The organism is Nostoc sp. XA010 (genome assembly GCF_020829625.1).
Lineage (GTDB): Bacteria > Cyanobacteriota > Cyanobacteriia > Cyanobacteriales > Nostocaceae > Nostoc.
The window spans coordinates 367,576-425,246 of the sequence record NZ_JAIVFX010000004.1 but is presented as its reverse complement, the minus strand read 5'-3'; the positions used below and the strand labels follow the sequence as shown (position 1 = coordinate 425,246).

44 protein-coding genes (2 of these 44 only partly in view) are annotated in these 57,671 nt (G+C 41.8%); 28 read left to right on the top strand and 16 right to left on the bottom strand.

The window, feature by feature from the left end:
- From LC608_RS09185 to LC608_RS09145, 9 genes are all read right to left on the bottom strand, one after another.
- Nucleotides 1–438 carry the beginning of a restriction endonuclease gene (locus LC608_RS09185; protein WP_229553233.1) on the bottom strand. Its footprint begins 576 nt before the window's first position, so 438 of the gene's 1,014 nt are visible here — the first part of the coding sequence; it begins with the start codon at nucleotides 436–438; its stop codon lies beyond the left edge, outside the window.
- A gap of 4 nt (nucleotides 439–442) precedes the next feature.
- Nucleotides 443–4,138 carry a BREX system P-loop protein BrxC gene (brxC, locus tag LC608_RS09180; RefSeq protein WP_229553232.1) on the bottom strand — a complete coding sequence of 1,232 codons (3,696 nt, stop codon included), beginning with the start codon at nucleotides 4,136–4,138 and terminating at the stop codon, nucleotides 443–445.
- Complete coding sequence (locus tag LC608_RS09175; RefSeq protein ID WP_229553231.1) at nucleotides 4,131–4,712, bottom strand: BREX protein BrxB domain-containing protein; 582 nt, start codon at nucleotides 4,710–4,712, stop codon at nucleotides 4,131–4,133. The genes brxC and LC608_RS09175 overlap by 8 nt, the downstream gene beginning before the upstream one ends.
- The gene (locus tag LC608_RS09170) at nucleotides 4,696–5,478 is read right to left on the bottom strand and encodes a BrxA family protein (protein ID WP_229553230.1); all 783 of its coding nucleotides are present in this window, start codon (nucleotides 5,476–5,478) and stop codon (nucleotides 4,696–4,698) included. Before LC608_RS09170 ends, LC608_RS09175 begins: the two co-directional genes overlap by 17 nt.
- Nucleotides 5,479–5,759: 281 nt before the next feature.
- Nucleotides 5,760–6,281 carry a TniQ family protein gene (locus LC608_RS09165; protein WP_229553229.1) on the bottom strand — a complete coding sequence of 174 codons (522 nt, stop codon included), beginning with the start codon at nucleotides 6,279–6,281 and terminating at the stop codon, nucleotides 5,760–5,762.
- Nucleotide 6,282: 1 nt separating this feature from the next.
- A complete protein-coding gene (locus LC608_RS09160) occupies nucleotides 6,283–7,122 on the bottom strand; it encodes a TniB family NTP-binding protein (RefSeq protein WP_229553228.1) in 840 nt (279 codons plus the stop codon).
- Nucleotides 7,123–7,131: 9 nt separating this feature from the next.
- Nucleotides 7,132–7,644, bottom strand: coding sequence for a Mu transposase C-terminal domain-containing protein (locus tag LC608_RS09155; protein ID WP_229553227.1), 513 nt, complete (start codon nucleotides 7,642–7,644; stop codon nucleotides 7,132–7,134).
- On the bottom strand, nucleotides 7,645–8,442 hold the full coding sequence (locus LC608_RS09150) for a hypothetical protein (protein ID WP_229553226.1): 798 nt from the start codon (nucleotides 8,440–8,442) through the stop codon (nucleotides 7,645–7,647).
- A 126-nt stretch (nucleotides 8,443–8,568) separates the two neighbouring features.
- Nucleotides 8,569–9,015, bottom strand: a complete 447-nt coding sequence (locus LC608_RS09145; RefSeq protein WP_229553225.1) for a helix-turn-helix domain-containing protein — start codon at nucleotides 9,013–9,015, stop codon at nucleotides 8,569–8,571.
- A 515-nt stretch (nucleotides 9,016–9,530) separates the two neighbouring features.
- Here LC608_RS09145 and LC608_RS09140 point away from each other — a divergent pair.
- From LC608_RS09140 to gatA, 3 genes are all read left to right on the top strand, one after another.
- Nucleotides 9,531–11,165 carry a mechanosensitive ion channel family protein gene (locus LC608_RS09140; RefSeq protein WP_229553224.1) on the top strand — a complete coding sequence of 545 codons (1,635 nt, stop codon included), beginning with the start codon at nucleotides 9,531–9,533 and terminating at the stop codon, nucleotides 11,163–11,165.
- A 261-nt stretch (nucleotides 11,166–11,426) separates the two neighbouring features.
- Entirely contained in the window at nucleotides 11,427–12,632 is a 1,206-nt protein-coding gene (locus LC608_RS09135; protein ID WP_229553223.1) for an acyl-CoA dehydrogenase family protein, read from the top strand.
- A gap of 130 nt (nucleotides 12,633–12,762) precedes the next feature.
- Nucleotides 12,763–14,223 (top strand): Asp-tRNA(Asn)/Glu-tRNA(Gln) amidotransferase subunit GatA, encoded by a 1,461-nt coding sequence (gatA, locus tag LC608_RS09130; protein ID WP_229553222.1) that lies wholly within the window; start codon nucleotides 12,763–12,765, stop codon nucleotides 14,221–14,223.
- A gap of 123 nt (nucleotides 14,224–14,346) precedes the next feature.
- On the opposite strand, the gene LC608_RS09125 is transcribed toward gatA, so the two are convergent.
- Nucleotides 14,347–14,805 (bottom strand): helix-turn-helix transcriptional regulator, encoded by a 459-nt coding sequence (locus tag LC608_RS09125; protein ID WP_229553221.1) that lies wholly within the window; start codon nucleotides 14,803–14,805, stop codon nucleotides 14,347–14,349.
- A gap of 201 nt (nucleotides 14,806–15,006) precedes the next feature.
- On the opposite strand from LC608_RS09125, the gene LC608_RS09120 reads away from it, so the two are divergent.
- Both LC608_RS09120 and LC608_RS09115 read left to right on the top strand, forming a co-directional pair.
- Complete coding sequence (locus LC608_RS09120) at nucleotides 15,007–15,924, top strand: alpha/beta hydrolase (protein WP_229553220.1); 918 nt, start codon at nucleotides 15,007–15,009, stop codon at nucleotides 15,922–15,924.
- A gap of 146 nt (nucleotides 15,925–16,070) precedes the next feature.
- The gene (locus tag LC608_RS09115; RefSeq protein ID WP_229553219.1) at nucleotides 16,071–16,697 is read left to right on the top strand and encodes a PadR family transcriptional regulator; all 627 of its coding nucleotides are present in this window, start codon (nucleotides 16,071–16,073) and stop codon (nucleotides 16,695–16,697) included.
- Nucleotides 16,698–16,753: 56 nt separating this feature from the next.
- On the opposite strand, the gene LC608_RS09110 is transcribed toward LC608_RS09115, so the two are convergent.
- The gene (locus LC608_RS09110; RefSeq protein WP_229553218.1) at nucleotides 16,754–17,440 is read right to left on the bottom strand and encodes an HAD family phosphatase; all 687 of its coding nucleotides are present in this window, start codon (nucleotides 17,438–17,440) and stop codon (nucleotides 16,754–16,756) included.
- 195 nt (nucleotides 17,441–17,635) lie between these two features.
- On the opposite strand from LC608_RS09110, the gene LC608_RS09105 reads away from it, so the two are divergent.
- Both LC608_RS09105 and LC608_RS09100 read left to right on the top strand, forming a co-directional pair.
- On the top strand, nucleotides 17,636–18,409 hold the full coding sequence (locus tag LC608_RS09105) for a glucosamine-6-phosphate deaminase (protein ID WP_229553217.1): 774 nt from the start codon (nucleotides 17,636–17,638) through the stop codon (nucleotides 18,407–18,409).
- 449 nt (nucleotides 18,410–18,858) lie between these two features.
- Nucleotides 18,859–19,011 (top strand): hypothetical protein, encoded by a 153-nt coding sequence (locus tag LC608_RS09100; protein WP_229553216.1) that lies wholly within the window; start codon nucleotides 18,859–18,861, stop codon nucleotides 19,009–19,011.
- A 184-nt stretch (nucleotides 19,012–19,195) separates the two neighbouring features.
- Here LC608_RS09100 and LC608_RS37500 read toward each other — a convergent pair whose 3' ends face one another.
- Entirely contained in the window at nucleotides 19,196–19,945 is a 750-nt protein-coding gene (locus LC608_RS37500; protein ID WP_374108384.1) for a WGxxGxxG family protein, read from the bottom strand.
- Between the two features lie 1,685 nt (nucleotides 19,946–21,630).
- Between LC608_RS37500 and LC608_RS37495 the strand changes: the two genes are divergently transcribed.
- The 4 genes from LC608_RS37495 (at nucleotide 21,631) to LC608_RS09070 (ending at nucleotide 28,196) form a co-directional block, all read left to right on the top strand.
- Nucleotides 21,631–23,607, top strand: coding sequence for a PAS domain S-box protein (locus tag LC608_RS37495; protein WP_229553214.1), 1,977 nt, complete (start codon nucleotides 21,631–21,633; stop codon nucleotides 23,605–23,607).
- A 12-nt stretch (nucleotides 23,608–23,619) separates the two neighbouring features.
- Entirely contained in the window at nucleotides 23,620–25,134 is a 1,515-nt protein-coding gene (locus LC608_RS09080; RefSeq protein WP_229553213.1) for an ATP-binding protein, read from the top strand.
- Nucleotides 25,135–25,281: 147 nt separating this feature from the next.
- The gene (argJ, locus tag LC608_RS09075; RefSeq protein ID WP_229553212.1) at nucleotides 25,282–26,445 is read left to right on the top strand and encodes a bifunctional glutamate N-acetyltransferase/amino-acid acetyltransferase ArgJ; all 1,164 of its coding nucleotides are present in this window, start codon (nucleotides 25,282–25,284) and stop codon (nucleotides 26,443–26,445) included.
- Nucleotides 26,446–26,993: 548 nt separating this feature from the next.
- The gene (locus LC608_RS09070; RefSeq protein ID WP_229553211.1) at nucleotides 26,994–28,196 is read left to right on the top strand and encodes an AAA family ATPase; all 1,203 of its coding nucleotides are present in this window, start codon (nucleotides 26,994–26,996) and stop codon (nucleotides 28,194–28,196) included.
- A gap of 4 nt (nucleotides 28,197–28,200) precedes the next feature.
- Here LC608_RS09070 and LC608_RS09065 read toward each other — a convergent pair whose 3' ends face one another.
- Together LC608_RS09065 and LC608_RS09060 are read right to left on the bottom strand one after the other, a co-directional pair.
- A complete protein-coding gene (locus tag LC608_RS09065) occupies nucleotides 28,201–29,160 on the bottom strand; it encodes a response regulator (protein ID WP_229553210.1) in 960 nt (319 codons plus the stop codon).
- A gap of 125 nt (nucleotides 29,161–29,285) precedes the next feature.
- Nucleotides 29,286–31,250 (bottom strand): scytonemin biosynthesis sensor histidine kinase, encoded by a 1,965-nt coding sequence (locus LC608_RS09060; protein ID WP_229553209.1) that lies wholly within the window; start codon nucleotides 31,248–31,250, stop codon nucleotides 29,286–29,288.
- Nucleotides 31,251–32,976: 1,726 nt separating this feature from the next.
- On the opposite strand from LC608_RS09060, the gene scyA reads away from it, so the two are divergent.
- The 16 genes from scyA to trpD all read left to right on the top strand — a co-directional run bounded on the left by scyA (nucleotide 32,977) and on the right by trpD (nucleotide 54,531).
- Entirely contained in the window at nucleotides 32,977–34,863 is a 1,887-nt protein-coding gene (gene scyA, locus LC608_RS09055; RefSeq protein WP_229553208.1) for a scytonemin biosynthesis protein ScyA, read from the top strand.
- A 306-nt stretch (nucleotides 34,864–35,169) separates the two neighbouring features.
- Nucleotides 35,170–36,231: a tryptophan dehydrogenase ScyB gene (gene scyB / locus LC608_RS09050; RefSeq protein ID WP_229553207.1), complete on the top strand. Its 1,062-nt coding sequence runs from the start codon at nucleotides 35,170–35,172 to the stop codon at nucleotides 36,229–36,231.
- Nucleotides 36,232–36,257: 26 nt separating this feature from the next.
- Nucleotides 36,258–37,226, top strand: coding sequence for a scytonemin biosynthesis cyclase/decarboxylase ScyC (gene scyC, locus LC608_RS09045; RefSeq protein ID WP_229553206.1), 969 nt, complete (start codon nucleotides 36,258–36,260; stop codon nucleotides 37,224–37,226).
- 89 nt (nucleotides 37,227–37,315) lie between these two features.
- Nucleotides 37,316–38,596 carry a ScyD/ScyE family protein gene (locus LC608_RS09040; RefSeq protein ID WP_229553205.1) on the top strand — a complete coding sequence of 427 codons (1,281 nt, stop codon included), beginning with the start codon at nucleotides 37,316–37,318 and terminating at the stop codon, nucleotides 38,594–38,596.
- 97 nt (nucleotides 38,597–38,693) lie between these two features.
- Nucleotides 38,694–40,097: a ScyD/ScyE family protein gene (locus LC608_RS09035; protein ID WP_229553204.1), complete on the top strand. Its 1,404-nt coding sequence runs from the start codon at nucleotides 38,694–38,696 to the stop codon at nucleotides 40,095–40,097.
- A 173-nt stretch (nucleotides 40,098–40,270) separates the two neighbouring features.
- On the top strand, nucleotides 40,271–41,452 hold the full coding sequence (scyF, locus tag LC608_RS09030; protein WP_229553203.1) for a scytonemin biosynthesis PEP-CTERM protein ScyF: 1,182 nt from the start codon (nucleotides 40,271–40,273) through the stop codon (nucleotides 41,450–41,452).
- A 231-nt stretch (nucleotides 41,453–41,683) separates the two neighbouring features.
- Entirely contained in the window at nucleotides 41,684–42,973 is a 1,290-nt protein-coding gene (locus LC608_RS09025; RefSeq protein WP_229553202.1) for a glycosyltransferase family 4 protein, read from the top strand.
- A gap of 18 nt (nucleotides 42,974–42,991) precedes the next feature.
- Complete coding sequence (gene tyrA, locus LC608_RS09020; protein WP_229553201.1) at nucleotides 42,992–44,080, top strand: bifunctional chorismate mutase/prephenate dehydrogenase; 1,089 nt, start codon at nucleotides 42,992–42,994, stop codon at nucleotides 44,078–44,080.
- A gap of 12 nt (nucleotides 44,081–44,092) precedes the next feature.
- Nucleotides 44,093–44,725: a DsbA family oxidoreductase gene (locus LC608_RS09015; protein WP_229553200.1), complete on the top strand. Its 633-nt coding sequence runs from the start codon at nucleotides 44,093–44,095 to the stop codon at nucleotides 44,723–44,725.
- 13 nt (nucleotides 44,726–44,738) lie between these two features.
- The gene (locus LC608_RS09010; RefSeq protein WP_229553199.1) at nucleotides 44,739–45,935 is read left to right on the top strand and encodes a 3-dehydroquinate synthase; all 1,197 of its coding nucleotides are present in this window, start codon (nucleotides 44,739–44,741) and stop codon (nucleotides 45,933–45,935) included.
- A 360-nt stretch (nucleotides 45,936–46,295) separates the two neighbouring features.
- Nucleotides 46,296–48,497 (top strand): anthranilate synthase, encoded by a 2,202-nt coding sequence (locus tag LC608_RS09005; RefSeq protein ID WP_229553198.1) that lies wholly within the window; start codon nucleotides 46,296–46,298, stop codon nucleotides 48,495–48,497.
- 83 nt (nucleotides 48,498–48,580) lie between these two features.
- Nucleotides 48,581–49,414: an indole-3-glycerol phosphate synthase TrpC gene (gene trpC, locus LC608_RS09000; protein WP_229553197.1), complete on the top strand. Its 834-nt coding sequence runs from the start codon at nucleotides 48,581–48,583 to the stop codon at nucleotides 49,412–49,414.
- Nucleotides 49,415–49,900: 486 nt separating this feature from the next.
- Nucleotides 49,901–50,734: a tryptophan synthase subunit alpha gene (gene trpA, locus LC608_RS08995; protein WP_229553196.1), complete on the top strand. Its 834-nt coding sequence runs from the start codon at nucleotides 49,901–49,903 to the stop codon at nucleotides 50,732–50,734.
- 119 nt (nucleotides 50,735–50,853) lie between these two features.
- Nucleotides 50,854–52,101 carry a tyrosinase family protein gene (locus tag LC608_RS08990; protein ID WP_229553195.1) on the top strand — a complete coding sequence of 416 codons (1,248 nt, stop codon included), beginning with the start codon at nucleotides 50,854–50,856 and terminating at the stop codon, nucleotides 52,099–52,101.
- 49 nt (nucleotides 52,102–52,150) lie between these two features.
- Nucleotides 52,151–53,392: a tryptophan synthase subunit beta gene (gene trpB, locus LC608_RS08985; RefSeq protein WP_229553194.1), complete on the top strand. Its 1,242-nt coding sequence runs from the start codon at nucleotides 52,151–52,153 to the stop codon at nucleotides 53,390–53,392.
- A 47-nt stretch (nucleotides 53,393–53,439) separates the two neighbouring features.
- Nucleotides 53,440–54,531 (top strand): anthranilate phosphoribosyltransferase, encoded by a 1,092-nt coding sequence (gene trpD / locus LC608_RS08980; RefSeq protein ID WP_229553193.1) that lies wholly within the window; start codon nucleotides 53,440–53,442, stop codon nucleotides 54,529–54,531.
- 54 nt (nucleotides 54,532–54,585) lie between these two features.
- On the opposite strand, the gene LC608_RS08975 is transcribed toward trpD, so the two are convergent.
- On the bottom strand, nucleotides 54,586–54,756 hold the full coding sequence (locus LC608_RS08975; protein WP_229553192.1) for a hypothetical protein: 171 nt from the start codon (nucleotides 54,754–54,756) through the stop codon (nucleotides 54,586–54,588).
- A 52-nt stretch (nucleotides 54,757–54,808) separates the two neighbouring features.
- On the opposite strand from LC608_RS08975, the gene aroF reads away from it, so the two are divergent.
- Nucleotides 54,809–55,909: a 3-deoxy-7-phosphoheptulonate synthase gene (aroF, locus tag LC608_RS08970; protein ID WP_229553191.1), complete on the top strand. Its 1,101-nt coding sequence runs from the start codon at nucleotides 54,809–54,811 to the stop codon at nucleotides 55,907–55,909.
- Between the two features lie 295 nt (nucleotides 55,910–56,204).
- Here aroF and LC608_RS08965 read toward each other — a convergent pair whose 3' ends face one another.
- Nucleotides 56,205–57,671 carry the 3' portion of an alkaline phosphatase gene (locus LC608_RS08965; RefSeq protein WP_229553190.1) on the bottom strand. The gene runs 129 nt beyond the window's last position, so the window shows 1,467 of its 1,596 coding nt (coding positions 130–1,596); the start codon falls outside the window, past its right edge; the stop codon is at nucleotides 56,205–56,207.

Genomic DNA, 57,671 nt, shown 5'->3' with positions numbered 1-57,671 from the left:
ATTTAAAGGAATTAAATAGACATCATGTGCGAATGCATATTTTTGTGCTGGAGAGGTATAGTCAGAAATCGAAAAAACAGCATACTGATAGTGATATCGTGCTTTGAATGGGATCTCTTTTCTTGAAACCCAATATTCGCTAACATCTTTCAAAACGCCCACTGCATTACGTACTACTTCAATACCTGTTTTGTCAGAGCGAAATTTTGCTTCAAGTAGCAACCGTTGAGGATTAGAAAATGGTTGAGCAATAACAAAATCAGCAACTGCATCAATCTGATGTACTCCCCCACGGCCAAAAACTTCTAACCCAGAGTGTCCATTATTTAGTGTCAAATCTTCATCAGCTTTCTCAACTGTGCGGTATCCAGATAATCTAAGTAGATAAAGTAAAGCTTCTTCTAATAGCATTCCGCGTATTTGTGCAGTCGTAGCCATTGACTTATTCCAAAATGAGTTTTACACCTTTACTTACCAGGTCTAGCAAGTGTTCTTTCAGCCGTTCTATTAACTTTTCCACTGCTTCCTCAGAATCAATTGGATTAGAGGAAAAATCCCCTAACCTCACCCGTTGAATTACTACTTGCTTTTCTTCTGTGAGTGCAGTTAATTCTTGAATCCTATACAAAACCTGATTTTTCAATCCTGATAAGGCTGCCAAGTCTGAATCCATCTGGGCAATACTTGCTTTGCAAGATGGGCATTCATTGGCTGTCAACGACCAATTTTCCTCTGCTGCTAAGTCATAGATGCAAGCCCGTTTGACCATCTCATTTAGCAATACTTCTTGCTGTTCTGAAGGGATATTCGTCCACTCACTGCGCCCTTTAATTTCTTCTATCGTTCTTTGATATTCCTGGGCACGTTGGCTGTGGAGTTTAGCATAACGCTCGGCGTAGGCTTTTGCGATCGCCTCAGCATCTGCTTTAATCTGGGGGATACGGTCAACGAAATACTCAGCATTGAGGTTTTCCTTTAGTCGGTTTGTAATCTCTGCGATTTCTGGCTTTTGCCCACCTACCATAGACGATTGATAACTCACTACCCGCTTGGCAGTTTGCAGAGTAGATAAAGATGATTCATTAGTTGCCTCTCGAATTCTGCGACAGCGATCGCGTGCTGCTTTCAACGAAACCCCTTCTCCGGCTAAACTCTGTACGCAGTCATCAGCAGTGCCGTTTTGAATTTCTGTTAAGGTATTGCGGTAGTCTTCTAGTTGGTTAATCACGGGTAAATCGTGAGCCTTAACCTGTGCTTCGACTGGAAGCAATAGTTTTAATTCTTCTGCTACCAGGGTTTTTAGGACGTTTGCGATCGCATTTTTATCCATGTCCACAGTATCACCCATCAATTCCTCATAGTTTTCCACCGCTTTTTTCAGCGTAGAAAAACCAATAGCTTTAATGGGCGTAAACAAAGCTGACTTGAATGCTGTGTTACTTGTGAAAGGTTCTCGGCTATTGGGGTTTTGATAGGAGTCAAACCGTTGACCTTTGTAGGATACTTCAATGGAACCTGCGCGGAACAACACTGCTAGCACCAAGCGCAAAATGTCTCTTTCCCACCCGTAACCGAGTCCACCAAAACGATTTTCTAAACCTTTACCAGTGCGCGTATCTCTTTGGCCATAAGATTGTTGCTGAGTCAAGTAGTCTAGGATTTCCTTAGTTACATCCGCTTCTGGATTGGGGACAAACTTCGCTCCATCTTTGACGACAAGATTAAGCCCAGTCTCAGTGCTATAAAAGACCTGAGATAAACCACTAAGATTAGCAGCTTTTAGGATTTCTTCAGCTTCAGTTCCTTTGAGACTGCGTGCCCCTATCTCTAATTTCGGATAAAGGTCAGGAACAGCAAAATCGAATAATCCCTTAAATATCTCACTGAGAGTTTTGCCTAAATCTGATCCGTCCTTGGACACGCCCCGAAACATTCCGCCGCCCGCTACCATTACCTCTGCTAATTTTTCTCCCAACCTACTATTAATGTGGAGAACCTCTGTTTTCTCTATTTGTACACAAGCCAATTCTTCATTGGTAGCTCGGTTTTGCGATCGCATTTGCTCATACTTAGCAACCATCTGACGTGAGGCGTATAATTCAGCCACTAGCCGATCAATATCCTCAGTGAGCGACAAAACCCAATAGATATCATTTTGGTGACTTTCTTGACGGCTTTGATTGCGTATGTCCGTTAATTTTGTCAAAAATTCTTGGTTATCGGCTGCAATTGAAATAGACAGTGGTACTTGTCCCTCGTTAATCTGATTTCCATCGACTTTGATACCAACTTGAAAACTCCGCAGGTCACGGTAGCGATATGTTTTTAGCTTTGGCTCGCTAAATATCTCTCTTAGTGCATCACGAATGATTTCATTACGATCTCTGGGTTTAGGGGAAAGTGAACGACGTTCCGTTTCCCAGTTTTTTTCTTGGGCTGTTTGCAGTTTCCAACCTTCTTCGGTGTTGCGGATAAACTTAGCCTCATAGAGGCGAGTCAGAGTTTTCTGCACAGCAGCCACAGGTGCAGGTTCCCCAACTTCATCTACTAAACAAGCAGCAATATTTTTTTCAGTGCGTGGCAAATCTTTAACAAACTCCAGTAGGCAGACGGTTTTTGCCACCCGCGCTGCCATGCCTTTGTCTTCTGGATCATCCTTAAAGCGCTGGGTGATGTCGCTGATGTCCTTTTGTTTTTCTGTAGACAAGTTACCTTCAACTAGCTCGAATAGCTTATCCAAGGTCACTAATGTACCAATGGGCTTATCTTTGAGATTTGTCCTTTCAGAAACCAACATTTCGTAGGCTTGCTTGATAATCGTTCGGTTACTCCCTCCCAAAAATCGATTAGCTCCTGGTTGCAGCCTGATGCCCGACATAATGTCAATAGACATCTCAATAAAATGTGGCAGATAGGGATAAAACTGAATGAAGTCGTCTTCTCTGACCTCGCTTTTTCGGCTAGTTCGTTCTAGCTGACAAGCTGCATTAAACTGTCCCTGAGACTTCCGAAATAACTGCTGTAAAATTGGCACAGCTTCATCTTTCTTAGCCAGAATACGCCGAGTGGCAACTTCACGTATGTCAGCCGGTGCCATGTCTACTCGATACTTGAAGCGATCTTGTAGCACAGCCAAATCTATTCGTTTGTCCTCTATCGCATCGACAACTTCCTCCAATTTTTCCTGGGAAGTCACCACGATCCAAATTGGTGCGATCGCTCGCTTGGATTTTAAAAGATTCTTACTGACTTTACCAAATTGCTCAACTAACGCTCGGAGGTCTTCGATTTTAGTAGCGCTACGCGCAACATACCGTCCAACTTCGTCAATGATGAATACTAAAGACTTTCCCGGTCTCCTCCTAGCAGAAAGTTGAAAAGCTCTTTCAACAACTGTCTGGACTGTGATAGTTGAATTTCTCCCTCGTAGAGAACTTGCCCAAGAATCAGCTTGGGGGAAAATCTTAGGGTTCATATAGTGGAGAATAGCTGAGGCCGAGTTGGTCTTCTTCGCTCCTTTGCGAACCAAATTCCAATCCGAGCCATTATTCACTTGTGGGCACAGCCTGATAAATTCATCAAGTTGTCCTTCGCCCTCCATCTCAATTTCCAATTCGGCAATTTCATAGTCAAGCGCGTAGCCTAATTCACCTAACAAAGCTCGATAGACAATTTCTGCCATTTTTTCATCCCCACGCCGGACTTCAGTGCTTTTGGAGATATCGAACATAATCACATCAGTGGCAATTCGAGCATTGATTGAATCGACTAGGTTACTGATCCTGGGGTCTTGCACCTGAGCTTTAAACAACTCGCTTGCGGCGATTCCTTGGACAGTCCGATTAGTAAGAATATAACCAAGGTTTTTAGCAAAAGAAGATTTCCCAGATCCGAAAAATCCTGATATCCATACGCCAACGCCTTCCTGCGGTTCAGAAGGTGCTTCAGCGATCGCTGTTAACAAAATACGATATTGTTCTTTGATGCGTTCAGTAGCAACGTAGTCAGTAATTTCGGTGTATACTGACTGCTCTGCTGTCTGATCAACTTGAATAATTTCTTCAATAGGTTGGCTTAGATTCCTTATTAACAAATCGCCAATTTTATTCATCCCTTGTTCTTCAAGAGATTTAGCCATAGATTTTCACCCTATAGTTGCCCATTGCTTCGCGGTTTTTAAGCGCCATCATCCGCAAACCAGTTGTCCCTTCTAGTGTTCCCGGATAAAACAAAATAGTTGCTATCCGGGTTTTACCTTGCATCTCATCCAGCAGTTTTGACATCTGGTAAATTGCTGGTGCCATTGAGGCAGATCGCAAGAGAAATACAATGTGCCTTTGCGGATCTAGTGCCTTTAATCTTTGGGCTAACAAGTCTGGTAGGGGACACCAGTCTTGATCTGACAAGTAGATATTTACTTGCTCTTGTGCTGCCTCGAAACCTTGTTCTCGTTCAAGTTCTACAATGGAGTCTAATCCTTCTGCCGCAGCGATCGCTTTCCACAAAAGTTCTGCCAGTGAGATAGTCACAACTTCCTTACCGCAGTCACTCATTCTGGTAGCTAGGCGTTTTGCTTCGCGTCGCACATCCCATTCTTCTTTCGGTTCATACCGCAAAATAGCAAACGGTAAATCGTGGTGAACAGTTATTCTGGGCGGCACTGCCTTTAAGTCATTTTCCAGCAGGGATATGCGATCAAGAAGTGATAACATGGACATACTCTTCAATAGACTTTGTTGGAAAATCGATCCGAATAATTGATCCAGTAGCGTAATACTCTAACAGGCGATGCTGATGAGCTTCCATGAAGAAGCCTTCCACAGCTTTAGGTGACAAAAAGAACAGTTGCCATTCGCTGGCATGAATGAGTCTTTCTCCGGATGCTTGGTTCTGTCGCAAATAAAAAGCAATATAAGCAAACGCCTCTGCTGGTAAGTAGATGGGAGCCAGTTGTTTTTTAACCGCTCCTTGCAGAATTCCGAAATCACGAAGAGTACTCAAGAGTTCTCTAGCACAACTAATTATTGTTGAGTCTGACCAGTTAGTTTGTGTTTTACCTTGGGAAATTTGTTTGCCAATCCAGCTTTTTACATCATTAACGCTAATGTCCTGCCTTCCCAAACGGTGCATGGAAGCTAACAAATCTGTAACAACGTCATGAAGCAAACGATCAGATTGAGTGGCGTGAAAGTATAGAATACAGTTAAGCCCCTCTGGAGAAAACTTGCTCTTAACAAGTGTCACTAATGCTTTTGTTACTGGCTCTACCGTTAAGTACCTTTGACGAAAAATCGCCAGGATATCCTCAACCCGTGAGCGTGACTCTTTGCCAAAGATATTGTCTCGCCGGAACCTTTCTAGATTCTCAGTTACCGAGATAGACAAATCCCAGTGCGTCAGTAGGGTTTTTGTATCTGCTATCAGTGCGCCAGCTTTGATGATTTTGCTGCTATAAACAACCTCTTTAATTTCTGGCATCAGTTTGCCTGTTAGTTTATTGGAGTTTTGCTCATGGTATAGACCAAGGAACGAGAATAACAGGCTAACTTATTAATTTTGAAAGTAAAGCTATAGACTACAACAGGAGCCTTGCTGCTAAACCTTTAGCGCAGTATTATATAGATATTTTTAAACAAGTCTAATTATTATTTGACCAAAATATTTAGCCAATCACTATTCACTATTGGCTGTGATTGCCCATCTCCACAAAATTCATCTGGATTTATGTTGGGTAACTATTTACATAAGTTTTTACTTACTTAGTAAGCCTTTTGATACTTTGCCATCTCTGCAAAGGGTATAAAACATTTTTGGCAAAGCCCCTCAGTCCACAAAGCTGGAATTGGAAATGGCTTCTCACAGGCGGGGCATTTTGATAACAAACGTAGTTGATGGCGATCGCATCCTCCTGTCTTTTTAAACTGCCACTCGATTTTATGGCAAAGCGACTCTCCATAGCAGGCTCCACATAAGCGGATGGGGCTGTGGTTCATTCCCACGCCTGGGGGAGGCAACATCTGTCGCAATCTGTCAGCATCAAGTTCAACTACAGCAGCTAACGCTTCCAACTCTTGCTGAGTAGGAAAAGGATGGAAATAGAATTTTTCCCAACGTACTAATACAGCCCCAAATCCTACCACCTGGCCTAACCCACTAGGGGCAGAAAACTTATTTCCTTTTTCTCGCCGAAACCTACCTAAAAAATGGCTGATGCTTTCTCCATCCAAAGGCTCGACTCTCGTTAACCAAATTTCTCTTTTCTCATCTATATTTTCTTCCATATCACAATTTCGATGCCGCAATTACTTCTTTTAAAACATTTTCATCTACTTTTTTATGTCCTTTCATTAATGAGCGAATAGCAGCTTTACGAAGAATCATATCCAATCTACCAATTAATTGCTTAGTTACCTTCTTCAAAAGCTTAAGGTTATTCTCACTTGCCAGTTTTGATTCTTCTGGCAATCTCAGAACATCCCGTTCCCATATTTGAACCATTTCCATAAATTGCTTCTCTTTTAATTTGTCTAACTCAAACTGTTCTAGAAAACGGTTTACAACTTGTTCATCACGTTGAACTATTGCCAAAAGGCGGCTTGTAGTACCAACAAGCAGAACCGAAAGTTTTAACTCATCATCATCATAAATATGCCGTACATCTGAGAACGTCTCAAGCTTAAGGTGATTAGCCTCATCAATAATCAGCATCTCAACCTGATGTATTGCAAGACTATCTAGCGTTCGTTCCCGCAGGTCAGAAATAGTTCCATTGGAGGGTTTATTTAAAGCTTTGAGGATTTTAATAAAAAAATCTCTGGAGCCACAATTTTTGCCAACTTGAATATAAACTACAGGCTTCATACGCTGTCCCTTAGCCTGCCGTAATTTATTATAACGATGTGCAAAAGCTTTGCAAGTGACCGTTTTTCCGCAGCGTGATTCTCCTACTAATAAACCAGTCATTCTAGAAATGACTAACTCATACATCCAAGCGTGACAACGTTTTACTTGGTCGACTTCTAAGTAAGGTTGACGGCTCAAACGTTGAATTTCGGCTTGGATTTCCGGGGAAGGTTCCTCAATTACACCAAATTCCTTGGCAAGCGACATTTCATTTATCATGTTTTAGACCTAATCTTCATCAAAAAAATCATCCATATAGTGAACTTTGTACTTCGGCAATTCCCTAGCTGGTTCGCTTGCAGATTCCACTGCTTTTTGATCGGGAGTAGCAAATTTATTAGCCACTTGCTCTACAGGATTTACTTGTTCATTTGCTGCCTGCCGACGGTCTTTGCGATTTCGTTTTACTGTTTCCTCTACAAAAGCTTGACGGTCTAGCATTGCCTCTAAAATTGCATCGTTATTGATGTGTTCGCCTGCTTCTTTTAACCGCTTATTAATCGCTTTTATTTCTCGTAAAGATAGACGTTCTGTTTCTAAACCTTGAGCATGGGCGTAATCAAGAAACTCTTCTGTGTTATCTGCATTAATTTTGTACACAAGAAGCGTAGTTACGTCGGCAGGGTCATATCTAAGTGCTACAGTTTCTCCATCTCTACCTCTCAAATGGTCTGCCCGATAGGTCAAGTTTTCAAATTGTATACAGCCGTATTTTTGGACTTTGCGCCGTTCTTGCTTCATTTAACAAATTGCCAAGTCTAATTCATCATAAAGATATGGCTCTACCATTAATCCAGCTTCCCATCGCCCAATTCGGGATTGATCTTTCATCCTGTCATCTATGTCGGGGTTATACTCATTTACGATGTAGCCCACTAGTATTATCTCTAAATCCTTGAGAGTTAAGCAAGCATCTTTATCCACGCTTTCTGGACGCTTTTGCACATTTGAGCCTGTGTATCCAGGTAGAGTATTTAATACTTGCTCGTTAACTGTTCTAAAAAAACGTTCCACAATTCCACCATCAGATGGTCGCCTTCTGAGAGCGCAATTAAAACCTATTTGTACTGCAATCTGTTCTGTAGTGTGGATGGAAGTAAAATCTTTACCACCATCAGTGTAAAAATAATAAGGCTTGCCGTAAGCTGGCCACTCGTAACGCAGTTGGTACTCAGAACCATAAGACTTGGGCAAAATCGCATGACGGAGAGCTAGGGCATCAATTTGAGAACTAGGATTATCAAATCCCAAATAAAAACCTATTACACAACGGGAGTAGGAGTCAATCACAACAGTTAACCAAGGACGGTCTAGGACTCCATACTCGTCGGCAAGCCTTACATCCAAACGAGTATGATCGCACTGCCAAACATCATTGCTACCCTCCACCGGCAACTCTCGCCCATCGCGTGTTATGTGGGTCAATCGGTCTCCTAAATAGCCGGGGCTTCTCGCTTTCTCCTTTCTTTCTTTCTGCTCAATATGTTCGTCAAGAATTCGATAAACCGACTGGTGGCTAGGATATTCACCTTTGTTCAAATTTTCTATTCTGGCTTTACCCTCAGGGCAAACGCATCTAAAGTATAAGAATCCTTTAATAGCAAGGGTTTCAACGTTTTTAAATTTAGCCTATTTTTTCGTCAAGATCCTTATCCAGCAGGGGTTTCAGAAATGCCGTGCGTTCGCCCTGGCTTTACCCTTAACCTTGAGAAACACCTGATGTCGGGTTATTCGTTTACTACCTTTGTTACCATCTGTGTAGGTCTTAAGAATAAAATCAATCCATTTTTGTTCAATACGGTACTTACCTTTATCGGATCTCGTATTTGCTAAACCAACTAACCTCTGTTCTCGCCATTTTTTGAGTAAGCGCTCTACTTGACGAATTGATACACCTAGTTTTTCGGCTGCTTCTTTCTTTTTAGTGCTGTAGGTGGTGCGATCGCATGGTTCGATTAGGCTTTGAATTACCTCCATCCTGAGTTTCACTTCATCTGTGATTAATTTATCAGATGGCAATTGATGAACTTTTGTGGACTTTTCATCTTTTTCGATTGGGCTTTGGTCATCATCTGCCTCTGAAGTTAAAGACTTTTGTAAATTTTTAGGCATCTGTTAGCTTTATAGTTACATTTGCGGGTTTATCATTCCATTTAAAAAAAATGTACTATGAAATAGTAAAGCTTGCGACACCTAATTTGTGAAAAATTATGAACAGATAAATTTTAGCTTCTTGGGATGAACAACATAAAATTTACTCAATATAACAATTAGCGACTAATAATTTGTGAAATTTGCATTGAAAGGAGGTTTTGGTAAAAATAAATAAAACCCTTGTTCCTCAAGAGCTTTAGCTAATAGTCGAGCGACATTAATTTGTGAAATAGCGACATTCAATTTGTGAATGTACAACTGTCTACCTCGCCTAAAAAATTATGAGTTTACATTTTAACTGTTTTGGCAACCAGGGAATCTGTTATCTTTTCCCCTAGCCCAAACAATAGCGGTTCCCATTCAGATGCAGTACAACATTATATCGCGAGGTGTAAGGGCACGGCAGTGCCGTGCCTCTTCGGATGTTCACGTAAATGATATAACCGCTATAAAATTATCTTGTTAGAATCCTAATGCCTTATTCTCACCGTTTGCGACTGCCATCAAAATATTTCAATATTCTCATTGCAGTACTAACTTTTGTTTTGTGTCTTTGGTTAACTCCTGTCGTTGCTCAAGCATTAACTAAAGCTCCGGTTATTTTGGATGGGCAACAGATTTTTAAGATCAGTGATTCTGGTCAGTATAGCGCTCAAGAACGGACAAATTTAATCAACTCACAACTAAAAGATGCGATTAAAACTTCTGAACCTATTCAAGTTAAGATTGAAAAACGCAACCAGCTACCTACTATTTTGCTAAATGACCGCTATCTGTTAACAGTTACAGAACAAGATATTGTTCCAGGTAGCACAGTTGATGAGCAAGCAAAAATTTGGGTACAGCAAATTGAAGAAGCGTTACAGCAAGCTCGCTTAGAGCGAACAAGAAACTATCTCCAACAAACAACTTTTGTAGCAGTAGCAATTTTAATCATAACTGCCGCATTCACTTGGCTATTGGGATGGATTAAGCATCACTTTTTCCGAGTAGTTTCACAACGCTTAACTACTAATAGCAATGCAATTCCTAATTCGGAACCACTTAAAGTATTAGAATTATTTTTCAAATTAGTGTTGGCGAGTATGCGTATTGCACTTTGGATAAGTGCGATTCTTTATATCACTAATCTCTTTCCTTTCACTCGTCAATGGAGCTATCAAATTTCCAATATCCTGATCACCAGTTTCACCTCACCTATTCTGACATTAGGCAAGAATCCTTACTCTCTTACTGAATTAATAATTTTGATTGGTTTGTTGTTCGCCTTAGTTATCTTTGCTGGAACTTTAACCAATTTTTTACGTTCTCGCCTTCTATCTTTTACTGGAATCAATCGTGGCGCTCAAGAAGCGATTGTAATACTTTTTAAATATGGTCTGATTTTTATTGGCACACTGGTACTGCTACAAATTTGGGGGCTTGACATTAGCTCTTTGACAATCTTAGCAAGTGCTTTAAGCGTTGGAATTGGCTTTGGTTTACAGGATATTGCAAAGAATTTTGGTAGTGGTTTAGTACTAGTATTTGAGCGTCCGATTCAGGTGGGAGATTTTGTGGAAGTTGGGGAATATACAGGTACTGTCGAGCGAATAGGTGGCAGAAGTACCGAGATTCGGACTCTTGACCACGTTTCAATTATTGTACCTAACTCTCGCTTCTTGGAAAAAGAAGTAATCAACTGGAGCCACCGCAACCCGATTTCTCGCCTTCATCTCCCTGTTGGCGTTGCTTATAATTCAGATCCCAAAGTTGTGCAAGCTGCTCTGTTAGAAGCAGCCTCTAAGCATCCTAATGTATTGCAGGCTCCTTCTCCTTTAGTACTGTTTAAAGAGTTAGGCAACAACAGCTTAAATTTTGAGTTATTAATATGGACTGCGGAACCTAATAAACAATTCTTGCTCAAAAGTGATTTATACTACAATATCTACGAATCATTACAGCAAAGACAAATTGAAATCCCCTTCCCTCAGTTAGATTTACATCTGCGTTCTGGCACGTTGGAATTTACGCCAGAAATGCAGTTAGCGTTAATACAAATGTTTGAACGATTGTCAAACAATAAACAACGCATAGATCCAATCAAGCCAAGTCAAAATCAAACGTAAATTCGGATGCTTGGCTTGCTCTAAGAAAGTTGTTTGTGTAATAATTACTAATTACTTAAATTCGAGCCACTTTAAGTAGTATTTCAAGAATCACCAAAAGACCTGAGTTTGAGGTCAGATGCTGAGGCAGAAAAGAAAGTAGGGTTTAGGCTACAAGTAGTTGCGATCGCTTAACTCCGATGAAAGCATCTCAAGTTTGCAGAAACATCAATTTTCCGCAGTAGGTGATTCAGTAGTAAAGTGAGTTTTAAAGGAATATTTATGTCACAGTTGGAGCAAGCAGTGTCAGACACCTTTGTAGCCAAAGGCTTAGAAAGTCTCCCCAATAATAATATATTCGACCAGGTTGAGGCTTTGGCTAAGGACTTTGCTACCCGTGCAGGGGCACATGACAAAGATGGTTCTTTTCCCTTCGAGAATTTTACAGCTTTGCATGAGGCAGGATTACTCAGCCTCACCATTCCCCGTGAATTAGGTGGTCAAGGTTTGGGGCTAGCAACTATCTGCCGAGTGATTGAAGGGATAGCGCGTGGCGATGCTTCGACGGCGCTAGTACTGACAATGCACTATCTCCAACATGCCCATGCAGCCCGTAGCCGTCGCTGGCATCCAGAAGTATATAAACGGCTATGTCGTGAATCGATTGAAGGTATTGCGCTGCTCAATGCTGCCCGTGTCGAACCTGAGTTAGGAACGCCAGCTAGAGGCGGATTGCCTGCCACAATTGCCGAGCCAACAACAGAGGGTTGGCGTTTAACAGGCCACAAGCAATACACCACGGGTAGTCCCATCCTCAGTTACTTTATTGTTTGGGCACGGACAACTGAGGATGAACCACAAGTTGGCAGTTTTCTAGTTCCGCGCGATCTGCCCGGTTTGCAAATTGTCGAAACCTGGGATCACTTAGGGATGAGAGCTACAGGCAGCCACGATCTCATTTTGGAGAATGTATTAATCCCCAGAGAGTATGCTTTGAATATTAGCCCCATATCAACCGCACCATCCTTTGATCCTCTGATTTCCACTTGGGGCAGTTTGACAGTGAGTGCTTTATATCTAGGTGTTGCTAGTAGTGCGCGAGACTGGCTTGTAAAATATCTTGGGGAGCGATCGCCTTCTAATCTCAAAGAGCCACTGGCAACTCTGCCACGCTTCCAAACTGCTGTGGGTGAGATAGAAGCACTGCTGTTTGCTAACAATAGATTAATTTATAGTTTGGCTCAAGATATTGATTGGGGCGAGTATGAGCCTAACGTAGGATTACAGGCACAAGCTGTTAAATATCTCACCACAACTAACTCGATTCGTGCTGTAGAGATTGCTTTAGAACTAACTGGTAATCCTGGTCTGTTAAAAAAGAATCCTTTAGAGCGACACTACCGTGATGTTCTGTGCAGCCGTATCCATACACCGCAAAATGATGTTATTTGCCAATCTTTAGGGAAGAGTGTACTGGAATTAAAGTGAGTGGGGAGTGGGGAGTGGGGGCAGGGAGAGAAAGAATAACTAATGACTAATGACTAATGACTAATACCCAATACCCAATATCGACCAATATGTACTAAAATCAATGACTTGAGTCACAAAGAGAGCAATCATGGCATCCATCCGCGAGTTGCACCAACAGCTGGTTAAGAAAGAACGTTCTGCCGTTGAAATTACCCAAGAAGCTTTAGAGCGCATTCAAGCGTTAGAGCCGAAATTGCACAGCTTTTTATGTGTTACCGCAGAACGGGCATTAGAGCAGGCAGGTGCTGTGGATGCGAAAATTGCTGCGGGAGAAGAAATTGGGCTCCTAGCAGGCATTCCTGTTGGGATTAAGGACAATTTATGTACTAAGGGAATTCCTACCACCTGCGCCTCTCGGATTTTGGAAAATTTCGTGCCGCCTTATGAATCAACAGCGACGCAAAAACTGGCAGATGCTGGCGCGGTAATGGTAGGTAAAACCAACTTAGATGAGTTTGCGATGGGTAGTTCCACAGAAAACTCTGCCTACCAAGTCACGGCTAATCCTTGGGATTTATCACGAGTTCCTGGTGGTTCTTCGGGGGGTTCTGCGGCGGCGGTGGCGGCTCAAGAATGTGTGGTTGCTCTTGGTTCTGATACTGGCGGTTCGATTCGGCAACCTGCATCTTTTTGCGGTGTGGTGGGGATGAAACCCACTTATGGTTTGGTTTCTCGTTATGGTTTGGTGGCTTACGCTTCGTCTTTGGATCAAATTGGACCATTTGGAAACACAGTGGAAGATGCTGCGATATTATTAAATGCGATCGCAGGTTACGATCCCAAAGACTCTACCAGTCTCAAAGTTGCCATTCCCAACTACGCCGCCAGCTTCAAACCAGACTTCAAACCCAGAGGTCAGCTAAAAATTGGTATCATCAAAGAAACTTTTGGTGAAGGTTTAGACTCCGTAGTAGAACAAGCTGTTACCAAAGCAGTAGATCAACTACAAAGTTTGGGAGCGGAAATTCATATAATTTCCTGTCCTACCTTTCGCTACGGCTTACCCACCTACTACATCATCGCCCCATCAGAAGCGTCAGCAAACCTAGCTCGTTACGATGGCGTTAAATATGGTTATCGCGCCCCTGATGCCGATAATCTGCTATCGATGTACACTCGTACCCGTGCCACAGGTTTTGGTACAGAAGTCAAACGCCGAATTATGATTGGTACTTACGCACTTTCGGCTGGCTATTATGACGCTTACTACCTGAAAGCGCAAAAAGTCCGCACCCTGATTAAGCGAGATTTTGAAAAAGCTTTTGGCTTAGTTGATGTGTTAGTTTGTCCCACATCTCCCACTACAGCATTCAAAGCAGGGGAAAAAACTACTGACCCCTTGAGCATGTATTTAACTGATTTGATGACTATTCCTGTGAATCTTGCTGGTTTACCTAGTTTAAGTTTGCCATGTGGTTTTGATGATCAGGGGCTACCGATAGGATTACAGCTAATTGGCAATGTGCTGCGAGAAGACCTACTGTTTCAAGTAGCTTACGCTTATGAGCAATCCACTAGTTGGCATCTGCGTAAACCACAAATATCTTGAAAATGGCAATTGGGAATTGGGCATAAGAGGAATAGAGGCGTGGTGCTGCTTTTGCTGAGGGAAAAACTCTTCTCCCTTGCTCTCTTCTCCCTTGCCCCCTGCCCTCCACTCCCCACTCCCCACTCACTGATTACTAACCATTGACTGTTGACTATTGACTTCTGGAGTCGGGGATTCAGATGTAATTTGTGGTGGATTAAGTGTATGTAAAAGACCAGCAGATGCAGCGACTAATAAGAGAATGTAGGTAACAAGAAGAGGTATGTATGTATTTGATTTGTTGCCTGAATTATTCTGCTCATTTCTGGAGTCTTGGCAGACTACATTGCTTATGAGAGTATGTGATAAAGCATTTCCATCCAGTCCTAAAGCATCTCCATAGCGCCGGATGAATCCTTGAACAAAAATAGGCTCAGGCAATTCTTCAAATCGCTCTTCTTCTAAAGCTTGCAAAACACCTGCTCTAATGAGTGTTTTTGCAGCTATTTCTTCTATGCATATAGATTTTTCTTGTCTTACTTGTCGCAAGTGTGTAGTTATTTCCTTTAGTTGCTCTACTTGAGCTTGATTTAAGAGCGTCACTGTCCTCTCCTGTATGGGCTAATTCTACTATTCATATAGTTAGAAGCCTTAAATACGCATACGTATTTGTACTGGATAATTGATTTTTAGGAGAAATTCTTTAATAATAGTTGAAATCTAGATTGGAAAATGCTAGGGCTGCTTATACTAAGTAAATATATTGTTAATATAAACACTTTGTATCCATTAAAAAGTTAGGGCATGAAAGTTAATAAACTGCAATTTATACAAGTATTTTTCCAACTGCTACTCTGGACTGGGATAATTGCAGCGTTCGCTTACTGTGCTATTTGTCTATTTCTTTTTATTAAGCAACCTCGCTTCATTTTCTTTCCCTCTGCTGTCATTGAAAAGACACCAGAGTTTTTTAATCTCCCTTATGAAGAGATTTGGTTATCTGTGCCTAAAACAGGCAAGGTAGAACATATTCACGGTTGGTGGATAGAAGCCAAGCAACCCAATGCTAAGGTGTTGCTATACTTACACGGTAACGGTATCAATGTTGGCGCAAATATAGCTCATGCGAATCGGTTTCATCAGCTAGGGTTTTCGGTATTGCTGATTGATTATCGGGGTTATGGTCGCAGTGAGGGTATGTTTCCCAATGAAAAGCGGGTTTATGAAGATGCAGCCACAGCTTGGAATTACTTGGTGCAGCAACAAGAGATTCCACCCAGCCAAATTTTTCTTTATGGACATTCTCTTGGGGGTGCAATAGCCATAGACTTAGGAGTGAAACACCCACAAGCTGCTGGTTTGATTGTGGAAAGCTCTTTTACATCCATCCGCGATTTAATCACTTATCGAAACATGTTTTGGATGTTTCCCGTAGATTTAATCTTGACACAGCGCTTTGATTCCATTAAGAAATTGCCAAAGTTAAAAATGCCAGTTTTATTCATTCATGGCGCTGCTGATTCGACTGTACCTTCTTTTATGAGCCAAAAACTGTATGCCGTTGCTCCCGAACCAAAGCAACTATTGTTGGTTCCAGGAGCAGATCATAACGATACAGCAGTAGTTGCCGGTTCACAATATTTGCAATGGGTAGAGTCTTTTGTGCAACAAGTGCAAACTCGTAGCTATTTGAATTCCTCAGCCTTCATCAGTTTCGACTAGCTTTGCGTTAGTGCAGCTCGTCGCAGGCATCGCTTGTGGCGTTGGCACAGTTTTACTTCAAAAATCTTCATCAAAATTCTATTCCGATATATCGTGATATATTCCGATATATCGTATATTAGAGAAAGTTGATTTGAGATTCATTTATGTTTAGACACTTTCAGTCACGCTTTAGGGCACCTGCATGGGCAGGAGTTAGTGAAGATGATTTCTTGCTTGTCAAATCTTGGTTTCAGCATGGTAAACATCATGCTAAACATCATGACAAGCACTTTGGCAATGAAATGTTTGGTCGTGGTTGGGGAGATGAATATCGGACTCGTCGGGGTGACATCAAGTTCATCCTGCTGGAATTGTTATCCGAGCATCCTAGTCATGGTTACGACCTAATTAAAGATGCGGAAACTCGCTATGGTGGTTTCCGTCGCCTTAGTCCTGGCTCAGTATATCCAACACTCCAATTGCTGGAGGAAGGTGGTTATCTCAAGAGCGCCCAAGAAGGTGGCAAGCGGATTTACACGATCACCGATGAAGGTAGACAATTATTGGCAGAACGTGCCCAAAAAGAAACTTCAGATTCTCCTTGGGATACCTTCAAAAGTTTCGTAAAAGGTAAGCCCCAAGAGTTTATTGAGTTGCGGAATGCTGCAACAGAACTAGCTGCTGTTGTGGTGCAGGTTGCTCGTAGTGGCAATATGGAGCGGATAAATCGGGTGCGTGAGCTTCTAGAGCAAGTTAAACGGGAAATTTACGCAATTCTCGCGGAAAAATAAATAGAGACGGGTTAGCAAATTCGCGTCTCTACTCTCGATGTTTTCAGATTTTGCGCTTACAAGTTAGAAGCGATCGCACTCAAATCTGGTTCAATAAGTGAGTTGAGCAATGTCCACAACTGCAAATCAGTAAAATCTGGAATTGCCATAAATGCGCCGACTTCCTGTAAAAATTGGGGATCGTGGGTGGAGGCGATGCCAATAGTGCGGATATCTGCGCTCACCGCCGAACGAATACCAGAGGGAGAGTCTTCTAAAGCGATCGCTTCCTCTGCTGTAATCCCCAAGTTACTCAGGGCGACTTGGTAGGGTGCAGGGTCAGGTTTACCTGCTACACAATCATCTGCTACAACAACTGTATGAAAAACTTCTTTTATTCCCAAAACATTTAGCATAAATTCTGCATTTAATCTAGGGGCATTAGTTACTAATGCCCGCTTTAACTGATGTGTCTCTGTCCATGCTAGTAGTTCAGAAAATCCACTCAACGGTTTTAGATGCGGGGCGAGTTTGCGGAAAAGCGCCTCTTTTTCGTCTGCAAATTTTTGCCCTTCTGCTGTTGATAATTGCGGCAGAATATCCTTAACAATTTCTGGATTTAGCCGCCCACTAATTCGGGATTTATAAAATGTTTCGTCAATTTCTATGCTGTAATTTAACAGCATTTCCTGCCAAGCTTGGTAGTGTATAGGGTCAGTGTTGACAATAGTGCCGTCTAGGTCAAAAAGAATTGCAGCCAGCATGATTTTTGGGTAAAATGTAAATAATTGTTAACTTAATTTAAATAGTTTACATTGTTTTTTTGTCCTTATACAGCGTAAAAAGCTATAAATTAATCTGCTAAATCCTAAAATCTATACTGGATAGGGCATATAAGCGCAGACAGGTACAGCCTCTCAAAAAACTGCCGTATAATTCATAACCTTCAATGTAAGCAAATGCTAGCCGAGCCAAACTTTTTTCGCGTTGATGATTTACTAGTGCAGATTTACAACTCTGAAGTCGAAATGGCCGAAGATGTTGCAGAAATCGCGCAAAAGCATTTACAGGAAGTTCTCAAACAACAAGATACAGCTGCTGTATTGTTAGCAACAGGTAACTCCCAACTCAAATTTCTTGATGCTTTGATTGCATTGGGTGGTGTAGATTGGTCAAGAATTATTCTGTTCCATCTAGATGAATATTTGGGAATTACTGCTGACCATTCTGCTAGTTTCCGGCGCTATATGCGAGAACGTGTAGAGAAGCGGGTTGTTCCTAAAGAATTTCACTATATAGAAGGTGATACATTGCAACCAGTAGCAGAGTGCGATCGCTACACTAAACTACTCCTTGCACAACCAATTGACTTATGCTGTCTTGGTGTTGGCGAAAATGGACATTTGGCTTTTAACGATCCAGCAGTAGCAAATTTTCAAGATCCTTACAGCGTGAAACTAGTGAAACTGGATACAGTGAACCGTCAGCAACAAGTAAGCACAGGTCACTTTCCAAATCTAGAAGCTGTCCCACAATATGCTTTTACTGCCACCATCTCGATGATTTGTTCAGCTAAAAAAATTATCTGTCTGGCTCCAGAAACACGTAAAGCGAATGTGGTAAAAGAGATGTTGCAAGGAGCTATAAGTACAGACTGTCCTGCTTCTATTCTCCGTCAACAATCCCAAGCGACGTTATTTTTAGATGTAAATTCTGCTAGTTTACTGTCGTGAAAAACGAAAACTGCTGTATAATCCTAGGAAACACATACTGTTACCAGTATTAAATGCTGCTATCAACAGAAAGTGCATCCCCCTTTTAGCACCAATCAAAAAAAATTCCTAGACCTTTTCTTAGTATGCCGACTCTAATGTTTAGGACAACATTGTGTTGCAGTCCTAAAAGAATACGATGTTAAAGTTAGCGCCATTGATGATGAGCAGTCCGAACATTGGGAAGTCCCAGAAGTACCTAGTACGCAACGGCGGAAACAGAGCAACTGTTTAGAATCCCTAAATAGCTTATTCCATAACACTTTTGACTTTTGACTTTTGACTTTTGACTTCCGCCTTGCGGTACTAGCTTACTAGAAATGCCCTGGTATGATGTTAAGCTTTACGCTGGCGATCGCTTGATTGTTTTAGCCACAAGCAGTGGTTTGCAGCGAATTGAATAGGGTGAAATGATGCCTCACCTTTGGCAGGTGCAGATTGAAAAAGCTCTGACTACAAATGCTATTTATAAACATCAAGCTCAACGCCTTGTGCGTGAGTTAACAAAAATAGAAGTTTTAGCAAATGTAATCTTCATTGGGCAAGGCAGTAGCTTGGCTTGAGCGAACTAGCGTGTCTACCCTTTCTATGCGAGACGCTACGCGAACGGGGAACTCAAAAGTCAAAACTCATTATAGGGGCGCAATATCAATATATTGTCCCCCTCACATACATTTGGTTTAACCACTGTAATAGCCTGAAATTGAAACAAACAACAGTTATATGGCTCTTACAGTGTGGTGAATACTATCTAGAACGAGTACCTGTTACTTCATTAGGATCGTTATAAGCCCGCACTTTTTCGCGATTACGAGCTAGACCTGCTAAACCGGCTAAACCAAGTAAACCTAGCCAACCCCAATCGAAACCGCGATCGCTAGTTCTTTCGGAAGCTGCGACGCCTGCATTTCTATTAGTACCTGTAGCATCACTACCTGTTGTGCCAGTGCCTGTACCACTGCCTGTTGTGCCGCTACCTGTAGCATCACTACCTGTAGTGCCAGTGCCTGTACCACTACCTGTAGTGCCAGTGCCTGTACCACTACCTGTAGTGCCACCTATACCACTACCACCTGTACCACTTGCACCACTACCTGTAGTGCCACCTATACCACTACCACCTGTACCACTTGCACCACTACCTGTAGTGCCACCTATACCACTACCACCTGTACCACTTGCACCACTACCTGTAGTGCCACCTATACCACTTGTGCCAGTGCCTGTACCACTACCTGTAGTGCCACCTATACCACTTGTGCCACTTGTACCTGTGCCACCTATACCACTACCACCTGTACCACTTGTACCAGTACCTGTAGTGGCACCTGTACCACTTGTACCACTTGTACCACTACCTGAGCCACTGGCACTGGAGCCTCCGCTACCGCCTGAGCCTCCGCTTTGGGCAGAAACAGAAGGGGGTAAAGACAGAGAAGCGAAACTGATGGCAAAGACAGTAGCCAAAACAGCTTTAGATAAATCAAACGGTTTCATAGTTATGGTTCCTTTTATGTTCTGGATTTCTGTGGTTGATTGATTTTCAAAACCGATATTGTCTACTCAATCCACTGCTCAATTAGGGAATTCACAAGACAGATTGAGGAGTCTTTAACCTAGTTTCTTTGAGAAACTTGAAATCATTTTAAGCTCCCACACACAACAACTTAACTCTTGGTCAGATTCAAACTAATTCATAATCAGTAATCACTAATTAATGATATAGTTGTGAACCGATTAACAAAGTTGTTTGTTCACAACAACAAGGAATAATAATATTTATTTTTCATAAAATTACATTCACTTGCATCATAATTTTAATTACTTATTGTGAATTATTTTGTGATTCCTATCTAGGATAGCTGCTACTTTTGTACTGGGCTTCTACCATAAGAGTAAAGTCAATTCTATCGCAGGAACTAGTTTGACATTAAAAATGTTTAGTTTATGAACCTAAAGATAATTAAACTTTTTGGAGCTTGCAATTAGATAAGCAGGCTTCAAGATAAGCACAATCTTCACACTGAGTACTTTTCCCTGGATTGGTACATCCACAGGGAGGGTTCACAAAACATTCAGAATAATCTTTATGTGTTTGAGATTTTTTGAATATAAAGTATAAAGCTGCTTCTTGTAGACAAAAAACAAAATCTTTAACCATAAAATTCCGTACCAATCATAGTGAATCTAACGATTTTTTAGTTACTTCTTTAGATGCGTTAACTAAGTAGTCAATAATAATCAAGCTATGTTAAGTAATAATATAGAATTAATTAAAGTGGCTCCTTATAATGGCTCAAGCCATATATAAAAGACATGATGTATACCTTGCTTCCCCTAGAGGGTAAACTAAAAAATTTTTAATTATTCACATTGACTTACTTAATAAGTACAAGCGATCGCTAAGTTAAACAGGATTTTGATCGTAATCAATTTAATGACTTTATTTGCATTAATTTTTGCTAGTTGGGTAGAAATAAACTAGAAGGTTTTAATCAGACAGATGCTGCCAATACTTGAGACTAGATTAACAATGCTCTACAATCCTATTTCACCTGAGAACTTATAACTTCATACTCCAGGTGTGTCTTACATTAGACTTAAGGAATATTTCTATTGTCAGTTAGTTTGTTATCTCATTTCACTTAACGACTGATACAAATTCTTTCCCCTCTGCTTCGCTACTGGCTGCACGAACATTTAACTAAATCAGAGGAAACCGAACTTTTATAATTTCTACGTAGTATTAAGGTACTAATTTCGCAAACGCTAGACCGAGTATTTACTTAAAAATTCAGTACTAGTTATTTTATATAAGCGAAATATTACCGTGATTTACTAAAGGCATCTATATATATTAAAGAATTCATTTCAGAGAATCTACGGTAACAAAAACCAAAGCGATCGCGGTACTTTTATTTCAATAAACCTTACATCCTCAGCTTAAAAAACTCAGAAACTATGACAGATAGAGGATGTAAAAGCGCCAACTGCTATTCTGTACTAGCCTAACGCTAGTACGAGAAAGCTCTGACAAACGCCGAACGTGTTTTTCTTTAGAGTATCAGAAGCCACTCTCTAAGCCTCTGGGCGTCTACAGAGGTCTTAGTCTCAAAACCTCTTCCTTCGCACTTTGGCGCACTTTGGGCTTTGGTGAAGACTTGTGCAGTGTATAGGTTTTTATGATGGAATTTTTAAATAATTTTTTCTCTACTAGCCAGTTTATTCCCCACGGACATTGCTACCTCTGGAAACCAGGATTGGTATGGTTGCATCTGATTTCAGATGTGTTAACTGGATTTGCTTATTACTCAATTCCAGTAATGTTGGTTTATTTTGTCCGTAAACGGCGAGATGTGCCTTTCGGCTGGATGTTCCTAATGTTTGGCATATTTATCGTTGCTTGTGGCACAACCCATTTAATGGATGTGTGGACGCTTTGGTACCCTACCTATTGGCTATCAGGGTTAATTAAAGCTATCACCGCTTTTATCTCAGTATTGACAGCCATAGAACTTCTGCCATTAATACCCCAGGCACTGGCTCTACCGAGTCCTGCCCAACTAGAGGTTGCAAACTCCCAATTAGCAAAGGAAATTGCTGAACGCATACGGGCTGAGGAGGTGCTGAGGGAAAGTGAACAACGTTGGCAATTAGCTTTGCGCGGCAATAATGATGGGATTTGGGACTGGAATGTTAAAACCAATGAAATGTTCTTTTCGGTTCGCTGGAAGGAAATGCTCGGTTACGAAGACGAGGAAATTTCTAACTATTTAGATGAATACCTCACACGAGTGCATCCTGATGATCTTGACTGGGTAACACAAGCAGTTCAAGACCATTTTGCTCATAAAACACCGTTTTATGCTATCGAGTATCGATTTTTATGTAAAGATGGCACTTACAAATGGATTTTGGATCGAGGTCAAGCACTGTGGGATCAAGATGGTAACGTAGTGCGGATGGTAGGCTCACATACTGACATCACTGAGCGCAAGCAAGCAGAGAAGGCACTAAGTAGCCTACTTAACCAACTAGAAAGCAAGGTTGAGCAACGGACAGCAGAGTTAACAAGAATTAATCAATCACTAGAGGCAGAAATTACTGAGCGCCAGCGAATAGAACAAGCATTGCGAGAAAGCGAACAGCGATTCCGTGCTGCATTCCATCAAGCTGCTGTTGGCATCGCCCATGTAGCTATAGATGGAAGATGGTTGTTAGTTAACCAGAGGCTTTGCGATATTGTCGGTTATACACTAGAAGAACTACAGTTGCTAACTTTTCAAGATATTACTCACCCTGATGATCTTGATGCTGACCTGAAATATGTTGATCAGATTTTAGCAGATAATATTCAAACTTATTCGATAGAAAAACGCTATTTCTGCAAAGATAGCTCCATAGTTTGGGTTAATCTTACCGTATCTTTAATGCGCGAACCAAGTGGGGAGCCAAAGTATTTTATTTCTGTGGTTGAAGACATTAGCGAACGGCAAGCTGCACTGCGCGATCGCCAGCAGTGGGAGGAACAAATTCAAGCATCACTCTTAGAAAAAGAGGTGTTATTAAAAGAAATTTACCATCGGGTGAAAAATAATTTACAGGTTATTTCTAGTTTGTTAAGCTTGCAATCTGCTTATATCAAACATAAAGAGGATTTAGTAATATTCAAACAAAGCCAGCAGCGAATTGCATCAATGGCTTTAGTTCACGAAAAATTGTATCAGTCTCAAGACTTAGCAAAGATTAATTTTGGTGAATATATTCGAGATTTGGTAGCAAGTTTATTTAGTGCTTATGAAGTTAACGAAGATGCGATCGCTCTGAGAGTAAATATCGATGATCAAGTATTTCTTGGCTTGGATACAGCAATCCCTTGTAGCTTAATTATCCATGAACTTGTATCTAATTCTTTAAAATATGCGTTTCCAAAAGGTAGAAATGGTACGATTTATATCGAAATGAGCAAAAATATTGACCATCAGATTACACTTATAGTTAGTGATGATGGAATTGGTTTACCATCGAATTTCAATTTTAAAAATATGGCCTCTTTAGGGTGGCAGTTAGTAGATGCTTTAACCAATCAAATTGCAGGAGATATCGATATCCAAGGTGCTATTGGAGTAAAATGCCAGGTGAAATTTATATTAATATAAAATGACTAAAATATGACAAAGGGAAAAATTTTAGTTGTGGAAGATGAAGCTATTGTTGCTAAAGATTTGCAGCATAGACTGATAAAATTCGGTTACAGGGTTCCTGCTATCGCTTCTTCTCCTGAAGAAGCAATTAATAAAGCAGTAGAAATATCTCCCGATTTAGTGCTAATGGATATTAAGCTGAAAGGGTCAATGGACGGGATAGAAGCTGCCGAAGAAATCTATAAACGTTTGGATATCCCAGTAATTTATTTGACTGCTTATGCAGATGAAAACACATTAATTCGAGCTAAAATAACTGAGCCTTTTGCTTACTTAATCAAACCTTTTAAAGAAAGAGAACTACAAATAAATATTGAAATAAGTCTAACTAAACATAGTTTAAAAAGGCAATTAAAGGTAAATAAAAAATGGCTAGATGCACTTTTAAAAAGTATCAGCGATGGTGTTATTGCTAGCGACATGCAAGAATTGATAACTTTTATGAATCCGGTTGCTGAAAATCTAACCGGATGGAAACAAGAAGAAGCTTATGGTAGAAATTCATCAGAAATCTTCAATATTGCTAATGCAGAAACTCATAACTCTATTGAAAGCCCAATCATAAAAGTTCTTCAAAATGGTATGATCGTCAGTATTCCAGCAGAAACTATTCTGATTACTAAAGACGGTGGAGAAATCCCAATTGATGACAGTGTTGCACCAATCAAAGATGATCAAGATAATATTACAGGTGCTGTATTAGTTTTTCGAGATATTACTGAGCGCAAACGGGCGATTGAGGCGCGTCAAAAGCAAATTGAGCAAGAGCAACTTGTGGTGCAATGGGAGGAGATAAATCAACTCAAAACTGACTTTTTGAATTTAGTTTCCCATGAACTGCGATCGCCTCTAAGTAATATAAAGTTAATGATTCAAATGATACAATTATCTCCTGTTACTGAAGAAGCTGAACGCTATTTACAGTTGATGGAAGGTGAGTGCGATCGCGAGCTAGGATTAATTAACGATCTACTAGACTTACAACGGCTGGAAAGCTCATCCTATGCAGTGATGACACCTGATTCCTTGCTCTTACAACAGTGGTTACCTTGGGTTATTGAGCCATTTCAAATCCGTGTTCAAGAACATCAGCAAACTCTACAGATAAATCTCGCTTCAAATCTCCCGCCGTTGTTATCAGATGGCATTAGCTTGGAACGAATTTTAATAGAATTGGTCAATAATGCCTGTAAATACACACCTGCGGGTGGTAAAATTGCTCTAACTGTACATCAAAATTCCTCGGAAGCGCCGGCAAAAACTATTATTACTATCAGTAATTCAGCAGAAATTTCGGTAACAGAGTTACCACGAATCTTTGAGAAATTTTATCGCGTTACCAATGCAGACATCTGGAATCAAGGTGGTTCGGGATTAGGTTTACCTATAGTACAGAAATTAGTCGAACAACTGCAAGCAAATATTCAAGTAGAAAGTAGTAATGGATGGACGATATTTACGGTCACATTAACTGATTTATAGGTTTTTAGCTTCTATTAAAGTTTTATAAAATTTCTGCAACATATACATTGCTAGAAGCATATATAAGCCTCTACAACCGATTTATGTGTCATAAATATTTTTGTAAATGGTATGAGATAATTAATCTAAATTATTAAATTCAGAAAAATGTCATTACCTATATCTTCCACACCTCAAGGTTTTAGTGCATTTATCACTAATTTAGGAATACGAGATTCAACTGATGATTTTGTATTTATTAAATCATCAGTTCCTTGTGTTGCTGATGGAGTCTTTACTCAAAGTCTTTTTGCCGGGCCAAGCGTTACTATTAGCCGTAATAATTTAAAAGATTCACAAGCACAAGGAATTGTTGTTATATCTAAGAATGCAAATGTAGCTAATGGTTCTGTTGGTATCGCTGACGCCCAAGAGGTTCTGCAATTAGTTGCAACTGAAACTGGAATTGCTGCACATAATATTGTGATAGCTTCTACAGGTGTAATTGGCAGACGTTACCCGATTGAAAAAATCCGGGCAGGTTTATTAGGATTGGGGAAAAATTTGACTAATGCTGATTTTCATGCCGCAGCCCGTGGTATTATGACCACCGATACAGTACCAAAACTAGCAACACGACAAATAGGCAATGCCAAACTGGTAGGAATTGCTAAAGGTGTTGGCATGATTGAGCCTAATATGGCTACCCTCCTAACTTTCTTTTTTACTGACGCGGCAATTTCTGCAAATAGCCTTCGTTCTATTTTTCGCTCTACTATAGATAAAACCTTTAACTGCCTGAGTGTAGACACTGACACTTCTACTAGTGACTCCGCCGTGATTCTAGCTAATGGAATAGCCGGTGAAGTTTCAGAAGCAGATTTTGCCAGTGCATTGCAAGAAGTTGCACAAGAATTGGTGCTGAAAATTGCCAGAGATGCAGAAGGTGCTACCAAAATTATTGAGGTGACTGTAGATTCAGCGACTAACTATGCACAAGCTAAAACAGTAGCTAAAGCAATTGTGAATTCACCATTAGTAAAAACCGCCGTCTATGGAGCAGATCCGAATTGGGGACGTGTTGCTATGGCTATAGGTAAATGTGAAAATGAACAGCAGATAAATCCAGAGATAGTTGTTATTAGTTTTGATAATGTGAAAGTTTATCCTAATAGCTTAACTGATGAAAATCTGGAACAGTTGCGGCAAATCATGTCTAAAGAACAAGTAAGAATTCATGTTAGCCTCAATATTGGTGATGCCTCTGCAACTGTATGGGGTTGCGATCTTTCAGAGGGCTATATAGAAATTAATGGCAAATATTCAACTTGATTAATTAGAAAAGACGCGAAATTTTGCGTCTCTACATAGGTTGATACTACGGTTAATCGGAATCCAACCCTGGCAGCAGTTTTGTAAGGTGTCTTATGCCTTAGGCTAACGCACCATCCCATATTTTCGGTGCGTTATGGACATTAGCCCTAACGCATCCTAACAGATTCAAGGCTGGATGAGGTTTTCCTACTTGTGTGGGTAGCCCAGCCAGCAATGAGAGAAATGGCATCAGTCAAAATGTGGTTATGTGCTTTATCTTATGAGCAATTCCACGGTGATGGCATTAGTCCTCACCTAGAGATGGATAAATGGCGCAGGCACATTAAGAACTAATTGCTTTGTCAAAAAAGTTGACACAGGTAGTTGTTATGTATTATAGTATATTACATAAAGAATGAGTTAGATTAAAAAGGTTTCCTAGCCAGTACAGCGCGGTGAAAATAAAATTACCATTTGTACCCAATTAGTTAATATTACGAGAAAAATTTTTCAAAATCTCATACTTAACCTTAAATAACTCGATTAACGCTACATAACTAATAAATATGGATTTTGACTATTTTAGAAGTAATGAAGGCACTCCGACAAATAATACCCGACAAAGCTTGCTTGCTACTGGTTGGCGACCCTTTAACCGAGAATTAGACTGGGAGTTTTTGTGGCAACTGTTGTATAGTGACTCCCGCGAATTAACTCAAAAAAGTTTGAATTTAGCGAGTAATCTTGCTGATGTTTTGGGACGAAATAATTATGCTTGGTGGGCTAACTTATTAAATGTTGTATCTGAAAATACCCGCTACGAAGTTGAAAAGTTTTGGAATTACATCACGCCAGATCCTCAATCACCAGATCATCGCTACAAAGATGTTTTGAGTACGGAAACACCCATCGTTCAATTCGTTAGTCGTAGTAGCATTCCCATTGATTATGTTCTTAATCGACTACAAGAAATTACTGTACTACGAGTTTTAGGAGTGTTGGGTAATCCTGACATCATTACCCAGTATTACTCAGAAAGAGATTTTTATTTTCCTATAGATAGATTTGTTAGCTGGGAACGCTTAGACGTTATCAATACTGTTTATGCTTACTGGGCGAAGTATGACGTTTGGTTACAAATTGACCCCTACGATCGCGGGCGACGACAATATACTTTAATGGCGAAAAATCTCGCGCCACTAATTAACAAAGCGACTTACGACTTAGCAGTGATGCTGAGTGGATATCAAAGTCGTGTAGGCAAGGTTCACAGTCAATTTAACATTCGCTCATTTCCAGCAGATATCCAAAACTTTACTGATTCTGTACAACAAGCGATTCTGAATCAAAACCAGTTAGCGGTTGTTATACATGGGCAACCAGGTACTGGTAAAACAGTCTGGACACAAGCAGTAGCAAAAGAAATTCTTGTACCTTTGGGGTATGTAATTTTTATTTTAGATCATGATGCGATCGCTAACTTTGTCCCACCGACTTACATAGAGCGTATTTGTATCGTTATTAACGAAGCTGATAATCTAGCGCAAAATCGTGCTTCCGAGGTAGCGCAATACAATAACAAAACCGAACACATTCTGAGTTTGCTAGATGGCACTTTGTATCAGAGTGTAATTGATGAGTCTGGTATTCAGATGCAGCAACGCTTAGTTGTGTTGATGACTTGTAACACTACTGAAAGATTAGATCCAGCCATGTTACGTAAGGGCAGAGTAGATTTAATATATGAGTTTACGCAACTATTTATTTGAAGTTTCAGCAATTTTGCCAAATTTTTACCTGTTTTTGTGATACAAGTTGATGCTCTTTGCGCCAAGCTTGGGGAGGTAAACCGTGATGTTGGCGAAACTGGCGGGAGAAATGAGACACATCCTGATAGCCCAATGCTTTCGCTATTTTCTCAACTGTCTGCTCATTATTTTGGAGTAGAAAACGTGCTCCTGCCATCCGGCGTTTGACAATCCAGCAGTTTACAGTCTCACCTGTTTGCTTTGCTACTCTGTTAGTTAAGTAAGCAGGGGAGTAACCAACGGCAACAGCCACGTCACACAAAGTAATTCCTAGATGATAATTAGCTTCGATAAAGTCAAAAACTTCTTTTAATTGGGGAATGTAGGGAAAAATTGACTTGGGAGGGATCATGATTTCTGTATCAGGGGCTTCTCTAACAGAGGTTTCTCTACCAGAGGCTTCTGTACCAGAGGCTGACGCTCTTAACGTCGCTACCGCTTCGCCAACGCCAACACCACCACCAACAGCGATCGCTTTAGTATTATCTGCAAATACTGATTTTGGAGCTTTCTCCAATTTCATCGCCCACCAGTATTGGAGAGTAGCTTGCTTTTGTAAGCGAATAGCGATCGCTCTGAGCAATTCGTCTAGTGTAGAAGGTTTGGTAAGATAGTCGTCTGCTCCCAATTCCATAGCTTTGCGAACATCTGCTTTGGTACTACTACCAGTCAGAAAAATGAAAGGAATAATTGCTGTAACAGGATCTTGGCGTAGCGTAGTTAAAACGCTATAACCATCCATATCAGGCATTGTGATATCGCAAATTACTAAGTCGGGTATATGCTCTTGTGCTTGTTGGATACCAGCAAGACCGTTGTCAGCACCTATCGTATCAAAACCTTTAGCCTCAAGACCCATTAAATAAAGATTGCGGGTAACGTTATCATCTTCAATAACGAGAATTTTTTTAGGTGATTCTTGCATAATTTTGTATAGTCTTTGCGAAGTATGTAAATAGGCATGAGATTAACTAATTCGTTCCGAGAGTTATGATTGTTAAGCTGTTAATTAACAATTCTGTTAATTTAAACATTCATAACTCGGAACTACTAAAGCTCCGATTTGATTAATGGCAACATCACAGTAAACGTAGTACCCACACCCACTTGACTTTCTACAGAGACTTGACCGTGATGTAAATCTACAAGGGTTTTAAGAATTGATAGCCCTAATCCAGTACCAGGTATACTATCAATATTAGTACCACGGTAAAATGGCTCAAATATTCGTTGTTGATCTGCTACTGGAATACCGATCCCCCTATCTTTAACCTGAAAAATTACTTTCTCATTTTTGCAATAAAGGCTCAAATCAATTGCAATGTGCGAGGGAGAATACTTGATTGCATTGTCGAGTAAATTCTTCAAAATCGGCTCTAACAGTTTTTTATCTATGCAGGCTGTTAAAGAGTTATCTTTACTTACAAAATTAATTGGAATTTGCCTAACACTTATCTGCATTTGGGCAACTAAATCATTACAGAATCCAACTAACTCCAGTGGTTTGGGTTCACAGTTTATTTTTGCTGCTTCTGCCTTAGAGAAGAACAAAATATCATCCAACATCTGACTGAGTTGTTCGGTAGCTTTTTGAATGTGATCTAGTAGTGGTTGGATTTTCTTCTGTGTACGTTTGTCTACTTCTTCCTTTAATAAGCTATTAGAAAATGAAACAATATTCAGTGGTGTACGGAATTGATGGCAAACCATAGAAAGAAAACGCGCTCTGAGTTCGCTAAGTTGTTTTGCTTGTTCTAAAGCTTGGTTAAGACCTAATTCTGCATATTTGTAATCGGTAATATCAATGCCTGTAATCATTTCTACTGGTTTTCCCCCAAAATCCAGCCCTCCATCCAGCATTACAACCGCGCAAGCTAGCCAGCGCTCTGTGCCGTTTTTTGTCAGAATATTCATCTCCTGATATTCAAAGTTAGCTGCTTCACCCTGCTTACGTATCTGCCTGCGTTTTTTGTTTTTAATCAGTCTGCGAATATCAAAGCCTGTTAGCAGTTCTTCTTTTGTGTAGCCAGTGAGTTGCTCTACTGCTGGATTTATATAGCAAAGCCGCGCACCTTGAATCAGAAAAGTGCTGGTATCTGTCCTTTCTGCTAAAGTCCGAAATCTAACTGCGTTCAGTCGTAATGCTTCTTCAGTTCGTTTCGATTCAGTAATGTCCCAAATACTCCACACTCTACCAATAATTTTGCCATCGAGCCACTGAGGTTTAGAGTAGTGTGCAAAAACTCTTTCATCGTTCAATTCTAAAATGTCGTAGCTCTCGAAATCAGATTGGCTAGACACTTCCCAAATCAGCCGACTAAAGGCTTGGGGATCTTTAAGTTGCTTCTCAAAAAAGGCTTTGCATAGAGGACATTTCTTAGATAGTATTAGGGACTCCGGGATCTGCCACATATCCACAAATTTCTGATTCAAGCTCAGAATATCTCCCTCAAAGTTAACTGCAACAATACCAATGGCAGTAGATTCGAGAGTAGAACGAAGTAAAGAAAGAGATGTTTCTAGTTCTACTTCTTTTGTCTTGAGTAGAGAAAATTCCTGTTGCAAATTGTCTTTGGCATCCCTTAATTCATCAGTCCACTTTTGCACGCTCAGTTCTACTATTTCATCACTTATCTCACGAGCAAAAGCACAGCCAAATTCCATATCTTGTTGTTTTACATGGCTAATGGATATTTCTACCAGAAATATCCGACCTCTTTTTGTCCGGTAGCGAGATTTAAAGGTAAGGGAATTCTGGGAGCTAATATCTGACCAATTGTGTAGAGAAAAATCTATATCTATATCATGCAGCCTCATGGAAAGTAATTCCTCACGGGAATACTCAGTCATCCGACAAGTGGCATCGTTGACGTAGAGAAACTGTGCGTTTTCTCCTAAACAGAAGGCAGCATCTACAGAGTGATTTATTAGAGATTGAGCAAACTTCATCTCTACTTCTGGTTGTAGTACCCATTGATTATTTGATCTAGCTAATGTAGAATCGCCAGAATTCATATTCCTACTTCCTCCTGGTAATCAATCAGTACCATAGCCATTAATGAGTTAATAGTCATAACTTAGTCATAACTTACTAAAATCTTTGGGGCACCGTTAGGCTGTTCAAAAATAATATTAGTTAGTAAATTAAAAAATATTACTAAATCTGTTAACAAAACTTATCATACCAATAAAACAGGAATTATTAAACCAAATTTCCCTAAAAAAACTAAATATTTAAAATTTATTGTTCTTGTACCAAATAGCTTTTTATAGGTACACAAAATTTAGACGAATCAAATTTTGATTAGTCAAGGAATCTTATTAGATAAGAGTTCAAAACTTTTAATCTATAAGTAGAAAAGATATTTTACATTTAAATTACACCTGCACCAGAACCAACTTAAGGTTTATGGTTCACTAACTAAGGACTTTGACCAACTATTGGTGTAGAGTGGTTTGATTCTCAACATAAATAAATTTGCAGTGCTGGGTTTGGCTTAAATGAACAAATTTTACTCCTCAACTTATTTTCTTAAATTATCTTAACCTACTCTCCCAGGAATTTAACTACAGAAGAATATCTTTAGTCATCCGTCCTCAGAAGTACATTTATATTAGAGGTATCACAGCTAGTTTACGTGCGTTCAAATGCTTTTGTTACATAAAAAACACCTTTGTTGATAAAATACGGAATTGGCACTGTAATATAATGTCAAAAATAATAAATTTAATCAAAGAATCCCCTACTTAGTATTTAGCCATCTCTCAAAGGAAAGATAAAAGTTCAATAAATTGTGTGTTTCTCGTTACAAACAATTGCATCAATAAGTTCTGAGTGGCAATATAAAGACCGCCCAACTGTTGTAATTAGGCTCATGCTTTAATTTTGATAATTTGTAAAGGCGAGTTCAAGAGTGAATAATCAAGCTTTATTCTGGACTGTTAGGCTCCTTCAGGGTGAGCCTGGAAAACTAGGACTTACGCACTAAACATGCCCCAAACCCATTAACAACACGACTTTTAAGATTCTCCCAGTTGTATAAAGTGGCGTAGGTTGGGGGGAATCTAGAAGCAAAAGAATTGGCAACCAGATCAAAAGATTTTCTATTGTACATTCGGTAATGTGTTTTTGCAGCGTAGGCGTAGCCCGTCGTAGACATCGCAGTTTTCAGAATAACTAAGTTGGAAATGTCCTAATCACGATAAAAGCGAAAAAATTGACAGCCTTATCAAAAGATTTTTCATTGCAAATAGGTTCGTATTATAGTACCCATCACCATGTAAACGCCTCCCCAAGAGTCTCAGTAATTAGAGCAGCGTTATTAAACTTAACTATATTGAGTTTTGTAAAGTTTATGAGAAGCGCTTGAATTAAGGTTATTTGCTGGTTTATAGCCCTTTATATGGTTTATTTTTTCCCCGCCAACCTACTTAAGCACTGTAGTCATGATAGTAAAAACGAAAGATTTGACATCCTCATCAAAGAATATTTGATTGCACAACAGTCTTTGTGTCCCTTATTCTGGTCACAAGAAGCACAGTATTAATTACTGTATGCTTTCGGTAAAAGTTTTTGGTAATGCGCTCACAAGCATCAATCAGCAGGGATTAACCGTTTTTATGAACGACCAAGCTAGGTCATAGCTGTGAAAGCAACAGAGTCGTTTGTATTAAATATTGCCATCACTGTGATTGTAAACTAGAAAGACTTTGTGTAATTTTATGTAACTGCGTGAAACTAATGAGTCAAAATTATACTGGTTCAAACTCTCCTCTCATCACCACTGAGCCACACAAGGAATTTGCAGCAAACAGATATGTAGAATCTGTGTCTGACGTTTCTCGCCAGATTGATGAATCGGAGAATAACAACGAAATTCAGCCTTTTTTAAACGACGAAACACCCCCAACGCTCTCAGTTGCCGATGCGATCGCTCAGATGTTGGTAAATTTGGGAGTAAGCCACGCCTTTGGTGTTGCAGGTGGTGCGATGGCAAGCCTTTGGGGGGCGCTGTCAAATAGCAGCATTGACGTGTTGAACTTCCGCCATGAAGCAGGAGCAGCATTTGCAGCGACCGAAGCATACTTTGCCAATAATCGCCCTGCTGTAGTTTTTACCACAGCAGGGCCGGGGATCACTAATGCTCTTACCGGATTATTTGCGGCTCGTGGTGAAGGTGCAAAGGTGATTTTGTTGTCGGCTTGTACCTCAGCACCGCAGCGTGGACGTTGGGCAATTCAAGAAACCAGCACTTACACATTGCCCAGTGGGGGAATTTTTACCCCAGGAGCGTTATTCAACTATGCAATCACTGTTGAATCTGCGGCTCAACTACCGCAGATTTTCCGCAAACTTGCTTTGGCTATGGCGCAACCAGGCGGATTTGTCGCTCATTTGAGCATTCCTACTGCTGTGCAGACAAGTTTAGTTGAGAATATATCCTTGCCTCAACTAGATGTTACTCCGTTTCCGATGACTGCTTCCAAACAAGCGATCGCTAAATCTGTAGAGTTATTATCATCTGGCCCCTTTGCCATCTGGGTTGGTTTCGGTGCGCGTAACGCAGCAGAGGAAATCATTGAACTCGCTGAAAGAACGGGAGCAGCAGTCATGTGTTCACCCCGTGCTAAAGGTATCTTCCCTGAAGATCATCCCCAATTTGTGGGTGTTACAGGTTTAGGCGGTCATGCTTCCGTCTTAACTTATATGGAACAGCAACCTCCACTACGCACACTCGTATTAGGAACCCGCCTTGGTGAACCAACTTCCTTCTGGAGTTCGGCGCTAGTTCCACAAGGAGGTTTTGTCCATGTAGATATTGATCCCGAAGTGCCAGGTGTAGCCTATCCACACGTTGAAACTTTCGCAGTTCAGTCTGATATCAAAGCTTTTGTGGAAGAGTTGTTGCAGCAATTACCGGATGCTCCTGATTCCACAACTTTGTCACTACCTCGTCCAGAACCCAAAGCAATTGAACCTGCACCAGAGGTAGATTATCCTGTGCGGCCAGAAGTATTGATGGCAGCAATTCAAAAGATCATTGTTGAAGATACCGACGCCATAGTAATGGCGGAGTGTGGTAACTCCTTTACTTGGTCAACTCATCTACTCCAATTTTCCGAAGCCAATCGTTACCGAGTCAGCACCGGAGTTGGTGCAATGGGTCACGCCGTCACCGGAGTATTGGGTGCAGCGCTGGCTAGCAATAGCATAGCTGTAGGGATTGTTGGCGATGGAGCAATGCTGATGAATAACGAAATCAGCACAGCCGTGAAATACAAAATTCCCGCAATCTGGATTGTACTCAATGATGCGCGTTACAACATGTGCCATCAGGGGATGAAAATCTTGGGATTAAAGGGCGCAGATGCAACACTTCCACCAACAAACTTCGCCATGATTGCTCGTGGTATGGGAGCAGAAGCCCTCGTAGTCGTCAGAGAGTCAGAGATCGAAGCAGCATTACAACAAGCGATCGCATCAAAGGCTCCCTTTCTGATCGATGTAGTGATTGACGCTGATCGACCAGCACCCTCTGGTGCACGTAATAAAAGTTTAGCAGCACAAGGAGTCAAATCAAATTCGGCTAAAAATCCAGCCAAGCAAGTTTCATTTCCAATGGTTTAACTTTTAAACCTGGCAAATTCCTGCAATGGTTATAGACACTAAAACATCTCAACAAAGCGGACTTTCTAATCCATTTTGGATTAGTCCATTCAGCAAAAGACAAAGGATGAATTTAGAAATGGCAAAGGCTTCAATTCCAGCTAAAAAAATATACCCAATCAACTGGAACTTTTGCTTTTTGAACCTTAAGTCTTTTCTTACTTCATCCTATCTTAATATTCGAGAGTGTTTTTGTGTCTATATCTTTACATTTTGTAATGCAAATTACTTTCTCTAACCAATACCAAACAATATCGAGAGGTGAAAATGCTGCTATTTGAAACTGTTAGAGAAATGGGTCACGAGCAAGTTCTCTTCTGTCATGGTAAAAATCCCGAAATTAAGGCGATTATTGCTATCCATGACACGACCTTGGGTCCAGCGATGGGAGCAACAAGACTCTTGCCTTATGTCAACGAAGAAGCTGCTTTAAAAGATGCACTTCGTCTGAGTCGTGGGATGACATATAAAGCAGCCTGTGCGAACATCCCGGCTGGTGGTGGAAAAGCAGTCATTATCGCTAATCCTGAAAATAAAACAGATGATCTATTAAGAGCTTACGGACGTTTTGTTGATAGTCTGAATGGGCGTTTTATTACCGGACAAGATGTCAATATTACCCCCGGCGATGTGCGGACAATCAGTCAAGAAACGAAACATGTTGTTGGGGTATCAGAAAAATCTGGTGGCCCTGCTCCCATAACATCACTAGGAGTTTTTCTAGGAATTAAAGCTGCTGTAGAGTCTCGTTGGCAAAGCAAAAGACTTGATGGCATGAAAGTTGCAGTTCAAGGCTTAGGAAATGTAGGTAAAAACCTCTGCCGCCACTTACACGAACATGATGTCAAACTTTTTGTTAGTGATGTAGATCCAGTAAAAGCGGAAGAAGCAAAACAGCTTTTTGGCGCAACTATTGTCGAACCCAACGAAATTTACTCTCTTGATGTAGATATATTTTCTCCTTGCGCTTTAGGAGGAATTCTTAATAGTCATACAATTCCTTTCTTAAAAGCTTCTATTATTGCTGGTGCAGCGAATAATCAGTTAGAGAATGAGCAACTACATAGTCAAATGCTTGCCAAAAAAGGGATTCTTTATAGCCCTGATTATGTAATTAATGCCGGAGGGTTAATCAACGTTTACAACGAAATGATTGGCTATGACGAAGAAAAAGCTTTTAAGCAAGTGCATAACATTTATGACACATTACTAGCAATTTTTGATATTTCTAAACAGCAGGAAATTACTACCAACGATGCTGCTAAACGATTAGCAGAAGATCGCATTCAGAGCGGTAAACGAAACAGGACTAAAGCGATCGCAGCTTAATTGATTATTATCTTAAGGAGTAATAAGTGGAAAAGAATACCTTTGCAACCTCAGCTTACATTGCTACTTCACCAGAGAGCGCCTTTGAGTACCTTTGTAGTTTAAAAAACTTAGACGAATGGACGCTTTATAGCCGGATGAAAGAGCAAGTTGACGAAGATACTTGGCTCGGAACTGCGTCTGGCTATCATAAAAATCTCTATTATCATGTTAAAAAACTAGAAAATCCGCTTTTCTACGGTATTGAGTGGCACTGTGGATTAGAGTATCAGAAATATTATCAGGTTTACCCTGTTTTGCTGTTTCCCACCGATTACATCGAGCCGGGAACAGATGAAAAAGGCGTATACTTTCATTGGTTGAGCTTTGTCGATCCAAAACGACAAACTCAGATGATTATGCAGGGAATTCACACGGTACATACTTCCGAGTGTCGTTCTCTCAAAGGTAATTTGGAACGCAAAGCTGGTCTGACTTCAGCAGCCAAAGGTAGCCACTTTATCGATACTGACACCATCTATGTTGATGCCCCAATTGAAATCGGCATTGAATACTTAAAAGACCTACGGAACATAGATGAGTGGGCACACTTACTGCGACCAAATGGTGATATTACTTCTGATTCAGGTGAATTCAAAGATGAATATGACCAGAAAGTAAAAGTTTCCGTGCGGGTTCATAGTCTGAGCAAATACTACTTGCTTGAACAGGAACATTTTTATCCAGACTACGAATATTATCAGCGTTCTGTAGCGTTACTCATCCCAACCGCTTATGCATTCGCTGACCCCGAAGCTTCAGGTTTTATCCTACATCGAATCACATTCTGGAAAACAGATGGAACCGTCACCCACGGCAAACTTCAAATTGAAGACTTTGGCGCTGAGAGCATGAACATCAAACGTTTACTAGAAGCCAAAGCTGGCAACCTCCAATCATTTGACCGAGGAATGAGCTATCTACCAAAAACTCCAGAAGCACTAGTTACCCACTAAAACCTCAGCGCCCCTCTGCGCTTCCCTCAGCGTTACTCTGCGTTTAAAATTCACCCCTAAATTTCCCACGATTAGCTGTATTGCAACACATGAAACTGAAACAACTTACCATTACTATCCTCACTTTTTGTGTTGCCAGTTTTTCTGGAATCAAAGCTGCCTCAGCTGCATCCTTTTCAGTAATCGCCGACGGTCTATATAACGCCGGTGGTCTGAGCTTTAGCCCTGATGGTAATCTCTATGTTACAGAGGCGGGAATAGGGGGAAGCGGAGGTTGTGTTCCACCAGCAAGCGGTCAAGGTGATTCTTTATGCTATGGCACAAGTGGGGCAGTTACCAAAATTGAGAATGGTAAAACCGAACGCATACTTACAGGACTTCCTTCCTTAGCATTACCAGATGGTACTGGAGCCGCCGGGCCTCGTGATATCAAATTTGATGCTCAAGGTAAACCTTATGTTCTAATTGGGTATGGGGCTAATCCAGCCTTTCGCGATCGCAATTTAGGTAACACTGACCTCGGTAAAATCATTGCTCCCGACTTTAATACCAATTCCTGGAAGAGTGTTGCCGATTTAGCTAACTATGAGCTCGCCAACAATCCCGATGGTGGTGATGTCGGTAGCAATCCCTTGGGTTTCGTAATAGATGGCAATAAGTTAGTTGCAGTTGATGCAGGTGCAAACAACTTACTCAGCGTTAAGACTGATGGCAAAAATTTGCAGGCGATAGTTGCGTTTCCCCAAGACATATTAACTAATCCCGTCTTTCCACCCTCCGGTACACCATCCAATGAACCAGCACAGGTTCCATCCCAAGGTGAAGTGGTGCAATCGCAGTTTGCAACTCAACCAGTACCCTCAAGTGTGACCAAAGGCCCTGATGGCGCTTATTATGTCAGCCAATTTACAGGTTTCCCCTTTCCTGAAGGTGGGGCAAAAATCTATCGAGTCGGTGCTGATGGAAAACCAACAGTATATGCCGATGGTTTTACCCAACTCACAGACTTGGAATTTGATACTGAGGGCAATTTGTATGCTTTGCAGTACGCCAATCAGTCAGCTTGGAAGGGTGATTTTGATGGTTCTGTCATCAAAATGGCTGCCGATGGGACACGCACAACTCTTATGAGTGGGAATGGATTAGAGTCGCCTAGCGCCATGACTATTGGTGCTGATGGTGCAGTATACGTGACAAACCGAGGCGATCGCCCTGGACTTGGACAAGTTCTCAGAATTGAAAATATCAAGTCTGTCCCTGAACCGAGTTCTGCTTTAGGTGTATTAGCGATCGCTGCCTTTGGCGTTGGTTGCTTGCACAAAAGGAGAGCCACGAAACCTCCCATAAATGGAGCCGTGGCGCTCAAGTAAAGAGTTTCAAACCAATCCTAAGTTCCTCAAAGACTGGGATTCCTTGTCTTTAAAACCATAAAAGTTTCCACTTATTTAATTCTCAATCTCCAAAGGTATGAAACTCAAGTCATTTGCTCTTACATCTCTTACATTTTGTTTTGCTGCTATGTGTGGAACGCCATCTGCACAAGCTGCAACACTAACAACTATTGTCGATGGAATCAGTAATGCACGGGCTAATAGCTTTGGCCCTGATGGAAGTCTATACGTAGCAGAGCCAGGTATAGGAGGAAACGGGAATTGCCAGCCATCTCCAAGTGCAATATTTCAGCCTCTTTGTGCAGGCAATACTGGTTCACTCGTTAAAGTCTCACCAGACGGTACCAAAACGCGTTTACTCACTAACTTTCAGTCTGTCGCAGAACAACCCTCCGGCAACCAAGGAGCTGGTATTCAAGACCTGCAATTCGACTCTTTGGGAAATGCTTATCTTTTAACTGGGTTTGCTGGATATCCTGGAAACCGCGATAAAGAAACACTTGAACTTGGTTCTAAATCCTCTCTCCCAGAAACGCAACTTAAAGTTTTTCCGCCATCCGCACCCGATAAAGTTTTGAATGCCTCGAACTTAGCACAACTATACAAAGTTGACCTGAATACCGGCTCTCTCAACAGTATTTTCGACTTTGGCAAGTATGAAATTACCAACAATCCAGATGGTCAAGATGTAGTTACCAATCCCTACGATCTGACTATCGATGGCGATACTGCTTATGTCGTTGATGGAGGTGGAAACGCTGCTTACAGAATTAAACTTGATGGCAGTGACTCTGAAGCGATCGCAATTCCTAAGAAAATCGCTAGTGCCTCAGTGTTGCCATCTGCGCCACCAGGGCAAGAGTTACCTCCAGACCTAGTAGAATTACTTCCAGGACTAATAGAACTACTTCCTGGAGGACAAGTAGCGCTTCAATCAGTACCAACAGGTGGCGCAATTGGTCCCGATGGAGCTTTCTACGTTGGTGAATATACGGGCTTTCCTTATCCAGAAAATGAATCACGGATTTTCCGCATTGGCGAGGATGGAAAGCCAGAGGTTTTTCTAGATGGGTTTACGCACATCACCGACCTGACTTTTGATGAGAAAGGCAATTTGCTGGTCTTACAGTTCAGTGACGAGTCCCAGTTAAACGGTGACATCACAAATCTACCTGGTTCTCTCATCCAAGTTGCTCCTGATGGCACTCGCACAACACTCGTTGCAGCAGGCGAAGGGCTAGGTTCAGCTGATGGAATAGATATTGGCCCTGACGGCAAGATTTATATTACCAACCGTGGCGTCGGTCCAGAAAACGGGCAGGTTGTTCGGGTGGATGGTCTTGTTACACAAAAAGTCCCTGAACCTACTTCAATACTTGGCTTATTAGCACTTGCTAGTGTAGGCGCAACTGGTGCGATCGCCAAGCGCAAACGCCAACACAAGTTGGGTGAATTGCTACCCAAAGCAGAGACTGTCTAATTCCTCTTTACCTGGTGTCAGGTAATAGTTAGAGAATAGGCTGCTGCCTCACACAGAAAGTTGCATTTTAAACAGGAGGCAGCAGCCCAAATATTAGGGTTCCCGAACTAGGACTGGGAACGAATATTAGTCTAGGAAAGAGTATACACTCCTACAACCAGGACTTCAAACTTATGGGATTAGTCAAAAATTTCTCAATCGGTATTCTCGGTACTGGATTCATGGTGCTGGCAACGGCAGCCCAAGCCAATGCTGTAACATTAACTTACGACAGAAGTATCGGTAGTCCTGGCTTCGGCCCTGGAGAACTGTTTGTTCCCCAAGGCATAGCGGTGGATAGCCAAGGGAATACTCTCATAGCTAACGGACGCGGTATTAACCCGGCGGATGGTACTCCTAACTACAACCTTGGTAACAAAATTGAAAAATTTAGTCCAACAGGTCAGTATATTGGAGCAATTGGCTCTGGCGGCACAGGGCCTGGGCAGTTTGACGAGCCAACAACTGTAGACTTTAATCCCGTAACAGGGGATCTGTATTCAGGTGATGTTTACAACAACCGCATCAATCAATTCGATTCTCAGGGTAATTTTATTAGATCCTTTGCAAATGGGGATTTTACCCCTCTGGTAGAGGGTAGGTTTTTCTTTGGACCATCTGGTTTGACATTTGACAAAACTGGCAACGTTTACGTAGGTGATTTTAACGGCGAAAGAATCCTTAAATTCACACCAGACGGACAGCCAATTGGTGTCATTGGTGGTACTGTTGGCACTGCACCTGGGCAATTCCAAGGTGTAGCAGGTGTAAGAATTTCCCCCGTTAGTGGAAATATCTTTGTAGCTGACCAGTATAACAATCGCGTTCAAGTACTCGATCCAAATGGTAACCCTCTGTTGGCATTTGGTTCAGCAGGTAGCGGACCTGGACAGCTTCTTCAGCCAATTGGCATCGAAGTGGACGAGGAAGAGAATGTTTATGTAGCTGATTCTATCAATAGCCGCGTTCAGGTATTCGATAAAAACGGTAACTTTTTGACTTCCTTCGGTCAACCAGCCCTAGATGCATCAGGTAACCCTGTACCGCCTCCAGCATTAACTGGCCCTCCTTTTGGCAACCCCCTCGACCTCACACCAGGCAGATTTAACTGGACGGGTGGTACAAGCCTCAAAGATGGCAAGCTTTATGTGGGCGATTTCTTCCAAGGTCGCGTCCAAGTGCTAAACGTAGAAGACACAACTAAAGTACCTGAACCTAGTTCAGCATTGAGTTTAGCATTACTCGGACTTGCTGCTGTCACCGTCACATTGCGGAAACGTGGACAACAAAAGCCAATCTTCAGTTTAGAGAAGTAACTGCAAAAATAGTGCTGAGTTCTGATGCTTGAGTAACAGTTTCGTCGGGTGCGTTATGCCCTTGGCTAACGCACCATCTCAATAAATTCGATACCGTACTCTCGGCGGTAACATACCCTACGAAAGTTTGTAAGAAAATTTCAGGTTATTAAATCTGGAACAAGGGAGATAAAAGCTGGATAACACAATAAGGCCAACATTATCAAGGTGCTTTCAGGACATTAAGAGTTCATGCAAATTCTGATTTATTCATACAATTATCATCCAGAACCAATTGGTATTGCACCTTTGATGACTGAACTAGCAGAAGGGCTGGTGAAGCGAGGGCATCAAGTGCGGGTAATCACAGGTATGCCTAACTATCCTCAGCGTCAGATTTACGATGGGTATCGAGGGAAGTTATACGTTACTGAACATAAAAATGGTGTAAAAATTCAGCGTAGTTACCTGCGGATTAAGTCTAAACCTAACCTTATAGACAGGTTACTGCTAGAGTTGAGCTTTGTTTTTACGAGTTTGCCACAAGCCCTTAAGGGTGAGCGACCTGATGTAATACTCTTAACAGTGCCGCCGTTACTAGTTTGTTTACCTGCAACCTTAATAGCTTGGCTATATAATTGCCCAGTAGTGCTGAATGTGCAAGATATCCTCCCGGAAGCTGCTGTGCGTGTTGGGCTTATTAAAAATAAGTTGATGATTCAAGCTCTGGAAGCTTTAGAAAAATTTGCCTACCGAACTGCACATACGATTAGCGTGATTGCCGATGGCTTTATAGATAATTTAATAAATAAAGGTGTACCGGCTAATAAAATTGCCTGCATTCCAAATTGGGTGAATCTAAATTTTATCCGCCCTTTACCGAAGGAGAATAACTCCTGGAGAGCTACCCATCAACTCGATGGTAAATTTGTAGTGCTTTATTCAGGTAATATTGCTCTGACCCAAGGTTTGGAGACAGTAATAGAAGCAGCATCTCGCTTGCGTCATATTAATGATATTGTCTTTGCGATCGCAGGTGAATCTCAAGCTCTCGAAAGGTTGCAAAAACATTGTCTTGCTTGTGGTGCAGATAATGTTTTGCTCCTACCATTGCAACCACGAGAAAAACTACCACAAATGTTAGCAGCCGCAGATGTCGGGTTGATTGTGCAAAAGAGCAATGTGATTTCTTTCAATATGCCTTCTAAAATACCACTGCTGTTAGCTAGTGGTCGCCCAATTATCGGTTCAGTTCCCGCAACTGGGACTGCTGCCAAAGCTATCAAAAAAAGTGGTGGCGGTATTATCGTTGAGCCTGAGTCAGCAGATGCTTTGGCTGCGGCAGTATTGGATTTATATAATCAGCCGGAATTAGCAGCGAAATTAGGGCGTGAAGGAAGAAAGTTTGCGGTAGAAAACTATTCCTTTGAGCAAGCGCTAGATCAGTATGAAGAGTTATTTTCGGATGCGATCGCCAAAAAAGCAACAAATTTGGATCTCTTGCCCGAATTGACTTCTAAGGAATCACTTGTTGATATATGAAAATTGGGGACGGGAAAAATGCCTTTAAAATCCTCTTATTCAGATCAGCTTAAAAAAACTGACCAAAGCTTGATCGCCCTACTTAGCGATCGCATATCATTATTAGCAGCATCAGAACAACCTTCTTTAGATGAACAACTGGCTGATGTGGCTCCCCTACTCGCTCAAGCTGGTATTCCTGAGTCTGTTTGGGCAAGTATAGTAAATACTTGTCATGCTACTCTAATTCCTAAATCTGCAACAAATCATGTCAGTTCCCGACAAATTACCATCATCGGGGGACGCGGCAGGATGGGAAGATTATTTAAAGAGCAGCTTTCGCTTGTAGGCCATAATGTTAGCGTTCTCGAACATGAAGATTGGGAATACGCAGATAAATTGTTAAGTCAGGCAGAATTAGTATTAGTAAGCGTTCCCATTGAATATACAGTTGATGTTATCAAACGTGCAGCGAAATACCTTGGCCCCAATACAGCTTTGTGTGACATCACGAGCGTAAAAACTCAGCCAACTCAGGCGATGCTCGAACATCATTCCGGCCCAGTCATGGGTTTACATCCAATGTTTGGGCCAAATATCAAATCGTTTTTGGGGCAAAAGGTGGTAGTGTGCCCAGGTCGAAACGATGATTCATTTCAGTGGTTATTAGACTTTATCAAAAGTAAAGGTGGAGAATTAATTGTTTGCACGCCTGAAGAACACGATCAAATGATGGTGATTATTCAAGCAACGCAACATTTTTGTAGATTTAGTCTTGGTGTTTTCTTAGCACAAGTAAAAGTAGATATAAAGCAGAGCTTAACAATGTCAACACCCAACTATCGTCAAGAAATTGACATTGTTAAACGTTTATTTTCCCAGAATCCTAATTTATGTGTTGATATTATGCTAGCTACAGAAGAACGGTGTAATGCAATTAGCTTTTTAGCTAAGACTTACAGCCGTTTAGCAAGATTGGTAGCAAGGAAAGATAGAGACGCACTAATTCAGGAATTTGAAACTACTCAAAGCTTTTTTGAAGAAAAAACCAATGCTTTTCTTCAGCCTTTAAATACAACAGTTCAACGAGATTTTAAACCACAAATGCACACAAATATTAGCATTTGAATTACAAAAACTATGCTGATAGACATCTTTCACGATCCCGTTTGTCCCTGGTGCAGAATTGGTAAAAAGCATCTGTTTGATGCATTAGCAAAATGGCAAGAAGAAGAAGTAGATATCCGGTGGCATCCCTTTATTCTTGACAATACCATTCCTGCTGACGGGTACGAATTTCACAGTTTTATGCAAAATAGAAAAGGCATAAAAGCGCAAGAACTGCAATATCTGTTTGATTCTACGCAATATGCAGGTGAGATGGCTGGAGTCAAGCTAAATTTTGACAAAATCCGTTTGGCTGTCAATACTAAGCTTTCGCACCGACTGATTACACTTGCGCCAGCAAAGGTAAAAAACGATGTTGTAGAAGCCATTTATAAAGCTTATTTTGAAGACGGTTTGAACATCGGAGATATTGAAGTTTTGATTGCCATAGGTAGAGCTTACCAAATGGATTCTAGGGAATTACGCCAGCAATTGAGCGATGATGCTGCGATTAAAGCTTTCGTAGCGGAATCAATATTTGCTCGGCCGAATGGCATCAATAGCGTACCGTTTTTCATCATCAATAATAAAGTCAAGATCAATGGTTCTCACTCGGTAGACATTTTTCTTCAAGCTTTGAATCGTGCCACACTTGTAAATATATAAGATAAGCAAAAACATGGTAGTTGACATTAAGCAAAAAAGTAGATTCAGTCTGCAACCAATTCATCAACGTGTTTCGGTAACTTTTAACTACGAGGTTTACTTTACCAAAAATTTATTTGAGTTAAAAAACCCCACCTTAGCCCAAGTAATTACAGCAGATGGGGAGACAAAGCCGAAGAAAGTTGTAGCGATAGTAGACGCAGGAATATTACAACATCAACCGGAATTGGTTAAGCAATTAGTAGCGTATACCAATTTTTATGCAGAGATAGTAGCGATCGCAGCCGAACCAATGATAATTTCGGGAGGAGAAGCTGCTAAAAACGATCGCAATTTAGTAGATCAAATCCACCAACAGATTGAAGCAGCCGGATTGTGTCGCCATTGTTATGTGTTAGCGATCGGGGGCGGGGCTGTGTTGGATTTGGTTGGATATGCAGCCGCAACTGCTCACCGGGGTATTCGTTTGATTCGGGTTCCGACGACGGTATTAGCACAAAATGATTCCGGGGTTGGCGTAAAAAATGGCATCAACGCCTTTGGTAAAAAGAACTTTCTTGGCACATTTGCGCCACCTTATGCAGTTATAAACGATTCTGCCTTTTTGACAAGCTTAGACGATCGCGATTGGCGTTCTGGAATCGCAGAAGCAGTGAAAGTGGCGCTGATTAAGGATGCTAGCTTTTTTGATTATATCCACTCTCACAGCGCAGCCCTTGCACGGCGAGACATGGATACTATGCAACAGGTTATCTATCGTTGCGCCCAGTTGCACCTAGAACATATTGCCAATAGCGGCGATCCTTTTGAAATGGGTTCGTCTCGTCCCCTGGATTTTGGACATTGGGCGGCTCATAAACTGGAGCATTTGACAAATTATCGCTTGCGTCATGGCGAAGCAGTTGCGATCGGTATTGCTTTGGATAGCACTTATTCCTATTTGGTAGGATTGCTGGATTGCTCACAATGGCAAAGGATATTAAGTACTTTATCGGCGTTGGGTTTCACGTTGTATGTGCCAGAACTGGTTGAGAAGTTATCACAACTGGAACATCCTAATTGTTTGTTCCGGGGTTTAACTGAGTTCCGCGAACATTTGGGTGGAGAGTTGACTTTGATGCTGTTACAACGAATTGGAAAAGGAATTGAGGTTCATGAGGTGGATTTGTTTTTGTATAGGCAAGCAATATCGCTGTTGCGGGAGTTTTAGGGTTGGATTTTAAACGCAGAGGGACGCGGAGCTACGCTGAGGTTGTAAAAGGATCTACTACTTTTGAGGGAGGCGGTTATTTTTAAATATGGCTATCAGGAAATGTACTAGAAAAGCAGTATAAAAAGCGAATAAATTGACACCTAATCTAAAAATTATTCAATGTATTAGCTGCTTAATATCTAGTATTCTTACATAAGAAGCAAAAAAGTTTTTCATTACATCTTTTAAAAGAATACGCAAATTTAGATAGTTTGAATTAAATTGACATCGGATTATCTGGATTTGTTTTTAATTTGAAGATAGTTATCAATAATGATTAATGGCTCTTGACTAATAACTCTTCCAGAGAGATTCCCTATGATTTTTGATTCCCGTTCATACAAAACCCTTGGCGGTGTACTTGTTTCTCGCTCCATCACAGAAGTTAAGATGGACACTGCTCTCGAAGACATTCTATTCCGCTTAAATTCTCAGCGTGGAGGTTTGTTAAGGAGCAGCTACGAATATCCAGGCAGATACAAAAGATGGGCGATCGGATTTGTCAATCCACCATTGGAATTGACTACACAAGACAATGCTTTTACTTTGATAGCATTGAATGAACGCGGTCGGGTGCTTTTACCATTACTTTTAGAGCGCTTATCTAACTCAATACAACTTGAGAAAGTTACCCTAGATAATAACAATCTTGTAGGCTTTGTTAAACCGACAAAAAAACTATTTGCTGAAGAAGAACGCAGTAAACAACCTTCAGCATTTACAGTTGTCCGCGAAGTTTTATACACTTTCTCTAGTCAAGAAGACGAACATTTAGGATTGTATGGTGCATTTGGTTATGACTTAGTTTTTCAGTTTGAACCAATTACCCAACGTCTTGAACGTCCTACAGATCAGCGAGATTTAGTGCTTTATCTGCCTGATGACTTGATAGTTGTCGATTACTATCAGCAACGCGCATTTCGTTTACAATATGAATTTGAAACAGCGCATGGCAGCACTAATGATCTTCCTCGAACAGGTGAGTCTATAGACTATCACGGAAAACATCTTCAGCCAAATCAAACTGCTGACCATAAAGTAGGCGAGTATGCCAAAAAAGTTGAAGGTGCGCTCGATTATTTCCGCCGAGGCGATTTATTTGAAGTAGTTCCTAGTCAAAACTTTTTTGAGGGCTATGAAGATGAACCCAGCAAACTATTTAACACTTTAAAAGAAATAAATCCTAGCCCTTATGGGTTTATTTTTAATCTAGGTGGAGAATATCTGATTGGCGCATCTCCAGAAATGTTTGTGCGGGTTGAAGGTAGACGGGTAGAAACTTGCCCTATTAGTGGCACTATTAGTCGGGGACAAGATGCTCTTGACGATGCCGTGCAAATTCGTCAGTTACTCAACTCTCATAAAGATGAAGCTGAGTTGACCATGTGTACTGATGTCGATCGCAATGACAAATCCCGAATCTGCGAGCCTGGTTCAGTACAAGTCATTGGTCGTCGTCAAATAGAATTATACAGCCACCTGATTCATACAGTAGATCATGTTGAAGGGACACTGCGATCGCAATTTGATGCCTTAGATGCCTTTCTCTCGCATACATGGGCGGTTACAGTCACCGGCGCACCTAAAAGAGCCGCAATAGATTTTATTGAACAGCATGAACGTAGCGCCCGACGTTGGTATGGTGGAGCAGTTGGTTATTTAAATTTCAATGGGAATTTAAATACTGGATTAATTCTGCGGACAATCCGATTAAAAGACTGCATCGCCGAAGTGCGAGTTGGCGCTACTGTCCTTTATGACTCCATACCCCAAGCAGAAGAACAAGAAACAATTACCAAAGCTGCTGCTTTATTTGAGACGATTCGTCGTGTAAAGCAAACCACTCAGAAAATTGATGAATCCAGTTCCATAAAATCAACTAAAATCCTTCCAAGTGCGGCATCTGGCAAACGCATCTTACTAATAGACTATGAAGACTCATTTGTTCATACCCTAGCCAATTACATTCGCCAAACTGGTGCAAGTGTTACTACACTACGTCATGGTTTCTCGGAATCGCTATTCGATACAGAACGCCCTGACTTAGTTGTTTTATCTCCTGGCCCTGGTAGACCAAGTGATTTTCGGGTTCCTCAGACAGTCGGCGCCCTTCTTCATCGCAAAATTCCTATTTTCGGGGTTTGTCTGGGACTGCAAGGCATTGTTGAAGCATTTGATGGAGAATTGGGAGTCCTCAACTATCCCCAACATGGTAAATCCTCAAGGATTTTCGTCACCGATTCTAATTCTGTTACCTTCAAAAATTTACCACAATCTTTTCCAGTCGGTAGATATCACTCATTGTTTGCCCTACCGCAAAGTTTGCCAAAAGAACTTAAGGTAACAGCGATTTCTGATGACGACGTAATTATGGGCATTGAACATCAGACACTTCCCATCGCCGCCGTTCAGTTTCATCCAGAGTCAATCATGACTCTAGCGGGAGAAGTCGGTCTGGAAATCATTAAAAATGTGGTGCGTGCATATACAACCAAAGAGTCATTCGTCATTGGTCATTAGTCATTGGTCATTGGGCATTGGTTATTAATTTCTCCCCTGCTCCCCCACTCCCTACTCCCCACTCCCCACTCCCCTAAAAGATTATGACTAACCAAGTTGCCCCTCCCCGCCATATTCTTGAAGAAATTGTGTTGCATAAAAGGCAAGAAGTTGCACAAATGCAGCAAGAACTGCCTTTAACTTCCTTGCGACAACAGTTAAATTCAGCCCCGACTGCGCGAAATTTCTTGGCTGCTTTGCAGGAAAATCCTAACCAACCTAGCTTAATTGCCGAGGTAAAAAAGGCATCACCTAGCCGTGGGATTATCCGCGCAGACTTTGATGCAGTAGCTGTTGCTCAAGCTTATGAACGAGGTGGTGCAGCTTGTTTATCAGTTTTAACTGACCAAAAGTTCTTTCAAGGCAGTTTTGATAATCTACGAAGGGTGCGATCGCAAGTTGCATTACCTTTACTGTGCAAGGAGTTTATCATTAACCCCTATCAAATATATTTAGCACGAACAGCAGGTGCAGATGCAGTCTTGTTAATTGCAGCCATTTTATCAGATCAAGAACTTCAGGGTTTTTTGCAACTAATTCATAATTTAGGCATGAATGCACTGGTAGAAGTTCATACCCTGGCTGAACTGGATCGAGTGCTAAAGCTTGACAACCTAAGTTTAGTAGGAATCAACAATCGCAATTTAGAAGATTTTACCCTTGATATAGGCACAACACAGCAGCTTTTAGCACAGCGCCAACAACAATTACAAAGTTTGGATATCACCGTCGTCAGCGAGTCTGGACTGTATACACCTGCTGATTTATCTTTTGTCGCTGAAGCTGGTGCGCGTGCGGTTTTGATCGGAGAATCTTTAGTTAAACAAAGCGATGTCGAACAAGCTGTGCGTAGTTTGCTAAGACTTGATCCTCCTTAACGAAACGATCCTTCAAAATTAAAGCAAGCCTTTCTAAGGCGGTTGAGTGGATGTTTGGGAAAATAGGTTTCTTGCAGAATGCGGGTAAAGGGGACATTTAAGGGGCAAGATTCCCTTTTCCCTTCCCCCTTAACCCTTTCTTTATTCCCTAACGAAGCTAAAAGACTCATTCACGAGTATCAAAGACTTGTTAACGGAGATAAAAGACTCATTCACGAGTATTAAAGACTCGTTAACGGAGCTAAAAGACTCATTCACGAGTATCAAAGACTCGTTAACGGAGATAAAAGACTCATCCACGAGTATCAAAGACTCGTTAACGGAGTTAAAAGACTCATTCACGAGTATCAAAGGCTCGTTAACGGAGATAAAAGACTCATTCACGAGTATTAAAGACTCGACGACAAAAAATCTAGGGTGAACATTGCTAATTGATCATTGTTGATTATTCCAGAACTATTAACTAACCATTAACCATTTTTTAGAATGACTTCTATCTCAGCTTCCTTTCAAACTTTACGCGATCGCCAACAGTGTGCTTTAATCCCCTTTATCACAGCAGGCGATCCTAATTTAGAAACCACCGCCGAAGCTTTACGTATCTTAGATCGCAATGGTGCAGACTTCATCGAGTTGGGTGTTCCCTACTCCGATCCTCTAGCAGATGGACCTGTGATTCAAGCAGCAGCAACCCGCGCTTTGCAAAATGGCACCAAATTAGAGCAAGTGCTAGAGATGTTACAGGTGGTGAGTCCTAACCTAAAAGCACCGATAATTCTATTTACTTATTACAATCCTATTTTGCATCGAGGTATTAAGCCATTTTTAGGAAAAATTGCCGTTGCTGGCGTAAAAGGGTTGGTAGTACCAGACTTACCCTTAGAAGAAGCAGAAGAATTAATCCAAACTGCTGCATCTTTCGGAATTGAGGTAATTTTACTCGTAGCTCCTACCAGTTCTCAAGATAGAATTGAAGCGATCGCTCATCAATCTCGAGGTTTTATCTACCTGGTGAGCGTTACAGGTGTTACAGGTGTCCGCGCTCAAATTCAAGACCGCGTAAAGTATTTATTAACAGATTTGCGAAGCGTCACCGATAAACCCATCGGCGTTGGTTTTGGCATCTCAGGGCCAGAACAAGCACATCAAGTAATGGAATGGGGTGCAGATGCGGTGATTGTTGGTAGTGCCTTCGTTAAAAGATTAGCTGAAGGTAGCCCCACAGAAGGACTGCAAGCTGTAGAACAACTATGCCAAGAACTTAAAACAGCCATCACAGAAAGTCGGCGCGAAAGTCCATCTCTTCAAGAGGTGAGATAAATTCACCCGCAGACTTAGAAAGCGGGGAATAGGGAATAAAGAATTACTATCAATTATTTCTCTTTCTGCCCCTAGCCCCCTGCCCCCTGCCTCTCTGCCCCCCTGCTTCCATTAAGACAATGAAATCCCTGCTGAAATCCGTCAAAATACTAATTTATAGCGTACTTCTAGTTAGCGCCTGTGCTATTACAGTCTTCGCCCATGATCGCATTGACTACAAACAATACAAATACAATTGGAATCACAATGTTGGACAATACGCTCGCCTAGCTGTAAGAAAGAACGTAACTGAACTAACATCAGCAGAGAAAACAGCCTTCGTCAAGGCTATCAAAACCTTAAAAACTACAATTCCCGCAGGTAGCAAGCTCAGTATTTACGACCAATTCGTTGCCATACATATAGGGGCAACACGCTTGATTCATAACCATAAAGGACATTCCAATGGTTCTGTTCAAGAATTGGCTCATGAAAATGCCGCATTTTTCCCTTGGCATCGAGAATATATCCGCAGATTTGAACAAGCACTGCAAGCAGTAGACCCAAATGTTACTCTCCCATACTGGGATTGGACAGACACCAAAGCATTTGATGTAATTTTTAACGATGACTTTCTTGGTTCTAACGGTCAAGGAGTAACCATCAAAATTCCCAATCAGGGAAATTTTACAGGCGGGCCTGTGAAATCTGGGGCTTTTGCTGCTGCAAATGGCTGGGTTATGAATCCAGCATTAAACATCGACGCAGATACCGGAACATCATTAGGTACATCACTTGTCCGGTTTCTACGGCTACCTCCTGCCACCGATTACCCTGTGCCCAAAAAAGATGTTGAGCGTGCCTTGGCTCTTAATGACTATTCTCTATTTCGCCCTGCTTTGGAAGGATTTATCTCTGTAGATGAGCAGGGTAAAGTCACCCCAGGAGGATTCCTACACAACTACATTCATGGTTTAGTTGGTGGGGCGCAGATAGATGCAAGCACAAGACCCGTAAAGTTTAAGGGCTTGGGTACCATGACCAATATACCAAGTTCACCCTATGACCCAGTGTTTTGGTTGAATCATGCCAACGCAGACCGCCTCTGGGCTGAATGGCAAGAGAAGGGTCATAAAGGTAGCGATTTTTATCCTGCTAATGGTCAGCCTTACGGACACAACCTTAAAGACCTAATGTGGCCTTGGGACGGCGGTATGTCTACCCCCAAAGCTACGGCGTTAGGAGATTTATTATCCCTATTACCAAATTTTGACTCTAAAGATTTGGTGCGCCCTATAGACGTTTTGAATCACAGGGAATTGGGCTATACCTACGAAACCCCTGAAAAGGAAACGCGAAAAGAATCTTATCTGTGGGATAAGTTCTAAAAAGTTAGAACGAAAGTAAAAAATACTTGAACATAAAGGATTTTCAACTGTGGTAAGCATCCAAGACATCAACGCTATCATTTCAACTACGCCTGTGCTACCTGACCTTTTAGGCAGGTTTGGAAAATTCGGCGGTAAGTACGTCCCCGAAACCTTAATGCCTGCATTAACTGAATTAGAAGCGGCATTTAATCAATATTGCAATGAGCCGAGTTTCCAAGCAGAACTGCAAAACCTACTGCGCGATTATGTAGGACGACCCAGCCCATTATATTTTGCTGAACGCCTGACAACAAACTACGCTAGACCAGATGGTACGGGGCCGCAAATCTATTTAAAGCGTGAGGATTTAAATCATACAGGCGCTCACAAAATTAATAATGCTTTGGCTCAGGTGTTACTCGCTAAACGCATGGGTAAGCAACGGGTGATTGCAGAGACGGGTGCAGGACAACACGGCGTAGCAACTGCAACTGTATGTGCTAGGTTTGGTTTGAAATGTGTAATTTACATGGGCGTTCAGGATATGGAACGCCAAGCCCTGAACGTGTTCCGCATGAAATTAATGGGGGCAGAAGTTCGGCCAGTAGAGGCAGGTACGGGAACTCTCAAGGATGCAACTTCTGAAGCAATTCGGGATTGGGTGACGAATGTAGAAACAACTCATTACATCCTGGGTTCTGTTGCTGGTCCTCATCCCTACCCAATGATTGTCCGTGACTTCCACGCGATAATTGGTGTAGAAACTCGCGTTCAAGCTCAGGAGAAATGGGGAGGATTACCAGATATTCTACTAGCTTGCGTGGGTGGAGGTTCCAATGCGATCGGGTTATTCCATGAGTTTGTGCATGAACCTTCGGTGCGTCTAATCGGTGTAGAAGCGGCGGGTGAAGGTGTAGATACAGAAAAACACGCTGCTACCTTGACAAAAGGGAAAGTAGGTGTATTGCACGGTGCAATGAGCTATTTATTGCAAGATGATGATGGTCAAATAATCGAAGCCCATTCAATTAGTGCCGGATTAGATTATCCCGGCGTTGGCCCTGAGCATAGTTATTTAAAGGATCTTGGTCGCGCCGAATATTACAGTGTTACCGATAAACAGGCGTTAGATGCATTCCAAAGGCTTTCGCAATTGGAAGGGATTATTCCAGCCTTAGAAACTGCTCACGCGATCGCATATCTCGAAACCCTTTGTCCTCAGTTAGAAGGCAACCCCCGCATCGTCATCAATTGTTCCGGCAGAGGTGACAAGGATGTGCAAACCGTCGCCAAAGTCCTTATTCCTTAGTCCTTTGTCCTTTGCTAATGACAAATGACCAATGACAAATAACCAATATGATAGCTGTAACTAAAACCCCACTTGACAACATCCCCGTCACTTCTGAGTTATACAACTGGCCAGCTTTATTGCAACAGTTGTTTGCTCGGCAATCTTTAACAGTTTCCCAAGCTGCGGATTTGATGCAAGGTTGGCTCACAGATGCCATTCCTGATGTCTTATCAGGAGCGATTTTAGCCGCAATCCAAGCTAAAGGCGTATCCGCCCAAGAATTAGTCGGGATGGCTAGCGTTTTACAATCCCAATCCCCAGTACCCAGTACCCAGTACCCAGCCCCCCTAATTGACACCTGCGGAACTGGTGGAGATGGCGCTTCAACCTTTAATATTTCCACTGCTGTTGCTTTTGTTGCCGCCGCCGCCGGGGTAAAAGTTGCCAAACATGGCAATCGTTCTGCATCTAGCAAGACTGGTTCGGCTGATGTATTGGAAGCTTTGGGTATAAATCTCAACGCCACTCCAGAAAAAGTGCAAGCCGCAGTGGGTGAAGTCGGAATCACCTTTTTGTTCGCTCCAGGTTGGCATCCTGCACTTAAAGCGATCGCAACTTTGCGAAAAACTTTGAAGGTGCGGACTGTTTTTAACTTGCTTGGGCCGCTAGTAAATCCCATGCGGCCGACAGGGCAAATTATTGGTGTCAACGATCCGCTTTTATTAGAGGAGATTGTTCAAGCTTTATCCCAATTGGGATGTCAGCAAGCGATCGCAGTCCACGGACGGGAACGTTTAGATGAAGCTGGTTTAGCAGATGTCACTGACTTAGCTGTACTCCAAAATAAAAAAGTCCGTTCTCTAACCCTCAATCCTCAAGAACTTGGTTTGAGTTTTGCACCGACTGCGGCGTTATGCGGTGGAGAAGTCCAAGAAAATGCCGAAATCTTGAAGGCAGTTCTCCAAGGTAAAGGCACTCAAGCACAGCAGGATGTAGTCGCTTTAAATACAGCCCTTGCACTGCAAGTTGGTGAAGCCATTCATGGGGAAACTGATGTTTTGGCCGGTTGTGTTAAAGGTATTGCCCTTGCCAAGGATATTCTGCAAAGCGGCGCGGCTTGGACAAAACTAGAACAACTGGCTGAATTTTTGCATTAGACGAACCTCTCATACAAGGAGCTACGGTGTAGACGCAAGTCTTCTAAAGTTGCCCTACACCTCGGCCTGCAATAACAATGCATCGACCTGCAATGCCAATGCATCGACCTGCAATGCCAATGCATCGACCTGCAATGCCAATGCATCGACCTGCAATGCCAATGCATCGACCTGCAATGCCAATGTATCGACCTGCAATGCCAATGCATCGACCTGCAATGCCAATGCATCGACCTGTAAAGATTAGTCCACCCAAACTATATACAAGGAAAAATAGATGATTATCATACTTAAGAGCGGTACACCTGTTGAAGAAATTACTCGCATCAGCCAAGAAGTGAGTGAGACTTGGGGAGTCACGGTAGAAAAAAGCGTTGGCACTCATAAAGCTGTGCTGGGGCTAATTGGTGATACCACTAGCATCGATAAATTACAGGTTCAGGAATTCAGCCCTTGGATTGAGCAAGTATTACGAGTGCAACAACCTTTCAAGCGTGTAAGCCGAGAATTCCGACATGGAGAAGCCAGCGAGGTTGTTGTACCTACACCTAACGGTGATGTCTATTTCGGCGAACGTCATCCCATCGTAGTGGTAGCCGGGCCTTGTTCCGTTGAAAATGAAGCGATGATTGTCGAAACAGCAAAGCGCGTCAAGGCAGCAGGAGCGCAGTTTCTGCGTGGTGGAGCTTACAAACCCCGCACTTCACCTTATGCATTTCAAGGTTATGGTGAAAGCGCTTTAGATTTGTTAGCAGCAGCGCGGGAAGCTACTGGTTTGGGTATCGTTACAGAACTCATGGATGCTGCGGATTTATCAGCAGTGGCGAAAATAGCTGACATCATCCAAATCGGAGCGCGAAATATGCACAACTTCTCGTTGCTCAAAAAGGTAGGCGCTCAAGATAAACCCGTGCTACTCAAGCGGGGGATGTCTGCCACAATTGACGAGTGGTTGATGGCGGCAGAATATATTTTGGCATCTGGAAATCCCAATGTGATTCTTTGTGAACGGGGAATTAGAACCTTTGATGGCAAATATGCTCGGAATACTTTAGATTTATCAGTGCTTCCGGTGTTGCGATCGCTCACCCATTTACCGATTATGATTGATCCTAGTCATGGTACTGGTAGGTCTGAATATGTTCCATCAATGGCAATGGCTGCGATCGCAGCTGGTACAGATTCCTTAATGATTGAAGTTCACCCCAATCCCGCAAAAGCTTTATCCGATGGGCCCCAATCTCTCACCCCTGATAAATTTGACCGCTTAGTTCAAGATATGTCAGTTCTGGGCAAAGTAGTCGATCGCTGGTCTACACCTGCATTTGGTAGCATTGGTGAAAGCCGCATTCTCTTAACGCCAGAACTCTCAAAGTAGATAGAGCCTAATCTTAGCCGATTTTTTGCAAATGGTTAAACCTGATCAACAGATTCTTTCATCTAGAAAATCCGTTGATCAGGTTTTCTTGAAAATAGCTCTCTCAAACCCTCTGTTCTTTGTGTACTTTGCGCCCTTCTCTAGGAGATGCTACGCGTAGATTGCTTCGACCTAGTACACCACGGCGGAAATAGAGCAACCATTTAAAATCCCTAAAAAGCTGATTCCATAATACTTTTGACTTTTGAATGCGTGACTTCCGCCTTGCGGTACTAGAAGTATGCGGTTCGTTTTTCTATTGAACCCGCTCCACTCTCCCCTGATTCGGCAATTCAAACGAGACTGTCGATATGATTGGGGCATTTGGGTTAGACACAGTAGGCCCAGTCTCTGGAGATGGAGCCAGTAGTCGATAGTCACTACGCCAACGCTGATGATTGAGGTCACAAACAACATAACCGCGTTGTCTACCATTAAAATATTTTACCCACGGACTTTCTGGTAAAGCCTTCTCAATTCGGTCACTAGCGCCAAAGCTTGAGGTAATCGATGTGCCGACAAACTCTGTACCCACTGTAGCAGAGTTAGGGTTATTGTAATCAGCTTTCAGGTCGCTTACCCAACTGGAGTGTGTGTCACCAGTAATGACAACTGGGTTGGCTGGCTGACGTTGAGCAAGGAAGTTGAGAATACGGCTACGGGCAGCTACATAGCCATCCCAAGCATCCACATTAAAGGCAGCCTCAGGGCCTGCTGTCCAGTCATGCTGGGTAAAGACAACCTGTTGAGCAAGAACATTCCAGCGTGCCCCAGAGCGCTCTAGATTGCGGAACAACCACTGCTCTTGTTCAGTACCAGTCATAGTGGCATTTGGATCGAGAGCTTCTGGACAGCGTGGTTCAATAGTGTCGTTACAAGGTTGGTCGCTACGATATTGACGAGTATCGAGAACATTAAATTCAACCAAGTTACCGAAGTTTAAGCGTCGATACAGCTGCATATCAATGCCTCTAGGTTTTGAAAAATCCCGCAGTGGCATGTGTTCGTAGTATGCTTGAAAAGCAGCAGCACGGCGAGCTAGAAAAACTTGGCGTGATTGTTGTTCTGGATCTTGAGGAATTTCATCCGCCCAATTATTGTCAACTTCGTGGTCGTCCCAAGTGACTATCCAAGGAAATGCAGCATGAGTCTGTTGCAGGTTGGGGTCAGTTTTGTATTGGGCGTGGCGATTGCGATACTCCTCCAGTGTCACTGGCTCTCCATTACCTTCATGAGGTCGGAGTGCATTCGTTCTGGGCGCTCCCTCGTAAATGTAATCACCGAGGTGAACCACCAAATCTAAATCTTCTTGAGCCATGTTTTTGTAGGCGGCGAAGTATCCTTGCTCCCAGTTTTGACAGGAAGCGAAGGCAAAACGGAAGCGCTCAACGCGATCGCGCGGGTTAGGAGCAGTGCGAGTTCGTCCAATAGGACTGACTTGATTACCTACCTTAAATTGATACCAGTACCAACGGGCGGGTTTTAGTCCCTGCACTTCTACATGAACAGAGTGTCCAAATTCTGGAGTAGCCATCTGTGTGCCACTGCGGACAACTTGCCGCATCTTTTCGTCGGTAGCAATCTGCCATTGCACAGGAACATTATATGGTGGCATTCCACCACCATTAAGAGGATCGGGGGCTAAACGCGTCCACAGCACTACATTATCTGGAAGTGGTTCACCAGAAGCAACACCCAGACTAAAAGGATAATTAGAGAATCG

Bases quoted from the DNA above. Each gene is read 5' to 3' on its own strand.
- trpC (WP_229553197.1), top strand. From the start codon at position 48,581: ATGACTAACCAAGTTGCCCCTCCCCGCCATATTCTTGAAGAAATTGTG.
- LC608_RS09175 (WP_229553231.1), bottom strand. From the start codon at position 4,712: ATGTTATCACTTCTTGATCGCATATCCCTGCTGGAAAATGACTTAAAG.
- scyF (WP_229553203.1), top strand. From the start codon at position 40,271: ATGGGATTAGTCAAAAATTTCTCAATCGGTATTCTCGGTACTGGATTC.
- LC608_RS09140 (WP_229553224.1), top strand. From the start codon at position 9,531: ATGCCTTATTCTCACCGTTTGCGACTGCCATCAAAATATTTCAATATT.
- scyB (WP_229553207.1), top strand. From the start codon at position 35,170: ATGCTGCTATTTGAAACTGTTAGAGAAATGGGTCACGAGCAAGTTCTC.
- brxC (WP_229553232.1), bottom strand. From the start codon at position 4,138: ATGGCTAAATCTCTTGAAGAACAAGGGATGAATAAAATTGGCGATTTG.
- LC608_RS09165 (WP_229553229.1), bottom strand. From the start codon at position 6,281: ATGGAAGAAAATATAGATGAGAAAAGAGAAATTTGGTTAACGAGAGTC.
- LC608_RS37500 (WP_374108384.1), bottom strand. From the start codon at position 19,945: ATGAAACCGTTTGATTTATCTAAAGCTGTTTTGGCTACTGTCTTTGCC.
- LC608_RS09070 (WP_229553211.1), top strand. From the start codon at position 26,994: ATGGATTTTGACTATTTTAGAAGTAATGAAGGCACTCCGACAAATAAT.
- LC608_RS09025 (WP_229553202.1), top strand. From the start codon at position 41,684: ATGCAAATTCTGATTTATTCATACAATTATCATCCAGAACCAATTGGT.
- LC608_RS09015 (WP_229553200.1), top strand. From the start codon at position 44,093: ATGCTGATAGACATCTTTCACGATCCCGTTTGTCCCTGGTGCAGAATT.
- LC608_RS09135 (WP_229553223.1), top strand. From the start codon at position 11,427: ATGTCACAGTTGGAGCAAGCAGTGTCAGACACCTTTGTAGCCAAAGGC.
- LC608_RS09120 (WP_229553220.1), top strand. From the start codon at position 15,007: ATGAAAGTTAATAAACTGCAATTTATACAAGTATTTTTCCAACTGCTA.
- LC608_RS09110 (WP_229553218.1), bottom strand. From the start codon at position 17,440: ATGCTGGCTGCAATTCTTTTTGACCTAGACGGCACTATTGTCAACACT.
- LC608_RS09115 (WP_229553219.1), top strand. From the start codon at position 16,071: ATGTTTAGACACTTTCAGTCACGCTTTAGGGCACCTGCATGGGCAGGA.
- tyrA (WP_229553201.1), top strand. From the start codon at position 42,992: ATGCCTTTAAAATCCTCTTATTCAGATCAGCTTAAAAAAACTGACCAA.
- trpD (WP_229553193.1), top strand. From the start codon at position 53,440: ATGATAGCTGTAACTAAAACCCCACTTGACAACATCCCCGTCACTTCT.
- LC608_RS09035 (WP_229553204.1), top strand. From the start codon at position 38,694: ATGAAACTCAAGTCATTTGCTCTTACATCTCTTACATTTTGTTTTGCT.
- trpA (WP_229553196.1), top strand. From the start codon at position 49,901: ATGACTTCTATCTCAGCTTCCTTTCAAACTTTACGCGATCGCCAACAG.
- LC608_RS09100 (WP_229553216.1), top strand. From the start codon at position 18,859: ATGATGCCTCACCTTTGGCAGGTGCAGATTGAAAAAGCTCTGACTACA.
- LC608_RS09010 (WP_229553199.1), top strand. From the start codon at position 44,739: ATGGTAGTTGACATTAAGCAAAAAAGTAGATTCAGTCTGCAACCAATT.
- LC608_RS09105 (WP_229553217.1), top strand. From the start codon at position 17,636: ATGCTAGCCGAGCCAAACTTTTTTCGCGTTGATGATTTACTAGTGCAG.
- LC608_RS37495 (WP_229553214.1), top strand. From the start codon at position 21,631: ATGATGGAATTTTTAAATAATTTTTTCTCTACTAGCCAGTTTATTCCC.
- LC608_RS09065 (WP_229553210.1), bottom strand. From the start codon at position 29,160: ATGCAAGAATCACCTAAAAAAATTCTCGTTATTGAAGATGATAACGTT.
- LC608_RS09170 (WP_229553230.1), bottom strand. From the start codon at position 5,478: ATGCCAGAAATTAAAGAGGTTGTTTATAGCAGCAAAATCATCAAAGCT.
- gatA (WP_229553222.1), top strand. From the start codon at position 12,763: ATGGCATCCATCCGCGAGTTGCACCAACAGCTGGTTAAGAAAGAACGT.
- LC608_RS09160 (WP_229553228.1), bottom strand. From the start codon at position 7,122: ATGATAAATGAAATGTCGCTTGCCAAGGAATTTGGTGTAATTGAGGAA.
- LC608_RS09080 (WP_229553213.1), top strand. From the start codon at position 23,620: ATGACAAAGGGAAAAATTTTAGTTGTGGAAGATGAAGCTATTGTTGCT.
- aroF (WP_229553191.1), top strand. From the start codon at position 54,809: ATGATTATCATACTTAAGAGCGGTACACCTGTTGAAGAAATTACTCGC.
- argJ (WP_229553212.1), top strand. From the start codon at position 25,282: ATGTCATTACCTATATCTTCCACACCTCAAGGTTTTAGTGCATTTATC.
- LC608_RS09040 (WP_229553205.1), top strand. From the start codon at position 37,316: ATGAAACTGAAACAACTTACCATTACTATCCTCACTTTTTGTGTTGCC.
- LC608_RS08990 (WP_229553195.1), top strand. From the start codon at position 50,854: ATGAAATCCCTGCTGAAATCCGTCAAAATACTAATTTATAGCGTACTT.
- LC608_RS09145 (WP_229553225.1), bottom strand. From the start codon at position 9,015: ATGCCTAAAAATTTACAAAAGTCTTTAACTTCAGAGGCAGATGATGAC.
- LC608_RS09005 (WP_229553198.1), top strand. From the start codon at position 46,296: ATGATTTTTGATTCCCGTTCATACAAAACCCTTGGCGGTGTACTTGTT.
- LC608_RS09155 (WP_229553227.1), bottom strand. From the start codon at position 7,644: ATGAAGCAAGAACGGCGCAAAGTCCAAAAATACGGCTGTATACAATTT.
- scyA (WP_229553208.1), top strand. From the start codon at position 32,977: ATGAGTCAAAATTATACTGGTTCAAACTCTCCTCTCATCACCACTGAG.
- LC608_RS09060 (WP_229553209.1), bottom strand. From the start codon at position 31,250: ATGAATTCTGGCGATTCTACATTAGCTAGATCAAATAATCAATGGGTA.